Source organism: Serratia sp. ID 25-353, from assembly GCF_054792795.1.
In genome coordinates, this window is the sequence record NZ_CM139236.1 from 340,868 (window position 1) to 397,865 (window position 56,998).

Here is a 56,998-nt window from a genome sequence, read left to right on the forward strand (position 1 = left end):
GCACGTTGCTGCAATATTGTTTCGGCAGCGACGCCTCGGCGGCAGTCGGTGCCGTACTGGGCGGCGGGGCGGCCTTTATGCTGGCGCGCCGGTTGGCCCGGCGCCTGGGCGAGCAGGCCGATTACCAGCCGGTGGTGCTGCAGATTGGGTTGCCGCCTACCGCGATGCGCATGCAGGCGGAAAACTCCCCGCTGATTTAAACCGACGGCCGCGTCATCGCCGGGTTGTGATAGGCGGGGATGCGGTTGTGGATCATATGCTCCAGCAGCGCGATGAACAGATCGGCGCTGAGCAGCGAATCGTAGTTAATCGCGAACAGTACATTTCCCTGGCCGTCGAGCAAACGGATGCCGCGTTGCGGATGGTTTTCCAACGCGCGGATCTGCTCGATCGGCACGTTTCCCCGTTCCGTGGTCAGCAAGGTGGCGCTCAGCCGCAGCGTTTCGGTCGGTGTGCCTTGCCGCTTGCCCAGCAGCAGCTGCCATAGCCAGCGCGCGTCGCCCTCAACGGTGTGAAACGGCACCACCTCCCCCTGATAGAGCGCATTCAACGCCAGCGGCCCGCGCTGCTGCAGCTGTTGGTCGACGATCACGTCCGCCAGCCGCCACGAATGGGCGATATTGCTGAAAACCGTGCACCAGGGCTGATCCGCGCCGGCGCGGAACGCCGTGACGTCAAACAGCCCGCCAAAAGCCTTGCCGCCGCGAAAGCGATAGATGTCGCCGATCTTCTCAAACGGGATGAAACGCTCTTTGTGATGGTGGCCGTCAAAGACTCGCACGCCGTGCTCGTACAGGCGATAGGTCAGCGTCGGACGCAGATAATGCCGTAGCGCCAGCAGCGTACAGCCGAGTAAAACCGTGCCCGCGCCGGCCTGCAACAGCGTGATGACCTCGCTCTCATCAATGCTGCTCAGCAGCGGCAGAACCAACAGCGCCGCCCCCACGCTAAACAGCAGCGCCGCCGCCGCCAGAATGCCCCAGTTGACCTTTGAAAAATCGTGCCGGCTCAGCATTTGCCCTTTATCGATCATATGCACCTTCCAATCAACGTACGCAGATATGCTGCCGAACCCCGGTGGGCTGCCGATGTAGTGCCCTGAATAATGTTTTGTCGCGGAGTTCATGCCCTTTCTATCCGAGGGGCGGTGGTGGCGTATATGGGGTTTTTCCTAAAGGGAGTGAGGCAAAATTGAATTCTAAGAGATTGATCCAAATATTCTTTTTCTATAATTTCAGAAGGGGTTTATTGCGCGGCGGTCGGTTATGTATTAGCGCCGGAGTTTCATGGCCACGGAGCGCCTGCAAGCCTTGGGTTCAGGCCGTATCTCCCGTGTTAACATCTGTTTTCACCCGCCGGGGTGCCCTGTAACATTTAGCGGCGCATAATAGAATGCCTTCACTGCACCGATCGCTAGGTTTTCAGTGGTGTGGCATGTAGAATGCAGCGATTCAGGTGCAAGACGGCCTCACCCATTCACTGTCGCTTTAGGTCCATGCGGGTTTCTATAGGCGAGTAATTCAGAAATACCAAGGCAGAAAAACTTTTATAATGAAGCATATACGAAATTTCTCCATTATTGCCCATATTGACCACGGTAAGTCGACGCTGTCTGACCGCATTATCCAAATCTGCGGTGGCTTGTCCGACCGTGAAATGGCCGCGCAGGTGCTCGATTCCATGGATCTGGAGCGCGAGCGCGGCATCACCATCAAAGCGCAGAGCGTGACGCTGGATTATAAGGCGCTGGATGGGCAGACCTATCAACTCAACTTTATCGACACCCCCGGCCACGTTGACTTCTCCTATGAAGTTTCCCGCTCGCTGGCGGCCTGCGAAGGCGCGCTGCTGGTGGTGGATGCCGGTCAGGGCGTAGAAGCCCAGACGCTGGCCAACTGCTACACCGCGATCGAAATGGATCTGGAAGTGGTGCCGGTACTGAACAAGATTGACCTGCCGGCCGCCGATCCGGATCGCGCCGCGCAGGAAATCGAAGACATCGTCGGCATCGACGCTACCGATGCGGTGCGCTGCTCGGCCAAAACCGGCGTCGGCGTGCCCGAGGTGCTGGAGCGCCTGGTGCGCGACATCCCGCCGCCGCAGGGCGATCCGGATGCGCCGCTGCAGGCGCTGATCATCGACTCCTGGTTCGATAACTACCTGGGCGTCGTGTCTCTGGTGCGCGTCAAGAACGGGACGCTGCGCAAGGGCGACAAGATCAAGGTCATGAGCACCGGCCAGGTGTACAACGCCGATCGTTTGGGCATCTTCACGCCGAAGCAGGTCGATCGCGACGTGCTGAACTGCGGCGAAGTGGGCTGGCTGGTCTGTGCGATCAAAGACATCCTCGGCGCGCCGGTGGGCGATACCCTGACCCAGGCGCGTCAGCCTGCGGATAAAGCGCTGCCGGGCTTCAAGAAAGTGAAGCCGCAGGTGTACGCCGGTCTGTTCCCGATCAGCTCCGACGACTATGAATCCTTCCGCGATGCGCTGGGCAAACTGAGCCTCAACGACGCCTCCCTGTTCTACGAGCCGGAAAGCTCCACCGCGTTGGGCTTTGGTTTCCGCTGCGGCTTCCTCGGCCTGCTGCACATGGAGATCATTCAGGAGCGTCTGGAGCGTGAATACGATCTGGATCTGATCACCACTGCGCCGACGGTAGTCTACGAAGTGGAAACCACCGGCAAAGAAGTGATCTACGTCGACAGCCCGTCCAAGCTACCGCCGTTGAACAACATCCAGGAACTGCGCGAGCCGATCGCCGAATGTCACATGCTGATGCCGCAGGAATACCTGGGTAACGTCATCACCCTGTGCGTTGAGAAGCGCGGCGTGCAGACCAACATGGTTTACCACGGCAATCAGGTGGCGTTGACCTATGAAATCCCGATGGCGGAAGTGGTGCTCGACTTCTTCGACCGTCTGAAGTCCACGTCGCGCGGTTATGCGTCGCTGGATTACAACTTCAAGCGCTTCCAGGCCTCCGACATGGTGCGCGTGGACGTACTGATCAACAACGAGCGCGTGGATGCGCTGGCGCTGATCACCCACCGCGACAACTCGCAGTACCGAGGCCGTGAATTGGTGGAGAAGATGAAAGAGCTGATCCCGCGCCAGCAGTTCGACATCGCGATTCAGGCGGCGATCGGCACGCACATCATCGCGCGTTCGACCGTGAAGCAGTTGCGTAAAAACGTGCTGGCGAAATGCTACGGCGGTGACGTCAGCCGTAAGAAAAAGCTGCTGCAGAAACAGAAAGACGGTAAGAAACGCATGAAGCAGGTCGGCAACGTCGAGCTGCCGCAGGAAGCGTTCCTGGCCATTCTGCACGTCGGTAAAGACGGCAAGTAACCGCGACGAGTTCGCGAAACGAGGGAGTTTGCATGGCGAATATGTTTGCCCTGATCCTGGCGTTGGCCACCCTGGTCACCGGGATCATCTGGTGCTTCGAGCGCTTTAAATGGGCGCCGGCCCGCCGCGCGAAGATCGCGGCGGTCAACGAGCAGACCGCGGGCGCCGTAGACGATAAAACGCTGGCGAAAGTGGCGAAGCAGCCTGGTTGGGTAGAGACTGGCGCATCGGTGTTCCCGGTGCTGTTGCTGGTCTTTGTGGTGCGTTCGTTTATTTACGAACCGTTCCAGATCCCGTCCGGCTCAATGATGCCGACGCTGTTGATTGGCGATTTCATTCTGGTGGAGAAATATGCCTACGGCATTAAAGATCCGATTACCCAGACCACACTCATTGAAACCGGTCATCCGAAGCGCGGCGATATTGCGGTATTTAAATATCCGCTGGATCCGAAACTGGATTATATCAAGCGCGTGATTGGCCTGCCGGGCGACCGTATTACTTACGATCCGGTGAATAAGCGCGTTACGGTGCAGCCGTCCTGCAACAGCGGTCAGTCCTGCGATACCGCGCTGGCCGTGACTTACGCCGACGCGCAGCCGAGCGACTTCGTGCAGTTATTCAGCCGCAGCGGCATGGGCGAGGCCAGCAACGGCTTCTACCAAATCCCGCTGAGCGATAACGTGCCGCCCGGCGGCATTCGCATGCGTGAGCGCCAGGAAAGCCTCGGCAACGTCACGCATCGCATCCTGACCGTGCCGGACGCGCAGGATCGGGTGGGCGCTTACTACCAACAGCCGGGCAAACCGCTGGCGGAGTGGGTGGTGCCGGCTGGGCATTACTTCATGATGGGCGACAACCGCGACAACAGCGCGGACAGCCGTTACTGGGGCTTTGTGCCGGAGAAGAATCTGGTGGGTAAAGCCACGGCCATCTGGATGAGCTTTGAAAAGCAGGAAGGTGAGTGGCCTACCGGCGTGCGTTTCAGCCGGATCGGCGGTATTCATTAATCGCTGACTGATTCCCTGTTAATTTCACGCCGCAGCCTACTGCGGCGTGAAAGATTAAGGGGATATAAACACAGCATTATGTTTCCACTCGTTGTAGAATACTTTCTCGAGCGATAAAAAGTTGGCCCCTGCTGGGAGCCACTGCAAACGAAACAGCTTTGGATCGGCTTTCGGCGAAGCAGGCCTGTTCCGTATGCTGCAAGTTTTTGACGCATTCTTGATCTATTGGTAACTCATGAACCCCATCGTAATAAACAGGCTGCAGCGGAAGCTGGGCTACACTTTTCAACAGCAGGAGCTTTTACTGCAGGCTTTGACTCACCGCAGTGCCAGCAGTAAACACAATGAACGTCTTGAGTTTCTGGGTGACTCGATTCTGAGCTTTGTCATCGCCAATGCGCTCTATCACCGCTTTCCTCGCGTAGACGAGGGCGACATGAGCCGCATGCGCGCCACGCTGGTGCGCGGCAATACGTTGGCGGAGATGGCGCGCGAGTTTGATCTGGGCGAATGTCTGCGGCTTGGGCCGGGCGAATTGAAAAGTGGTGGGTTCCGCCGCGAGTCAATCCTGGCGGATACGGTGGAGGCATTGATCGGCGGCGTGTTCCTGGACAGCGACATCCAGACCGTCGAGCGTCTGATTTTGGACTGGTATCGCAGCCGGTTGGACGAAATCAGCCCCGGTGATAAGCAGAAAGACCCGAAAACCCGTTTGCAGGAGTTTTTGCAGGGGCGTCATCTGCCGTTGCCTTCTTATTTGGTGGTGCAGGTTCGCGGAGAAGCGCACGACCAGGAGTTTACCATCCACTGCCAGGTGAGTGGTTTGAGCGAGCCCGTAGTGGGTACCGGCTCGAGCCGCCGTAAAGCCGAGCAGGCGGCAGCGGAACAAGCGCTGAAAAAGCTGGAGCTTGAATGAGCGAAGTAAAACAACACTGCGGGTTTATCGCCATTGTCGGCCGCCCGAACGTGGGCAAATCGACGTTGCTGAACCAACTGCTGGGGCAGAAGGTTTCCATTACGTCGCGTAAGCCGCAGACGACCCGTCACCGTATCATGGGCATCGACACCGATGGCGCCTATCAGGCGATCTACGTCGACACCCCAGGGCTGCACATCGAAGAAAAACGCGCCATCAACCGCTTGATGAACCGCGCGGCCAGCAGCTCGATCGGCGACGTCGAACTGGTGATCTTCGTGGTCGAAGGCACCAACTGGACCGCCGACGACGAAATGGTGGTCAACAAGCTGCGCAGCCTGCGCTGCCCGGTATTGCTGGCGATCAACAAGGTCGATAACGTCACCGACAAATCCAAGCTGTTGCCGCACATCGCGTTCCTCAGCCAGCAGATGAATTTCCTCGACGTGGTGCCTATCTCCGCCGAGAAAGGGATGAACGTCGACACCATCGCCGGCATCGTGCGCAAGCTGCTGCCGGAAGCGGAACACCACTTCCCGGAAGACTACATCACCGATCGCTCCCAGCGTTTTATGGCGTCCGAGATCATCCGCGAGAAGCTGATGCGTTTCCTGGGCGAAGAGCTGCCCTATTCGGTGACGGTAGAAATCGAACAGTTCGTGGCTAACGATCGCGGCGGCTACGATGTGCACGGCCTGATCCTGGTCGAGCGCGAAGGCCAGAAGAAAATGGTCATCGGCAACAAAGGCGCCAAGATCAAAACCATCGGCATCGAAGCGCGGCAGGACATGGAAAAGATGTTCGACGCCAAAGTGCATCTGGAGCTGTGGGTGAAAGTGAAATCCGGTTGGGCGGACGACGAACGTGCGCTGCGCAGCCTGGGCTATGTTGACGATCTGAAGTAACGATCCGTGGACGGCTGGGAGCGCGCTTTCGTCCTGCATGGGCGGCCGTACAGTGAAACCAGTCTGATGCTGGATCTGTTTACCGAAGGTCATGGGCGGGTGCGCTTGCTGGCGAAAGGCGCGCGCAGCCGCCGCTCCAATCTGAAGGGTTGCCTGCAGCCCTTTACCCCCCTGTTAGTGCGCTGGGGCGGCCGCGGCGAAGTGAAAACGCTGCGCAATGCCGAAGCGGTCTCCCTCGGTTTACCCCTCAGCGGCATGATGCTTTACAGCGGGCTGTACGTGAACGAACTGCTGGCGCGCGTGCTCGAGCAGGAAACCAACTACTCGGTGCTGTTCTTCGACTATCTGCAATGCCTGCAGGCGCTGGCGGCGGAAGACAGCTCGCCCGAACAGGCGCTGCGTCAGTTCGAGCTGGCCTTGCTGCACCACCTGGGCTACGGCCTCGATTTCCTGCACTGCGCCGGCAGCGGCCTGCCGGTGGATGACGCCATGACCTATCGTTACCGCGAAGAGAAAGGCTTTATCGCCAGCCTGGTGGTGGATCACTACAGCTTCACCGGGCGCGAACTGCGCGCGCTGGCAGAGCGTCAGTTTCCCGATGCCGAGACGCTGCGTGCCGCCAAGCGTTTCACCCGCATGGCGCTGAAACCCTACCTCGGCGGCAAGCCGTTGAAGAGCCGCGAACTGTTCCGCCAGTTCGTGCGCAAACAGCCGAATACGCCGGTCGACGACGCCTGACCTTTTCCCCTTTTGCCGCCCTGCGCCCGCGTGTAAACTGCTGGCACTGAAAATCGTATTTAGAGGTTGTCATGGCTGATTTGCTGCTGGGCGTCAATATCGATCACATCGCCACGTTACGTAACGCGCGCGGAACCCAATACCCGGATCCGGTTCAGGCGGCGTTCATTGCCGAACAGGCGGGGGCCGACGGCATTACCGTGCATCTGCGCGAAGATCGCCGCCACATCACCGACCGCGACGTGCGCCTGCTGCGCCAGACCATCCAGACGCGCATGAATCTGGAGATGGCGGTGACCGACGAGATGCTGGATATCGCCATTGAGCTGAAGCCGCATTTCTGCTGCCTGGTGCCGGAAAAGCGCGAAGAAGTGACCACCGAAGGCGGCCTGGACGTCGCCGGCCAGCTGGACAAAATGAGCGTGGCGGTTGAGCGCCTGGCGCAGGCGGGCATTCTGGTCTCGCTGTTCATCGATCCCGATCATCGCCAGATCGACGCGGCGGTGGCGGTGGGCGCACCCTATATCGAGATCCACACCGGCGCCTACGCCGAAGCGCAGGGCGAGCTGGCGGTACAGGCCGAACTGCGCCGCATCGCGGTAGCCGCCGCCTACGCGGCCGAGAAGGGGCTGAAGGTCAACGCCGGCCACGGCCTGACCTATCACAACGTGCAGCCGATTGCCGCGCTGCCGGAAATGCACGAGCTGAACATCGGCCATGCGATTATCGGCCAGGCGGTGATGAGCGGGCTGCCGGCCGCGGTTGCCGACATGAAAGTGCTGATGCGGGAAGCGCGCCGGTAATGGCGGTGCTCGGGCTGGGTACCGACATCGTCGAGATGGCGCGTATCGAAGCGGTGGTGGAGCGCAGCGGCGATCGTCTGGCGCGCCGCGTGCTGAGCGATGCCGAGTGGGCGCTGTATCAGCAGCACCAGCAGCCGATTCGCTTTCTGGCCAAACGCTTCGCGGTGAAAGAGGCCGCCGCCAAGGCGTTCGGCACCGGCATTCGCAACGGCCTGGCGTTCAATCAGTTCGAAGTGTTCAACGATGCGTTGGGCAAGCCGAATATTCGTTTGCACGGCCGCGCCGCCGAGCTGGCGGGGGAGATGGGGGTCACCGCGATCCACGTTTCGCTGGCCGACGAACGGCGCTATGCCTGCGCGACGGTGATCGTAGAAAGCTGAAAATAGCAAGGGCGCCTGTGGCGCCCTTGTCAGTCCTGCGGCGGATTAAATGCGATCGGCGTGGTGCAGCACCACAAACTTGTCCCACAGCTGTTCGTTGGTCTCGCGATGCTGCGGATCGGTGATGATGGTGTTGTCGATCGGGCAAACCTGCTGGCAGGTCGGCGTATCGTAATGGCCGATGCACTCGGTGCAGCGATCGGTATCGATCTGATAAATCTCATCGCCCATCGAAATCGCCTGGTTTGGGCATTCCGGCTCGCACATGTCGCAGTTGATACATTTGCGTGTGATTAGCAGGGCCATGGCGTATCTCTCATTATTAACAGGGGTATTTTTCGCAGCGGCGATTATACCGGTTAAACTAACTTTTTCATTAACTGTTCGCTGTGTTTGATGCGATCGCGGGCATGATCGAGATCGTGCTGGATCAGGGCCATAAACAACAGGTCGGTGAGGGCGAACTGGGCCGTGCTGGAGGAGATGGCCGCACTGCGGGTGTGGGGCTCTTCGGCGATGGTATAGAGGCAGTGATCGGCGCGTTGCTGCAGACCGTTGGGAGAGAAGCTGGTCAGCGCCAACACCCTGGCGCCGGCCTGGCGCGCCTCTTCCGCCGCCAGATTGATTTCACGCCGTTCGCCGCTGAAGGAGATAGCCAGCAGCAGATCGCGTTTGTCCAGCGCCTGCACCGCCGCCAGCTGAACGTGCATGTCCGCTTCGGCCACCGCCATCACGCCGATCTTCAGCAGCTTGAAGGAAAAATCCTTGGCCACCAGCCCGGAAGCGCCGATGCCGATCAGCATCACCCGGCGCGCCTGGCGAAGCATGTCCAGCGCCTGATGAAGCCGCTCTTCGCTGTTGATGTCCAGCGTCGCGCGCAGCGCCGCCTGCTTTTCCGCCAATAGCTTTTCACCAACGGTTTTCAGCGTGTCGCTGCTGAGGATGTGGTTGTGAACGGTCACTACCGGTTCGGCCTGCGGCTGGGCCAGCGTCTCGCTCAGCGCCAGCTTCAACGCCGGGAAACCTTTATAGCCCAGCTTTTGGGCGAACTTCACCACGCTCGACTGGCTGATGCCGGCCAGCTGGGCCAGCTTTTGCGAGCTGAGATGGCGCGCCTGCTCGGCGTTGTTCAGCAAAAAATCCGCCAGCTTGCGGTCGTTTTGCGCCAGTGTCGGATACATTTGGCGAATGCGCAGAAGGGTACTCATTGTTCTTTCCCTGGAAACCAGCGGCCATTTTGCCACGCAGAGGGCGAAAACGCGCGGTGAAAATTTTTGTGAGCTCGTCGTTAAAATAGCAAATAGCGCTCGCTTTGTTGAATAAAATATTCAAATATTGATTTAATTTTGTGAATTAAAAATTCAAAGGTGAACAGATGAACTTAGGCGCACTGGTATCGGAAACCCGCAACCCGGCCACCATGGGGCTGGATGAGATGTCGACGCTGGAGATGGTCCGCTGCTTTAACCAGGAAGACCGCAAGGTGCCGGAGGCGATTGAAAAGGTGCTGCCGGCGATTGCGCAGGCGGTCGATTTGGCTGCGGCGGCGTTGAAGGCCGGTGGGCGGCTGATTTATTTGGGCGCCGGCACCAGCGGCCGCCTGGGCGTGCTGGATGCCTCCGAGTGCCCGCCGACCTTCGGCGTGCCGCACGGCGTGGTAGTGGGGCTGATCGCCGGCGGGCCGGGCGCGCTGCTCAAAGCGGTGGAAGGGGCGGAAGACGACGAAGCTTTGGGCGAAGCCGATCTCCGGGCGCTGAACCTCAGCGCCATCGATATGGTGGTGGGGTTGGCGGCCTCCGGGCGCACGCCTTATGTGATTGGCGCACTGCGCTATGCGCGCGGGCTGGGCTGCCCGACGGCGGCCATCTCCTGCAACCCGGATTCGCCGATCGCGCACGAAGCGCAGGTGGCGATTTCGCCGGTGGTGGGGCCAGAGGCCCTGACCGGCTCGACGCGCCTGAAATCCGGCACTGCGCAGAAGCTGGTGCTCAACATGCTGTCGACCGGTGCGATGGTCAAGCTGGGTAAGGTTTACCAGAACCTGATGGTGGACGTGAAGGCCACCAACGTCAAACTGGTGGATCGCGCCTGCCGCATCGTGGTGGAGGCGACCGGCGCCGAACGCGCTCAGGCAGAGGCGGCGCTGGCGCAGACCGGCTTCGAAGTCAAACCGGCGATCCTGATGATTTTAGCCGGCGTCAGCGCCGAAGAGGCGCAGCAGCGGCTGCAGCGGCACGACGGCTATCTGCGCGCAGCGCTGGCGCGTTAATTCACTGTGGGGGCGGCGATGGACAAGACAACGGCATTGGCGACACAGATCCTGGCGGGTGTGGGGGGCGAGGGCAATATCCTCAAACTGGAGAACTGCATGACGCGAGTGCGCGTCGAGGTCAGAGACGAGCAGCGCCTGGATCTGGCCGCCCTCAGGCAGCTGCCCGGCGTGAAGGGCTATATCAAACAGGGTGAGCAGCATCAGTTTATCGTCGGCCCGGGCGCCGCCGCCAAGGTGGTGGACGCCATGCGCGAATTGCTGGGCGGCAGCGCGCAGCCCGTCGTCGCCGTCGGTGACGCGGCCCGCACCAAGGTGCAGGCCAAGCAAAAATACGCTGCGCCGATGAGCGGCGCGCTGAAAAAGCTGGCCGATGTCTTTATTCCGCTGATCCCGGCGTTTATCGCCTCGGGCCTGATCACTGGCATCATCAACCTGCTGAAACGGCCAGACATCGCCGGCCAGCTGGCGGTGGACTACCCGAACGTGCTGGGGCTGTTGGCGATCTTCGGCAGCGCGGTATTCGCCATCATGAACATTTTGGTCGGGGTTAACGCCGCACGGGTGTTCGGCGGCTCTCAGGCGATGGGCGGCGTCATGGCCGGCATTCTCTCCAGCCCGGCGTTGGCGCAGATCACCTTGTTCGGCGAGGCGCTGCAGCCGGGGCGCGGCGGAGTGATCGCCGTGCTGCTGGTGGTGGCGTTAATGTGCTGGGTGGAGAAACGCCTGCGCACGCTGTTGCCGGAGTCGGTCGAACTGATCCTCAATCCACTGCTGACCACGTTGGTCACCGCCTCGCTGGCGATCCTGATTCTGCAGCCGATCGGCGGCATTATCTCCGACGCCATCGCCCACGGTGCCAATCTGGCGATCGACAAGGGCGGGCTGCTGGTGGGAGCGCTGCTCTCGGGGCTGTTCCTGCCGCTGGTGCTCTCCGGCCTGCATCAGGGACTGGTGCCGATCCACGTCGAGCTGGTGCAGGCGCACGGTTCCAACCCGCTGCTGCCGATCCTGGCGATGGCCGGCGTCGGTCAGGTGGGGGCGGCGCTGGCGGTGCTGTTGAAAACCCGCAACGTGCGGCTGAAGAAGGTGATCAAAGGGGCGTTGCCGGTCGGCATTCTCGGCATCGGCGAGCCGCTGATCTTCGGGGTGACGCTGCCGCTGGGGCGGCCGTTTATCGGCGCCTGCCTCGGCGGGGCGGTCGGCGGTGCGCTCATCAGCTACTGGAAGGTGGCGACGGTAATCACCTTCGGCATTTCGGGGCTGCCTTTGGCGTTGACCATTGTCTCAGGTAAGGTGATGTTGTATCTGGCGGGGATGCTGATTACGATTATCGCCGGTTTTCTCTTCACCTGGATGATGGGGTTCGACGATCCCGAGGAGTAGCGTTTGAGCGACAAGCAGCAACAACCGGCCGCAGAGGGGCGCCGCGTGGTCTTTTTCGATCTGGACGGCACCCTGCATCAGGAGGATATGTTCGGCAGTTTCTTGCGTTTTCTGCTGCGCCGTTTGCCGCTGAACCTGCTGCTGGTGATACCGCTGCTGCTGCCGATCGGGTTGGCGTTGCTGCTGCTGGGGCGAGCCGCGCGTTGGCCGATGAGCCTGCTGCTGTGGGCAATTACCTTCGGGCGTGCCGAAGCGACGCTGAAGGTGCTGGAACGGCAGTTTATCGAGGCTTTCCGCCAGAAGGTGACCGCATTTCCGGTGGTGCAAATGCGGCTGCGGCAGTACCTGGAGGAGCACGATGCCGAGGTGTGGTTAATTACCGGCTCGCCGGAACGGCTGGTGGAGCAGGTGTATCGCGATTCGGCATTTCTGCCGCGGGTGCGGTTGATTGGCAGCCGCATCACGCGCCGCTGCGGCGGATGGGTCTTGACCTTGCGCTGCCTGGGGGCGCAGAAAGTAGTGCAGCTCGAGCAGCGACTTGGTGCGCCGCTGAAGCTGTACAGCGGTTACAGCGACAGCAAGCAGGATAATCCGCTGCTGTTCTTTTGCGAGCACCGTTGGCGGGTAAGCAAGCAGGGCGAGCTGCAGCAGCTGGAATAAATCAAGGGCGGAGAATTCCGCCCTTATTGTTTTTATCGGTACCGCGATCAGTCGTCGGTCACATCGTGCGGCTTGCGCCCCAATTGCCAAATCTTCTCCGCATAATGCCCCAACGCCCACAGGCTCAGGCCGAGCAGCACGAAGAAAACCGCCTTCGGCATGCTGTCCCAGAAAAACTCGAACAGACGGGTATACAGGTTAATGCCGAGGAAGGTCAACCCGAAGCCGCGCAGCATGGCGTCGTCATGCTTCAACCCCAGCCAAATGGCGGCGAGGGCGGCCAGCCCGAACAGCAGGCTCCAGTGGAACAGCTCAATCTGGCGCGCGCTGTACCAGCTGTCGAGATCGCCGTAGTTGCCGAAGATAGACAGCAGCCACAGGGCGATAAACAGGTACAGCAGGCCCATCGCCAGCGACACCCGCTGCAGACCGCGCTGCGCCAACAGCGGCCGCAACAGCAGCGCGGCGGCGATCAGCACCGTGCCAAAGGCGATAAAGCGAATCGGGTAGCTCATGCCGAGCCAGTAGGCGCCCCAGCCGGACAGGTAGCCGGTCTCGGCGCCGAAGGCGTTGCCGAGCGACAGCAGGGCGAACCACCACACCAGCCCGGAGCGGCTGAACCAGCCGATCCCGCCGTACAGCAGCGCGGCGAACAGCAGCAGCACGGAAACCCGGCCGCTGCCGTTATCCAGCCAGACCCCCAACTGCCATAAGGCGCAGGCGGTAAGCAACACGGCGACAAACAGCGCCGCTTCGTTGCCGTAGCGTTTTTCCGGGTGGCGCCGGCGGCGACGCAGCGCCCAGACGTAGGCCAGCGCCGCCAGTACGCCGGCGATCGCCATGCGTACCGGCGCGTCGAAGCGGAACAGTCCGCTGAGCCATGCAAGCAGTTCGCTGTCGGCGAACAGGCTGGTGACGGCGATCAGCAGCGAGGCCAGCGCGGCGAGAAACGCATAGCGCGCCAGCCGCCGCCAGTCGAAAGGCTGCACGGCCACATGCTGCAGCAGTTGCTGCCGTTGTTCGGGCGTCAAGGCGCCTTCCCCCACCCAGCCGTCCAGTGCCTTGCGCACCACGACCGCGTTCTTTTTACTGAGTTTCATGCTTCTTGTCCCTGAATCACACGCTGATTCGGCCAGTATAGCCATTGGCGGGCGGCTACGACAAAGGGAGGCTAGTGTGTATAATGCCCGCCGCAAAAGCGCACGAGGAATTATGCGATGACTGAATATAACGATGAGTACTGGATGCGTCAGGCATTGCAGCTGGCCCTGCGCGCGCAGGAAGAGGGCGAGGTGCCGGTGGGTGCGCTGCTGGTGCTGGACAATCAGGTCATCGGCGAGGGCTGGAACCGCCCGATCGGCCGACACGATCCTACCGCACACGCCGAGATCATGGCGCTGCGCCAGGGCGGCGCGGTGCTGCAAAACTACCGCCTGCTGAACGCCACGCTGTACGTCACGCTGGAGCCCTGCGTGATGTGCGCCGGTGCGATGGTGCACAGCCGTATCCGCCGGTTGGTGTATGGCGCCGCCGACGAGAAAACCGGCGCGGCCGGTTCGCTGGTGGATATTTTGCGCCATCCGGGCATGAACCATCAGGTGGAGATCGTCTCCGGTGTGTTGGCAGACGAATGCGCCGCCACCTTGAGCAATTTCTTCCGCCTGCGCCGCGAACAGAAAAAAGCGCTCAGGCTGGCGCAGCGGGCGGTGGATAAGCCGGAATAATCAGTGGTTGAGCGCCAGTTCCGGCATCACCGTCGGATAGCCTTTCCCCAACGCCTCCTGCTCGGCGGCCGCTTGCGCCGCCTTTCTCTCTTTTTCCTGCAGATAGCCCACCAGGCTGACCTGGTAGCGGCGGATGTTTTCTACATAGTTGTAGGCTTCACGCCCGCGCGCATAGCCGTAGGTCAGCTGCGGGTAGTAGCGCTTCTGGCTGAGCATCGGCAGGCGCTGCTTGACGTCGACCCAGCTGTCCGGATTGCCTTTTTGCGTTTTGGTCAGCTTGCGCGCGTCCAGCATGTGGCCCCAGCCCATGTTGTAGGCCGCCAGCGAGAACCAGATGCGCTCGTCTTCCGGCACGCTGTCCGGCACCTTGGCCATTAGCCGCTGCAGGTAGAGCGCGCCGCCCTGAATGCTCTCTTCCGGATCGAGGCGGTCGTTGACCCCCAGACCGTCGGCGGTGGCGCGGGTCAGCATCATCAGGCCGCGCACGCCGGTGGGTGAGGTGGCCTGCGGATTCCAGTGCGATTCCTGATAGGCGATGGCCGCCAGCAGCTTCCAGTCGATCTCGTTGGCGTGCTTCTCGAACAGTGGGCGGAAGTTGGGCAGCACCGAGTCGATGGCCGACAGGAAGGTTTTGGTGTCCACATAGTCAAAGCTGCCGACGTGGCCTAGGTATTTTTCTTCGAGCCGCGCCAGGGTGCCGTCGTCCACCATCTGGCTGTAGAAGTCCAGCATCGCCGCGTACAGGCTGTCGTCGCCGTCGCGTTTCAGATACCAGGTGACCGGTTCTTCGTCGGTGACGTCGAACGCCACCGCCAGCTGCGGATGGATGCGCTGCAGCAGCGCGATGGTGACCGAATCGCCGAGGGTGTAGTCCAGCTTGCCGTCGGCCACCCGCTCCAGCAGCTCTTTGGAGGTGAGATCGCTGGAGGACTCCCAGGCGAGATCCGGGTATTTATCCTGTTTGAGCTGCTTTAGCGTGCTGACGTGCGCGGAACCGGAGGCGACCGCCAGCTTGCCTTTAATGTCGGCGAAGCCTTTTGGCCGCGGGGTGCCCAGCCGGTACACCAGCTGTTGGGAAACGGAGTAGTAGGCGGGGCCGGTGCGCGCGCGGCTGAGGCGCTCCTGGTTGTAGATAAGGCCCGCCGCCAGCAGATCGGCGTCGTCGTCGTCCAGATCGTCGAACAGGTCATTGATGTTCTGATGGGGGATCACCACCAGCTTCACCCCGAGGTAGTTGGCGAAGCGCTTGGCCAGTTCGTAGTCGAGCCCACCCGGCCCTTGCTTGGTGTTGAAATAGGTCAGCGGGGAGTTCAGCGTGCTGATACGCAACTCGCCGCGGGAAATGATCTCCTGGAGTTGCCCGCCCTGGCCGCTGCGCCAGGTGATATTGGGCCACAGGGCGAGAGCCAGAAGCAGGGTGACAACGCCGATGAGGATGTAGTTTATTTTAAGACGTTTCAAATAGTTATCCAGTGGTGGCACAGGTACGCCGGCGACGATAACCGCGAATTTTCTCATGGTTAAATCACCAGTGCGGGGGCATTTTGCGCAACAAAACGCCAGTGTGCAACTTTATTGACACGTTATGACAATTCGACGGTGCGGCACGCTTTTATCAATAATCCCTACGCAAACGGTTTCGTCGGCGGCGAGGATTCTCTATAATGACGCGCGTTTTCCCCTGTTGCGCCCAATGAAGCGTCTTATCCGTCGCTTCGAAGACGAGAGAACTTTGATTATGGAAATTCTGCGTGGTTCGCCCGCTTTATCGGCTTTTCGCATTACCAAACTGCTGTCCCGCTGCCAGGACGCTCACCTGCCCATCAGTGATATCTACGCCGAGTACGTCCACTTTGCCGATGTTAGCGCACCGCTCAGTGCCGAAGAACACGCCAAACTTCAACGACTGCTCAAGTACGGTCCTTCTCTCGCCGAACACGCTCCCGAAGGCCGGTTGCTGCTGGTTACGCCGCGTCCGGGCACCATTTCTCCCTGGTCTTCCAAAGCCACCGACATCGCCCACAACTGCGGTTTGCAACAGGTGCTGCGGTTGGAACGCGGCCTGGCGTTCTACGTCAAGGCGCCCGAGCTGACGGAAACCCAGTGGGGCCAGCTCGCCGCGCTGCTGCACGATCGCATGATGGAAATCGTCTTCAGCGAGCTGCAACAGGCCGAACAGCTGTTCGCGCACCATCAGCCGGCGCCGTATCAGTCGATCGATGTGTTGGGCGCAGGACGCACCGCGCTGGAGCAGGCTAACGTCCGGCTCGGCCTGGCGCTGGCGCAGGACGAGATCGACTACCTGCTGAATGCCTTTACTGATTTGGGGCGCAACCCGACGGATATCGAACTTTATATGTTCGCGCAGGCCAACTCCGAGCACTGCCGCCACAAGATTTTCAACGCCGATTGGATCATCGACGGCGAACAGCAGCCTAAATCGCTGTTCAAAATGATCAAGAACACCTATGAGCAGACGCCGGACTATGTGCTGTCGGCGTATAAAGACAACGCCGCGGTGATGGAAGGCTCGCAGGTCGGCCGCTTCTTCGCTGCGCCGGAAAACGGCAAGTACGATTACCATCAGGAAGACGCGCACATCCTGATGAAGGTAGAAACCCACAACCACCCGACGGCGATCTCGCCGTGGCCGGGCGCCGCGACCGGCTCCGGCGGCGAGATCCGCGACGAGGGGGCTACCGGCCGCGGCGCCAAGCCGAAAGCCGGCCTGGTGGGCTTCTCGGTGTCCAACCTGCGTATTCCCGGTTTTGAACAGCCGTGGGAGCAGGATTTCGGCAAGCCGGAACGCATCGTCACCGCGCTGGATATCATGACCGAAGGCCCGCTGGGCGGCGCGGCGTTCAACAACGAATTCGGTCGTCCGGCGCTGCTGGGCTACTTCCGTACCTATGAAGAGCGCGTCAACAGCCACAACGGCGTCGAGCTGCGCGGCTACCACAAACCGATCATGCTGGCGGGCGGCATCGGCAACATCCGCGCCGATCACGTGCAGAAAGGGGAAATCACCGTCGGCGCCAAGCTGGTGGTACTGGGCGGCCCGGCGATGAATATCGGCCTGGGCGGCGGCGCGGCCTCGTCGATGGCGTCAGGCCAGTCCGATGCCGATCTGGACTTCGCTTCGGTGCAGCGCGACAACCCGGAAATGGAGCGCCGCTGTCAGGAAGTGATCGACCGCTGCTGGCAGTTGGGTGACCAGAACCCGATCCTGTTTATCCATGACGTCGGCGCCGGCGGGCTGTCCAACGCCATGCCGGAGCTGGTGAGCGACGGCGGCCGCGGCGGCCGCTTTGAACTGCGCGACATCCTCAACGACGAGCCGGGCATGAGCCCGCTGGAAGTGTGGTGCAACGAATCGCAGGAACGTTACGTGATGGCGATCGCCCCGGCGCAGATGGCGCAGTTCGACGAGATCTGCCGCCGCGAGCGCGCGCCTTACGCGGTGATCGGCGAAGCGACCGAAGAACAGCACCTGACGCTGAACGACCGCCACTTCGACAACCAGCCGATCGACATGCCGCTGGACGTGCTGCTCGGCAAAACGCCGAAGATGACCCGCGACGTTACCCGTCTGCAGGCGAGTGGCCAGGCGGTGCAGCGCGAGAACATCACGCTGGCCGATGCGGTGAAACGCGTGCTGCACCTGCCGGCCGTTGCGGAGAAAACCTTCCTGATCACCATCGGCGATCGCACCGTTACCGGCATGGTGGCGCGTGACCAAATGGTCGGCCCGTGGCAGATCCCGGTTGCCGACTGCGCGGTCACCACCGCCAGCCTGGACAGCTACTACGGCGAAGCGATGTCGCTCGGCGAACGTGCGCCGGTGGCGCTGCTGGACTTCGCCGCTTCCGGTCGCCTGGCGGTCGGGGAAGCGCTGACCAACCTGGCCGCCACCGAGATAGGCAGCCTGAAGCGCGTGAAGCTGTCCGCCAACTGGATGGCCGCCGCCGGCCACCCGGGCGAAGACGCCGGCCTGTACGAAGCGGTGAAAGCGGTGGGCGAAGAGCTGTGCCCGGCGCTGGGCATCACCATCCCGGTGGGCAAAGACTCCATGTCGATGAAAACCCGCTGGCAGGAAGGCAACGAACAGCGCGAAATGACCTCGCCGCTGTCGCTGGTCATCACCGCCTTCGCCCGCGTGGAGGACGTGCGCCACACCGTGACGCCGCAGCTGCGCACCGATAAGGGCGACAGCGCGCTGCTGTTGATCGACCTGGGCAATGGCCATAACGCGCTGGGTGCCACCGCGCTGGCGCAGGTTTACCGCCAGCTGGGCGACAAACCGGCCGACGTGCGCAACGTTGCGCAGCTGGCGGGCTTCTTCAACGCCATGCAGCAGCTGGTGGCTGATCAAGCGCTGTTGGCTTACCACGACCGCGCCGACGGCGGCCTGCTGGTGACGCTGGCGGAGATGGCCTTCGCTGGTCACTGCGGTGTGGACGTCAATCTCGACGGCCTCGGCGACGACGCGCTGGCGGTGCTGTTCAACGAAGAGTTGGGCGCGGTGATCCAGGTGAGCGCCGAACGTCTTGACGACGTGAAGCAGGCTTTCGCTCAGCACGGACTGACCGACAACGTGCATCACATCGGCAGCGTGCAGGCCGGCGATCGTTTCGTCATCACCCAACACGGCAAGGCGCTGTACAGCGAAAGCCGCAATACGCTGCGCACCTGGTGGGCGGAAACCACCTGGCAGATGCAGCGCCTGCGCGACAACCCGGCGTGCGCCGATCAGGAACATCAGGCCAAGCAGGATGAACAAGATCCCGGCCTGAACGTGAAGTTGACCTTCGCACCGGAGGAAGACATCGCCGCGCCATACATCGCCAAGGGCGCTCGCCCGAAAGTGGCGGTGCTGCGCGAGCAGGGGGTGAACTCCCACGTTGAAATGGCGGCGGCGTTCCACCGCGCCGGCTTTGACGCGGTGGACGTGCACATGAGCGATCTGCTGGCAGGGCGCCGCGATCTGCAGGACTTCCACACGCTGGTGGCCTGCGGCGGCTTCTCTTACGGCGACGTACTGGGCGCCGGCGAAGGTTGGGCGAAGTCTATCCTGTTCAACGAGCGGGTGCGCGACGAGTTCGAAGCGTTCTTCCACCGTCCGCAGACGCTGGCGCTGGGCGTGTGCAACGGTTGTCAGATGATGTCCAACCTGCGCGAGCTGATCCCAGGCGCAGAACACTGGCCGCGCTTTGTGCGCAACCTGTCGGATCGTTTCGAGGCGCGCTTCAGCCTGGTGGAAGTGGCGGCCAGCCCGTCGCTGTTCATGCAGGGCATGACCGGTTCGCGTATGCCGATCGCCGTTTCCCACGGCGAGGGGCATGTCGAAGTGCGCGATGCGGCGCACCTGGCGGCGCTGGAAAGCCACGGTTTGGTGGCGCTGCGTTTCGTCAACAACGCCGGTCAGGTGACGGAAGCTTACCCGGCTAACCCGAACGGTTCGCCGAACGGCATTACCGCCGTGACCAGCGCCAGCGGGCGTGCCACGGTGATGATGCCGCACCCGGAACGCGTGTTCCGCACGGTCAGCAACTCCTGGCACCCGGAAGAGTGGGGCGAGGACAGCCCGTGGATGCGCATGTTCCGCAACGCCCGTAAGCAACTGGGCTAAAAACGGCCACTACCGTGCAGAGGGCGCAAGCAATTGCGCCCTTTTTTATGGCCGACGTTCGCCGTCTGGCGGTAGTGTCTGCATTTTGCGACAGGCGCTATTTTTCATGTCGCTAAATGGAGACATTTAACTGTTTGATTTTATTGGTAGTAAATGGGTTTGGCTTTAGTTGTCGGCATTTGGCGACAGCGCGGCGTTTTTTTCATCGCTCATCAGAGCGTAATGGGCGAGGGAAGTTGCTGGTGTGATTTTATTTTTAAATAAAATCATTGTGTTATGATTTCTATTGCAAAGTTGGCACGTAACGTGCATTATTCTCAGCGGCTGCTCATTCACCTTTTTATGACGGCGCCGTAATTAGACGGCAAATCGCCTCATAAGCCTCCGAATGATGCCAAAGAAATGGTGCCTATCGTCCAACCAAACCGATAACAGACCGTGCAAGCGGCTTTATCAAGCATCGGGCGACACGTGGAGTGAGGCACCGCCTGTATCCAACTGTGATGAAGGGTTCATCAATCCTGGATACTTACGGATGCTATTCGTCCTGTTCGATGCCAGCCGCTGCGCTACATCACCCTGGGGACGAGGTTCAAGGGCATCCACACTTTCCTTGCGTTGGGGCAAGTTTCTTGCCCCGATGTCATTTCCCAACGCTGCGCTTATCCCTGTTTCGTTGCCTATGCCCTCGAACGCAGATGCTATCCCCACACTCTCATTTTCGCACCGGTTGATGTTAACGGGGCCGCATGCGGTCGACAGGCCAGGCCTATGGGCGCGGTTCACCGATCCCGTAGCTTTTTCCTTGCGCGTTCAGGATTCTCCCTTGCCGGGCTTTTCTCTTTCCGGCGAGTCAGTTAGCATCGTGACAGAGCTGAGAGAATGAGATGATTTCGTTGAAAAGATGGCGTTTATTCCCCCGTTCGCTGCGGCAATTGGTGCTGCTGGCCTTCCTGTTGGTGCTGCTGCCGCTGTTGGTGCTGGCCTATCAGGCCTACCAGAGTCTGGATCACCTCAGCGCGCAGGCGGCGGACATCAACCGCACCACGCTGGTGGACGCGCGGCGCAGCGAGGCAATGACCAGCGTGGCGCTGGAAATGGAGCGTAGCTATCGTCAGTACTGCGTGCTGGTCGATCCCACGCTGCAAAAGCTGTATCAGAACCAGCGCAAGCAGTATTCGCAGATGCTGGACGCCCACGCGCCGATTCTTCCGGACGAGCGTTACTACCAAACGCTGCGCCAGTTGCTGACCCAGCTGGCGGCGATCAAATGCCATAACAGCGGGCCGGACCAAGAGGCTTCCGCCTTGCTCGAGTCGTTCTCCCGTTCCAATGCCGAAATGGTGCAGGCCACGCGCGCGGTGGTGTTCTCGCGCGGTCAGCAGCTGCAGCAGGCCATCGCCGAACGGGGCCAGTTCTTCGGCTGGCAGGCGCTGCTGCTGTTCCTGGTCAGCGTGCTGCTGGTGGTGTTGTTTACCCGCATGATCATCGGGCCGGTCAAGGCCGTGGAGCGGATGATCAACCGCCTGGGGGAAGGGCGCGCGCTGGGCAGTACCGCATCGTTCAAAGGGCCGCGCGAGCTGCGTTCGCTGGCGCAGCGCATCATCTGGCTGAGTGAGCGGCTGGCGTGGCTGGAGTCGCAGCGCCACGAATTCTTGCGCCATATTTCGCACGAGCTGAAAACGCCGCTGGCCAGCATGCGTGAAGGCACTGAACTGCTGGCCGACGAGGTAGCGGGGCCGCTGACCTCCGATCAGAAAGAGGTGGTGGCGATCCTCGACAACAGCAGCCGCCATCTGCAGCAGCTGATCGAACAGCTGCTGGATTACAACCGCAAACTGGCCGATGGCCCGGCGGAACACGAGAACGTCGAGCTGTGCGAAATGGTCGACTTGGTGGTCGCCGCACACAGTTTGCCTGCGCGGGCGAAGATGATTTCCACCGAAATTACGCTGGAGGCGGAAATCTGCTGGGCAGAGCCTACGCTATTAATGCGCGTGCTGGATAATCTCTACTCCAATGCGGTGCACTACGGCAAGGAATCCGGTAACATTTGGATCCGCAGCCGTCAGGTTGGACAACGGGTGCAAATCGACGTCGCCAATACCGGCACGCCGATCCCCGAGGCTGAAAGAGCCATGATTTTCGAGCCTTTTTTCCAGGGTAGTCACCAGCGAAAAGGGGCGGTAAAAGGAAGCGGACTGGGGTTGAGCATCGCTCAGGACTGTATCCGTCGCATGCGCGGTGAGCTGCAACTGGCGACGGTCGCCGGTGCAGACGTCTGCTTCCGCATTGAACTGCCGTTAACCGCCGAGAATGAATAAATAATGTACACATGGTCTAAACGCCTTCGTCTTGCACAGACCGAACGTTCACCGCGTGCCACGCACAGAGCGCCGCTCGGCAAACGCCCGATCAGCTGGTTGGGCGCCGTCTTCTTTATGCCGCTGTTGCTGGCGGGCTGCGTCGATCGCGCCGTCAGCGGCGGCCTGAACCCTCAGCAGCAAGAGGCGATCCCGGATACCAAGGTGATCGATTACCGCACCGCGGCTTGCGATACCCTGTGGCAGTTGGACGACAAGGACGCGGTGGATAACGCGCTCTACTGGCTGCGCGCGATGGACTGCGCCGACCGTATCGGCTCGACCCAGGCGCGCGCGCTGGCGAAAACGGTGCCTGGCGACAGCTGGTCCGGCGTTTTCAAACAGAGCATCCTGCTGGGCAGCGCACAGCCGACCTCCGGCGAACGCCGCCAGATCATCGACAGGATCAACAGCTACCGGATGGAATTCCCGGGTTCACTGCGTCCGCTGACGCAGCTGTGGCGCCAGCAGCAGATACTGCAGATCACGCTGTTCGATGAGAAAGCGCGCTATCAGCATCTGCAGGAGAGCAGCGACAGCCAGATCGATTCGCTGCGCCAGAGCCAGGCGCGTTTGCAATCGCAGCTGCAGGACACCTCGCGCAAGCTGGAAAATCTGACCGACATCGAGCGCCAGCTCTCTTCGCGCAAGCAGCTGCAAGGGGAAATCCCGGACAACGGGGCAGGCTCGCAAAAGGGCGAAGCCGCCGGTAAAAGCGGCGCGGCCGCCAAAGGGGCTGAGCCGCAGGACGAACCGGAAAAGGGCACCGCGCTGCCGGTTGAACCGGAAGACACCTATACGCCGCCCCCTGCCAATAAGGAGTCCCACGCGCAATGACCGCACGCAAACCGGCCAATCTACTTTTGGTTGACGATGATCCCAGCCTGCTGAAGCTGCTGGGCATGCGTCTGACCAGCGAAGGTTTTCACGTCACCACCGCCGAAAGCGGCCAGGAAGCGCTGCGCCTGCTGGCGCGCGAACAGATCGATCTGGTGATCAGCGATCTGCGTATGGACGAGATGGACGGCATGGCGCTGTTCGCCGAGATCCAAAAACATCAGCCGGGCATGCCGGTAATCATTCTCACCGCGCACGGTTCGATTCCCGATGCGGTGGCCGCCACCCAGCAGGGGGTGTTCAGCTTCCTGACCAAGCCGGTGGATCGCGATGCGCTGTACAAGGCCATCGACGAGGCGCTCGCGCTGTCGGCCACCCCGGCCGGCGACGAGGCCTGGCGCGAAGACATCGTCACCCGCAGCCCGCTGATGCTGCGCCTGCTGGAGCAGGTGAAAATGGTGGCGCAGTCCGACGTCAGCGTCTTGATCAACGGCCAGAGCGGCACCGGTAAAGAGGTGGTGGCGCAGGCTATTCACGCGGCCAGCCCGCGCGCCGGCAAGGCGTTCATCGCCATCAACTGCGGCGCGCTGCCGGAGCAACTGCTGGAGTCCGAACTGTTTGGCCACGCCAAGGGCGCCTTTACCGGCGCGGTCAGCAGCCGCGAAGGGCTGTTCCAGGCGGCGGCGGGCGGCACGCTGTTCCTCGACGAGATCGGCGATATGCCGCTGTCGCTGCAGGTGAAGTTGCTGCGCGTGTTGCAGGAGCGCAAGGTGCGGCCGCTGGGCAGCAACCGCGATCTGGACATTGACGTGCGCATCATTTCCGCCACCCACCGCGATCTGCAAAAGGCGATGGCGAAGAACGAGTTCCGCGAGGATCTCTACTATCGCCTCAACGTGGTGAACCTGAAGATCCCGGCGCTCAACGAACGCGCCGAAGATATCCCGCTGCTGGCCAACCACCTGTTGCGCGAGGCGGCTCAGCGGCACAAGCCGTTCGTGCGCAGTTTCTCGACCGATGCCATGAAGCGGCTGATGACCGCCAGCTGGCCGGGCAACGTGCGTCAGCTGGTCAACGTCATCGAGCAGTGCGTGGCGCTGACCTCGGCGCCGGTGATCGGCGAAGCGCTGGTGGAGCAGGCGCTGGAAGGGGAAAACACCGCGCTGCCGACCTTCGCCGAAGCGCGCAACCAGTTCGAGTTGCACTACCTGCGCAAGCTGCTGCAGATCACCAAGGGCAACGTGACTCAGGCCGCGCGCATGGCGGGCCGCAACCGCACCGAGTTTTACAAATTGCTGTCGCGCCACGAGCTGGACGCCAACGATTTTAAAGAATGACAGTTTGCCGCCGGCGCCTGCCACGCAGGTTCTCAACAAATCCGGCGGAATGATTTACACTCCGTTCTCTTTGCCGCGGCGCGCCCCGGCGTAGAGCACCATGGAACGTATTAAGCGGGATCGTACACAAATGAGCAGATCACTTTCCATCGCCCTGGCCCAGCTGAACCTGCTGGTCGGCGACATTGAAGGCAACACCGAACGCATGTTGCAAATCGTGCAGGAGCAGCAGAAGGCGGGAGCCGATCTGGTCATGTTCAGCGAACTGGCGCTGTCCGGCTATCCGCCGGAAGATCTGCTGTATCGCAATGACTTCTATCAGCGCTGCGACGCGCAGCTGCTGCGCCTGCAGCAGGCCTCCGCCGAGACGGCGATCCTGGTCGGCCACCCGTGGCGCGAAGGCGACAAGCTGTATAACGCGCTGTCGCTGTTTGCCGAAGGCCGCCTGCTGACCCGCTACTTCAAGCAGCAGCTGCCGAACTACGGCGTGTTCGATGAGAAGCGCTATTTCCACGCCGGCAAAGACACCTGCGTGGTGGAGCTGAAAGGCTACCGTCTGGGTCTGCTGATTTGCGAAGATCTATGGTTCCCTGAGCCGATCGACGCCGCCAAGGCGGCGGGCGCGGAAATTATCCTGTCGATTAATGCTTCGCCGTATAACCGCGAAAAGCCGTATATCCGCAAAACGCTGATGGCCGGCCACTGCCAGCGCACCCAGCTGCCGCTGGTGTACCTCAATCAGATCGGCGGCCAGGATGAGCTGATCTTCGACGGCTGCTCCAAGGTATTCGACGCCGCCGGCACCCTGACTCACCGTCTGGCGGCCTTCGACGAGCAGGTGACTCGTTTGGAATTCAACGAGCTGGCCGTGGTGCCGATGGCCGATCCGGCCGCTGAGCTGCCGCAGCTGGCGCAGGTGTACCAGGCGCTGGTGTTGGCGGTGCGCGACTACGTGACCAAAAACGGCTTTAAAGGCGCGGTGCTGGGCCTGTCCGGCGGTATCGACTCGGCGCTGACGCTGGCGATCGCCGTGGATGCGCTGGGCAAAGACAAGGTGCAGGCGCTGATGATGCCGTTCCGCTATACCGCGGATATCAGCATCGCCGACGCCAAGGAAGAGGCGGAAATCCTCGGCGTGGAGTTCGATATCGTCTCCATCGAACCGATGTTCGACGCCTTTATGGGCCAGCTGTCGCCGATGTTCGCCGGCACCGAGCGCGACACCACCGAAGAAAACCTGCAGGCGCGTTGCCGCGGGGTGGTGCTGATGGCGCTGTCCAACAAACGCCGCAGCATCGTGCTGACCACCGGCAACAAGAGCGAAATGGCGGTGGGTTACGCCACGCTGTACGGCGATATGGCCGGCGGTTTCGACGTGCTGAAGGACGTGCCGAAAACGCTGGTGTTCAAGCTGTCCGAATACCGTAACACCGTCTCCTACGTGATCCCGCAGCGGGTGATCGATCGTCCGCCGTCCGCCGAGCTGGCGCCGGATCAGGTCGATCAGGACAGCCTGCCGCCGTACGATATCCTGGACGCGATCCTGGAAGGCTACGTTGAGCGCGACAAGTCGGTTGCCGATCTGGTGGCCGAAGGCTTCGACGAAGCGATTGTGCGCAAGGTGATCCGCCTGGTGGACATCAACGAATACAAGCGGCGTCAGGCCGCCGTCGGGCCGCGTATCACCGCCCGTAACTTCGGCAAAGACCGCCGCTACCCCATCACATCCGGTTTTGGCCGCAAAAATTGGTAAAAGGAAAGAAGATGAAAAAGATCGACGCGATTATCAAGCCGTTCAAACTGGATGACGTCCGCGAAGCGCTGGCTGAAGTGGGCATCACCGGCATGACGGTCACCGAAGTGAAAGGCTTCGGCCGCCAAAAGGGCCACACCGAGCTGTACCGCGGTGCCGAGTACATGGTCGACTTTCTGCCTAAGGTGAAGATCGAGATCGTGGTTGCCGACGATATCGTCGACACCTGCGTGGAAACCATCATGCAGACCGCGCAGACCGGCAAGATCGGCGACGGCAAAATCTTTGTCTTCGACGTGGCGCGCGTGGTGCGCATCCGTACCGGCGAGCAGGACGAAGAAGCGATCTGATCCTCCGCAGGATCATCGGCTATCCAGGGCGCAGCGTGCTGCGCTCTTGTCATTTCTGTCCCCCGCACATCGCACTTTTTTGCCTCGCCGTTTCCCCCTTTTTGTTCGTCGGCATTCTAAAAAAGCGAACGCTATCGCGTTTTTGATACTTTTCCCGATCGCTTCATGGCCGACGTCTACACTCAACGCAATGTTTTTGCTTGAGGAATCACCCCATGATGACGTTACGCCAAATCCGCCACTTTATCGCGGTGGCGGAAACCGGGTCGATCTCCGCCGGCGCCCAGGCGGTGTTTGTCTCCCAGTCTTCGCTGACGCTGGCGATCCAGCAGTTGGAAACCGAGATCGGCGTGCGGCTGTTCGATCGCCACGCCAAGGGCATGACGTTGACCCATCAGGGGCATCAGTTCCTGCGCCAGTCGTATCTGATCCTGGCGACGGTGGACAACGCCAAGCGCAGTCTGCAGATCGGCACCGAAAGCCTGACCGGCAAGCTGACCATCGGCGTCACCAGCCTGGTGGCCGGCTACTTTCTGGTGGAGCTGCTCACGCGCTTTAAATCGGCCTATCCCAACGTCACCGTGCAGGTGGTTGAAGACGAGCGCCCGTATATCGAGCATCTGCTGGTTAGCGGCGAGATCGACATCGGTGTGCTGATCCTGTCTAACATCGAAGACCGCGACGCGCTGCAGACCGAGGTGCTGATGCACTCGCCGTATCGCCTGTGGCTGCCGCCGCTGCACCCGCTGCTGGATCACGAGAGCATCAGCCTGGCGGACGTGGCCAAACAGCCGTTGATCCAGCTCAACGCCGATGAAATGGACGTGCACGCGCGGCGCATTTGGTCGCGTGCCGGGCTGAAGCCGGAGATCGCCATGAAGACCGCCTCGACCGAGGCGGTGCGCAGCCTGGTGGCGGCGGGAATGGGAGTCTCCATCCAACCGGACATGGCGTACCGCGCCTGGTCGCTGGAGGGAAACATGATCGAGGCGCGCAAGCTGGACGATCTGCTGGAGCCGCTGGACATCGGGCTGGCGTGGCGGCGCGGCAGCGCGCGGCCGGAGCTGGTGACGCCGTTCCTTACCATCGCGCGCGAGAACGGCAGCAAACACGCCTCCGGGCTTAAGCATTCGATTTAATCGAACGCGGCGTTCAGTATTTAGAATTTGTTGCCCGCCAGAGGCTCGCTTAGGCTGATTAAAACTAACTTATTCACATTTGGTTAACGTTTTTGTCACTTAGAGGCGTCAGGCGATGGCAGATGTGCAGGTTCTCTCAGGTTTGTCCTGTCAGCAGTTCATTAACGGTCAGATGGTCAACGGCGAAGGCCAGCAGGAGTGCATCGTCAATCCGGCCAACGGCGAGACGCTGATCGCCCTGACCGAAGCCTCTTCGGCGCAGGTCGGCGGCGCGGTGAAAGCCGCGCAGCAGGCGTTCGGCCACTGGTCGCGCACCACGCCGGCCCAGCGCGCCACGCTGTTGCTGCGCATCGCCGACGCCATCGAGCGGCAGGCGCCGCAGCTGGCGCAGCTGGAAGCCCTCAACTGCGGCAAACCGCTGCATCAGGCGCTCAATGACGATCTGCCGGCGGCGGTCGACGTGTTCCGCTTCTTCGCCGGCGCGGTGCGCACGCAGCAAGGGCAGCTGGCCGGCGAGTATGTGCCGGGTCACACCTCGATGATCCGCCGCGATCCGATCGGCGTGGTGGCCTCGATCGCCCCCTGGAACTATCCGCTGATGATGGCGGCGTGGAAGATTGCGCCGGCGTTGGCGGCGGGCAATACCGTGGTGTTTAAACCCTCCGAGCATACGCCGCTGACCATTCTGGCGCTGGTGCCGGCGCTGCAGGAGATCCTGCCGCCGGGCGTGCTGAATATCGTCTACGGCGGCGGGGAAGGGGTCGGCAGCCAGCTGGTGGGGCATCCGCAGGTGCGGCTGGTGTCGGTCACTGGCGATATCGTCACCGGGCAAAAAATTCTTCAGGCGGCGGCCAAAAGCGTCAAGCGTACCCACCTGGAACTGGGGGGCAAGGCGCCGGTGATCGTCTGCGACGACGCCGATCTCGACGAGGTGGTCAACGGCATCCGCACCTACGGCTATTACAACGCCGGCCAGGATTGCACCGCCGCCTGCCGCATCTACGCGCAGGCGGGCATCTATCCCAAACTGGTGGACGCGCTGGGCGAGGCGGTCGCCAGCCTGCGCTTCGCCCGCAAGCGCGATCAGGACAACGAGATCGGCCCGTTGATAAGTAGCCGTCAGCGCGATCGCGTCGCCAGCTTCGTCGAGCGGGCGCTCAGCCAACCGCATATCGAATTGATCACCGGCGCCGCGGCCCACTCCGGGCCGGGGTTCTATTACCAGCCGACCCTGCTGGCGGGCTGCCTGCAAAGCGACGAAATCGTGCAGCGCGAGGTGTTTGGCCCGGTGGTCAGCATCACGCGCTTCGAACACCTGGAGCAGGCGGTCGCGTGGGCCAACGACTCGGAATACGGGCTGGCTTCGTCGGTGTGGACGCAAAATATCGACCGGGCGCTACACATCGCCGCCCATCTGCAGTACGGCAGCACCTGGATCAACACCCATTTCACCTTGGCGAGCGAGATGCCGCACGGCGGCCTGAAACGCTCCGGCTACGGCAAGGATCTGTCCAGCGATTCGCTGCAGGATTACAGCGTTGTCAGGCACGTAATGGCGAAGTTCAAAGCCAGCTTCTAGCGGTTCTATAAAGCAAAATCGGGCGGCAGCCGTTCCCTGCCGCACACAGATACGCAACACAGGGGTAATTACGATGAGAAAAACTACCGCAGTCACCACCACCGTCTCCGCGCTCTGTCTCACCGTGCTGTGCGGCCTGGCCCAGGCGGCCGATCTGCCGCAGTCGCTGGGCAAAGGCGAAGGCCGGCTGGATATCATCGCCTGGCCCGGCTACATCGAACGCGGCCAGTCCGACAAAAACTACGACTGGGTCACCCAGTTTGAAAAGCAAACCGGCTGCGCGGTGAACGTGAAGACAGCCGCCACCTCCGATGAAATGGTCAGCCTGATGGCCAAGGGCGGCTACGATCTGGTGACCGCTTCCGGCGACGCCTCGCTGCGCCTGATCTTCGGCAAGCGGGTGCAGCCGATCAACACCGCGCTGATCCCGAACTGGAAGAACATCGATCCGCGCCTGCTGAACGGCGCCTGGTACACCGTGGACGGCAAAACCTATGGCACGCCGTACCAGTGGGGGCCGAACCTACTGATGTACAACACCAAAACCTTCCCGACGCCGCCGGACAGCTGGGCGGTGATCTTCCAGCAGCAGAATCTGCCGGACGGCAAGAGCAATCAGGGCCGGGTGCAGGCTTACGACGGCCCGATCTACATCGCCGATGCGGCGCTGTTCCTGAAGGCCACCCAGCCGCAGCTTGGCATCAGCGATCCTTATCAGCTCAACGAAGAGCAGTATCAGGCGGCGCTGAAGCTGCTGCGCAGCCAGCACGCGCTGATCCACCGCTACTGGCACGACACCTCGGTGCAGATGAGCGACTTTAAAAACGAAGGCGTGGTGGCCTCCAGCGCCTGGCCATATCAGGCCAACGCCCTGAAGGGCGAGGGGCAGCCGATCGCCACCGTGTTCCCGAAAGAGGGCGTGACCGGCTGGGCGGACACCACCATGCTGCATGCCGACGCCAAACACCCGAGCTGTGCCTACCAGTGGATGAACTGGTCGCTGGAGCCGAAGGTGCAGGGCGATGTGGCGGCCTGGTTCGGGTCGGTGCCGGCGTCACCGGCGGGCTGCAAGGCCAGCGCGCTGCTGGGTGAGAAGGGCTGCGAAACCAACGGCTTCAACCAGTTCGACAAAATCGCCTTCTGGAAAACGCCGCAGGCGCAGGGCGGCAAGTTCGTGCCGTACAGCCGCTGGACCCAGGATTACATCGCCATCATGGGCGGCCGCTAAGCCGCAGGGCGCAGCCCGCTGCGCCCGAACTACATCAGTATGGAGCACAGAAAATGACCATTGCCGTGCAATTCATCGATGTTTCGCGGACTTTCGGCGATGTTCGCGCCGTGGATCGGGTATCCATCGACATTCAGGATGGGGAATTCTTCTCCATGCTCGGGCCGTCCGGCTCGGGCAAAACCACCTGCCTGCGCCTGATCGCTGGCTTTGAACAGCTCACTTCCGGCTCGATTCGCATCCACGGCCAGGAAGCCGCCAGCCTGCCGCCGTATCAGCGCGACGTGAACACCGTGTTTCAGGATTACGCGCTGTTCCCGCACATGTCGGTGCTGGAAAACGTCGCCTACGGCCTGATGGTGAAGGGCGTCGCCAAACGCGAGCGGCTGGCGCGGGCGCAAGAGGCGCTGGAGAGCGTGGCGCTCGGTTTCGTTGCCGAACGCAAGCCGGCGCACCTGTCGGGCGGCCAGCGGCAGCGCGTGGCGTTGGCGCGCGCGCTGGTCAATCGGCCGCGGGTGCTGCTGCTGGACGAACCGCTCGGCGCGCTGGATCTCAAGCTGCGCGAGCAGATGCAGGGGGAGCTGAAGAAGCTGCAGCGCCAGCTGGGCATCACCTTTATCTTCGTCACCCACGATCAAAGCGAAGCGCTGTCGATGTCCGATCGGGTGGCGGTGTTCAATAACGGCCGCATCGAACAGGTGGATACGCCGCGTGAGCTTTACATGCGGCCGAAAACGCCGTTCGTCGCCGAGTTCGTCGGCACCTCCAACGTGGTGCGCAGCGAGCTGGCGCAGCGCCTGCTCGGCGAAAGCCGAACCTTCTCGATCCGGCCGGAACATATCCGCCTGCTGGAGCACGGCGGCGCGGCGCAGGACGAGATCCAGGTGCAGGGCACGCTGCAGGAAATCCATTACCAGGGCGCGGCCACGCGATATGAAATCACGCTGAACGGCGGCGAGAAGCTGCTGGTCAGCCAGGCCAATCCGCAGTGGCTCGCCGAAGGGCAACAGCGGCAGATCGGCCAGCCGATCGTCGCCTGCTGGCCGCGCGCGGCGATGGTGCCGCTGCTGGAGGAGGGGTGAGATGGACATGAGCATCGATTCCCCCTCGGCGCGCGGCGGTACCGTGCGCGCGCTGTCAACCTGGCTTTATCGCCGGCCGACGCTGTATCTGCTTTTGCTGCTGGTGCCGCCGCTGCTGTGGTTCGGCGCGGTGTACCTCGGTTCGCTGCTGACGCTGCTGTGGCAAGGGTTTTACACCTTCGACGACTTCACCATGGCGGTGACGCCGGATCTGACCTTCGCCAACCTGGCGGCGCTGTTCAACCCGGCCAACTACGACATCATCCTGCGCACGCTGACCATGGCGGTGCTGGTGTCGTTGGCCAGCGCGGTACTGGCGTTCCCGATCGCCTATTACATGGCGCGCTACACCAGCGGCCGCGTCAAAGCGTTCTTTTACATCGCGGTGATGATGCCGATGTGGGCCAGCTATATCGTTAAAGCCTATGCCTGGACCCTGCTGCTGGCGAAAGACGGCGTGGCGCAGTGGTTCCTGCAGCACCTGGGGCTGGAGCCGCTGCTGGCTTCGCTGCTGACGGTGCCCGGCATCGGCGGCAACACGCTGTCGACCTCGGGGCTGGGGCGTTTTCTGGTGTTCGTCTATATCTGGCTGCCGTTCATGATCCTGCCGATCCAGGCGGCGCTGGAGCGCCTGCCGCCCTCGCTGCTGCATGCCTCGGCGGATCTGGGCGCGCGACCGGCGCAGACCTTCCGCCACGTCATTTTGCCGCTGGCGGTACCGGGCATCGCCGCCGGGTCGATCTTCACCTTCTCGCTGACGCTGGGCGACTTTATCGTGCCGCAGCTGGTGGGGCCGCCGGGCTATTTCATCGGCAGCATGGTGTACGCCCAGCAGGGGGCGATCGGCAATATGCCGATGGCCGCGGCCTTTACGCTGGTGCCGATCGTCCTGATCGCCATTTACCTTTCCATCGTCAAACGTCTGGGGGCTTTCGATGCACTCTGAACGCGCGCCCTTAGGGCTGAAGCTGGCCGCCTGGGGCGGACTGATCTTCCTGCATTTCCCGTTGGCGATCATCGCCATCTACGCCTTCAACACCGAGGACGCGGCCTTCAGCTTCCCGCCGAAGGGCTTCACGCTGCACTGGTTCAACGTTGCCGCCGGGCGGCAGGATATCCTCGATGCGGTGCTGCTGTCGGCGCAGATCGCCTGCCTGGCGACCGCCATCGCGCTGGTGCTCGGCACCCTGGCGGCGGCGGCGCTGTATCGGCGCGATTTCTTCGGCAAGGATAGCATTTCGCTGCTGTTGCTGCTGCCGATCGCGCTGCCGGGGATCGTCACCGGTCTGGCGCTGCTGGCGGCATTCAAGGCGCTGAACATCGAGCCGGGCATCCTGACTATCGTCGTCGGCCATGCAACGTTCTGCGTGGTGATCGTGTTCAACAACGTCATCGCCCGGTTCCGCCGCACCTCGTACAGCCTGATCGAAGCGTCGATGGATCTCGGCGCCGACGGCTGGCAAACCTTCCGTTACGTGATCTTGCCGAACCTCGGCTCGGCGCTGCTGGCCGGGGGCATGCTGGCGTTCGCGCTGTCGTTCGATGAAATCATCGTGACTACCTTTACCGCCGGCCACGAGCGCACGCTGCCGCTGTGGCTGCTGAACCAGCTCGGTCGCCCGCGCGACGTGCCGATCACCAACGTGGTGGCGCTGTCGGTGATGCTGTTGACCATGCTGCCGATCCTCGGCGCTTACTACCTGACCAAAGGTGGGGAAAGCGTCGCCGGCAGCGGCAAATAATTTCCTTACCCGACCTCTGATAAAAGGATAACCCTATGCAAAGCCAACTGTTGATTGATGGCCACCTGGTGAATGGCCAGGGCGCGACCCAGCCGGTGTATAACCCGGCGACCGGCGAAGTGATCGCACAGGTGGCGGAGGCCAGCCCGGAGCAGGTCGATCGCGCGGTGCTGGCGGCGGACGCCGCGTTCGCCGCCTGGGGGCAAACCACGCCGAAGGCGCGTGCCGAGCATCTGCTCAAGCTGGCGGATCTGATCGACGAGCATGCCGAGACCTTCGCCAGGCTGGAATCGCTCAACTGCGGCAAGCCTTATCACTGCGTGTTGAACGACGAACTGCCGGCGGTGGCCGACGTGTTTCGCTTCTTCGCCGGGGCCAGCCGCTGCCTGACCGGCATGGCGGCCGGCGAGTATCTGGCCGGGCATACCTCGATGATCCGCCGCGATCCGCTCGGCGTGGTGGCTTCGATCGCGCCGTGGAACTACCCGCTGATGATGGCGGCCTGGAAACTGGCACCGGCGCTGGCGGCGGGCAACTGCGTGGTGATCAAGCCGTCGGAGCAGACGCCGCTGACCACCTTTAAACTGGCCGAACTGGCCGCCGGGCTGTTCCCGCCGGGGGTGCTCAACGTGCTGTTCGGCCGCGGTGCCGGCGTCGGCGATCGGCTGACCGGGCATGACAAGGTGCGCATGGTGTCGCTGACCGGCTCGATCGCCACCGGCGAGCACATCATCGCCCACACCGCCGCCGGCATTAAGCGCACCCATATGGAGCTGGGCGGCAAGGCACCGGTGCTGGTGTTCGACGATGCCGATCTGCAGCAGGTGGTGGACGGTATTCGCGGCTTTGGTTTCTACAACGCCGGGCAGGATTGCACCGCTGCCTGCCGCATCTACGCGCAGAAAAGCATTTATCCCGAGCTGGTGAAGCGGCTGGGTGAGGCGGTGGCCAGCCTGAAGGTCGGTGCGCCGGACGACGAGAGCACCGAGCTGGGGCCATTGATTACCGCCCAGCATCTGGAGCGGGTCGCCGGTTTTGTCGAGCGCGCCAAAGCGTTGCCGCACGTGCAGGTGGTGACCGGCGGCGAGAAGGTGAAGGGGCCGGGTTACTACTTCCAGCCGACGCTGCTGGCCGGCGCGCGCCAGGAGGATGAGATCGTGCAGCGCGAGGTGTTCGGCCCGGTGGTGACGGTGACGCCGTTCGACGACGAAGAGCAGGTGCTGGCCTGGGCGAACGAATCCAACTACGGGCTGGCGTCGTCCGTGTGGACCCGCGACGTGGGCCGCGCGCATCGCTTGAGCGCCCGCCTGCAATACGGCTGCACTTGGGTGAACACCCACTTCATGTTGGTGAGCGAAATGCCGCACGGCGGCCAGAAACTGTCCGGTTACGGCAAGGACATGTCGATGTACGGGCTGGAGGATTACACCGCCATTCGTCATGTGATGTTCAAACATTGATTTTACAATAATTATCCGCACAATAGCGCGGCCTTCGGGCCGGCCCCGGCCGGCCGATGATAATAAAAAGGAAGCCTATATGGGTATCACCCGACGCGATTTTCTCAACGGGGTGGCGATCACCATCGCCGCCGGGTTGACGCCGCTGCAAATCTTGCGCGCGTCGCCGCAAACCGCCAATCAAACCCTATACTACCCGCCGGCGCTGACCGGGCTGCGGGGCAACCATCCGGGCTCGTTCGAGCATGCGCACCAACTGGGGCGCGACGGTAAAACCTTTGATTTCGGCAGCGTGCCCGCCGTTGAAGAGTTCGATCTGGTGGTGGTCGGCGCCGGCATCAGCGGGCTGGCGGCCGCCTGTTTCTGGCAGCAGCTGAAAGGCGAGCAGCAGCGCATTTTGCTGATCGACAACCATGACGACTTCGGCGGCCACGCCAAGCGCAACGAATTCAACACCGACGACGGCATGCTGCTCGGCTACGGCGGCAGCGAATCGCTGCAGTCGCCGCGCTCCAACTTCAGCCCGGTGGCGATGGGGCTGCTGCGCAAGCTCGGCGTCGATATCGATCGGCTGGAGCAGGCGTTTGACACTACCTTCTACCCGGATCTGAACCTGAGCCGCGGGGTTTACTTCGATCGCAAGAACTTCGGCGTCGACAAGGTGGTGAGCGGCGATCCGGGCCGCACGGTGGCAGACGATATTCCGCGCGATCGTCTCAACGGCCGCTCTTATGAAGCGTTCATCGGTGATTTCCCGCTGCCGGAAAGCGATCGCCAGGCGCTGATCGCGCTGCATACGGTGGAGAAAGATTATCTGCCGGAGATGACGCTGGAGCAGAAGGTCGAATGGCTCGATACCCACAGCTACACCCAGTTCCTGCGTGAAAAAGTGGGTCTGAGCGAGCTGGCGATCCGTTATTTCCAGCAGACCACCAACGACTTCCAGGCGGTGGGCATCGACGGCACGTCGTGCAGCGATGCGCGCATCTGCGATCTGCCGGGCCTCGGCGGCATGAATCTGCCGCCGCTGGATGAAGAGTCGCAGGCGGATCTCGACGATCCTTACGTGTTCCACTTCCCGGACGGCAACGCCACGCTGACGCGCCTGATGGTGCGCAAGCTGATCCCGGCGGTGGCGCCGGCCGGCAAAGACATGAACGACGTGGTGCTGGCCAAATTCGACTACAGCCAGCTCGATCGGCCGGAGTCGCCGGTGAAGCTGCGTTTGAACAGCACCGGGCTGCACGCGGCCAACGTCGGCGACAAGGTGGAAGTCACCTACATGACCGGCGAGAAGATGACCAAAGTGCGCGCCGGGCAGGTGGTGATGGCCGGCTACAACATGATGATCCCGTACCTGGTGCCGGAGATGTCGCACGAGCAGCAGGAGGCGCTGAAGCAGAACGTCAAGGCGCCGCTGGTGTACAGCAAGGTGGTGATCCGCAACTGGCAGCCGTTCATCAAGCTGGGCGTGCACGAAATTTATTCGCCGGCCGCGCCGTACAGCCGCGTGAAGCTGGACTACCCGGTGAGCATGGGCGGGTATCAGCACCCGCGCGATCCGGACCGGCCGATCGGCCTGCATATGGTGTACGTGCCGACGCTGCCGGGCAGCGGCCTCAGCCCGCGCGAGCAGTCGCGCAAAGGGCGCGCGCTGCTGCTGGGCACGCCGTTCGAGGTGCATGAGCAGATGATCCGCGAACAGCTGCAGGGCATGCTGGGCGACGCCGGTTTCGACCATCAGCGCGACATTCAGGCGATCACCGTCAACCGCTGGTCGCACGGTTATTCCTACTTCCTTAACGGGCTGTTTGACGACGAAGAAGAAGCCAAGAAAATCATCGAAACGGCGCGGCAGCCGATCGGTAAGATCGTTATCGCCAACTCCGATTCTGACTGGAGCCCGTACGCCAACTCGGCGATCGATCAGGCGTGGCGTGCGGTGAACGAACTGGCCTACGGCAAGGTTGCCGCCAAGGAGGGAGCATGAGTCTGCGTTCGCTGTACCTGTTGAGCCTGCTGGCGGCCGGCGGCTCGGCCCAGGCGATGTCGGCCGGGGAATACGTCGCCAAAGCCGGCGATTGCACCGCCTGCCACACCGCGCCGGGCGGCGCTGAACTGGCGGGCGGCATGAAGTTCCCGACGCCGCTCGGGGCTATCTACGCCACCAACATCACGTCGGACAAGCTGCACGGCATCGGCGCCTATTCGTTCGAGGAGTTCGATCGCGCCATGCGCCAGGGGGTAGCCAAAGACGGTCACCGGCTCTACCCGGCGATGCCGTACACCTCGTACGCCAAAATGAGCGCGGAAGACATGCGCGCGCTGTATGACTATCTGATGAATGAGGTGCCGGCACAGAACGTCGCCAACCGTGACAGCGACATCAGCTGGCCATTGTCGATGCGCTGGCCGCTGGCGGTGTGGAACTCGCTGTTCCACGACGACCAGCCGTATCAGGCAGATCCGCAGCAAAGCGCCGAGTGGAACCGCGGCGCCTACCTGGTGCAGGGCGCGGGCCATTGCGGCAGTTGCCACACGCCGCGCGGCTGGGCGATGCAGGAGAAGGGGCTGGACGGTAAGGAGCCGGTGTTCCTGAGCGGCGCCGAGCTGGACGGCTGGTACGCCTCCAATCTGCGCGGCCTGCCGCCGGAAGAGGTGACGGCGCTGCTGAAAACCGGCCGCAGCCGCCATGCGGCGGTCGTCGGGCCGATGAGCGAGGTGGTGACCCACAGCACGCAGTACCTCAGCGACGGCGATCTGAACGCCATCGCGGTGTACCTGCGCAGCCTGGCGCCGGAAACCGCCGCCAAAGCCGCTGCGCCTGCCGTGCCGGCGAATAATCCGGGCGGCAAGGCGACCTACGCGATGTACTGCTCGACCTGCCACGGCAACAAGGGCGAAGGCACTGATTTTGCCATTCCGGCGCTGGCGGGCAATGCCACGGTAACGGCGGACAATCCGCTGACCGCGCTGCGGGTAGTGCTGGAGGGGGCGCATACCCCGATCACGCAGCAGGCGATGGCGTTCGACATGCCGGCTTACGGCTGGGCGTTGAACGATCGGCAGGCGGCGGATCTGATGAGCTATCTGCGGGGAAGCTGGGGTAACCAGGCGGCGCCGGTGACGGTGCAGCAGGTGCAGGACGCGCGCCAGCTGCAGGCGAAATGAGAGGGGAGCGCGGTCTGACGGCCGCGCTCCGCAAGCATTACAGCACCTTATGCGGGCCGAAGCATTCGTAGTGGATGCGTTCGGCCTCTACGCCCATTTCCAGCAGCTGTTTGCCCACGAACTGCATGAAGGCCACCGGGCCGCAGAAGTAATAGTGCATCTGCGGATCGGCCAGGCTGCCTTGCAGCGCGCTCAAATCCATCAATCCGCGGCTGTGATAGTCGCGGCCTTCCACGTCATCGGCACCCGGCTCGCGGTACCACACATGGCGGCTCAGATTCGGCATGCGCCCGGCAATATCCGCCACCTCATCGGCAAAGGCGTGCACGCTGCCGTTTTCCGCCGCGTGCAGCCAGTGGACCTGCGCCTGATGCTGGTTGTCGTGCAGGGTGTTGAGCATGCCGAGCATCGGGGTTTGGCCGACGCCGGCGGAGATCAGCGCCACCGGCGTGGTCGGCGCCACGTCGAGGAAGAAGTCGCCGTGCGGCGGGGCGATGTAGATCACGTCGCCTTCCTGCGCCTGCTGGTGCAGGTAGTTGGACACTTTACCCTGATCTTCACGCTTCACCGCGATGCGGTAGAACTCGCCGTTCGGCGAGGTGGTCAGCGAGTACTGGCGAATTTCCTGATGTTCCAGGCTGTCGTGCTTGATGTAGACCGCCAGGTATTGCCCCGGTTTGAAGTCCGCCACCCGGCCGCCGTCCACCGGCGCCAGCACGAAGCTGCAGATCACGTCGCTCTGCGGCTGTTTCTTCAGGATGCGGAACGCGCGCAGATCGCGCCAGCCGCCGTTGTCGGCTTCGCTCTGCTGATAAATTTGCTCTTCACGCTGGATAAATACGTTGGCCAGCACGCCGTAGGCCTTGCCCCAGGCGTCCAGGACTTCCTGACCCGGGCTGAACATTTCGTCCAGCGTCGCCAGCAGGTGACCGCCGACGATGTTGTACTGCTCCGGCTGGATATTGAAGCTGGTATGCTTCTGCGCGATGCGCTCCACCGCCGGCAGCAGCGCCGCCAGGTTCTCGATGTTGGCGGCATAGGCGCAGATGGCGTCGAACAGCGCCTGACGCTGATCGCCGTTGCGCTGGTTGCTCATGTTGAAAATGTCTTTCAATTCCGGGTTGTGCGCGAACATGCGATCGTAAAAGTGGGCGGTCAGCTTCGGCCCGGTCGCAGCCAGCAGGGGAATGGTGGATTTCACGGTGGCGATGGTTTGGCTATCCAGCATGGAAGCGCTCCTTGGGTTGGGATCTTGACGATAATTTTAATGATGTATTTTAAATGCATCTTATTGGGTTCCGCGTCGCTTGTAAATACCCTTGTTTTCGTTGCGGTGTTCTTCGGGCGTCGATCGCGCTCACAGAACATGAAAAAAGCGCATTGTTCGCATGAGGAAATGTCCGTTGATAAACGGCGGTGTTTCGCGGATCAAAGCCTTGCGCCACCTTATGCCAATCGTTTGCGTAAAAACCTCTGTCAAGACCTATCTTCGGTGGGGCGAAACGGTTTACACTGTGGCCCAGAACCCAAACGGGTAGTTATTTGGTGATTTTTTAGTTAGCTGATTTAAGTCAGGAGATGCCGGATGTTAAAGCGTGAAATGAACATTGCCGATTACGATGCGGAACTGTGGCGTGCCATGGAGCAGGAAGTGGTGCGTCAGGAAGAGCACATCGAGCTGATCGCGTCTGAGAACTACACCAGCCCGCGCGTGATGCAGGCTCAGGGTTCCCAGCTGACCAACAAATACGCTGAAGGCTATCCGGGCAAGCGTTACTACGGCGGCTGCGAATACGTGGATATCGTTGAGCAGCTGGCTATCGATCGCGCCAAAGAATTGTTCGGCGCCGATTACGCCAACGTGCAGCCGCACTCCGGCTCCCAGGCTAACTTCGCCGTGTACACCGCGCTGCTGCAGCCGGGCGACACCATTCTGGGCATGAACCTGGCGCACGGCGGCCACCTGACCCACGGTTCCCCGGTCAACCTGTCCGGCAAACTGTATAACGTGGTGCCTTACGGCATCGACGACAAAGGTCAAATCGACTATGACGATCTGGCCAAGCAGGCGCAAACCCACAAGCCGAAAATGATCATCGGCGGCTTCTCCGCTTACTCCGGCGTGGTTGATTGGGCCAAAATGCGCGAAATCGCCGACAGCATCGGCGCTTACCTGTTCGTCGACATGGCGCACGTAGCGGGCCTGATCGCCGCCGGCGTGTACCCGAACCCGGTACCGCACGCGCACATCGTCACCACCACCACCCACAAAACCCTGGCGGGTCCGCGCGGCGGCCTGATCCTGGCGAAGGGCGGCGACGAAGAGCTGTACAAGAAGCTGAACTCCGCCGTGTTCCCTGGCGGCCAGGGCGGCCCGCTGATGCACGTGATCGCCGGCAAGGCGGTGGCGCTGAAAGAAGCGATGGAGCCTGAGTTCAAGGTTTATCAGCAGCAAGTGGCGGTCAACGCCAAGGCGATGGTGGACGTGTTCCTGCAGCGCGGCTACAAAGTGGTCTCCGGCGGCACCCATAACCACCTGTTCCTGCTGGATCTGGTCGACAAAAACCTGACCGGTAAAGAAGCGGACGCCGCCCTGGGCCGCGCCAACATCACCGTCAACAAAAACAGCGTGCCGAACGATCCTAAGAGCCCGTTCGTCACCTCTGGCGTGCGTATCGGCACCCCGGCCGTCACCCGTCGTGGCTTTAAAGAAGCCGACGTGCGCGAACTGGCCGGTTGGATCTGCGATGTGCTGGACAACATCAACGATGAAGCCACCATTGAACGCACCAAGAAGAAAGTGCTGGATATCTGCGCCCGCCTGCCGGTTTACGCATAATCCCGCTTTCGCCCGACAAAACCCGCTGCGGCGGGTTTTTTTGTGGCCGCTCGCGGCAAACTGTGAGCTGCCTGGCACTCTAACGCATTGAAGTGGAATGAAGATTGCGGGGCGGTGTGAGCTCTGTCAAAGTATTGCCCTCACTCCGGAGGGATCATGGTTCTGCAATCCACGCGTTGGCTCGCGCTCAGTTATTTCACCTACTTCTTTTCCTACGGTATCTTCTTACCGTTCTGGGGCGTGTGGCTGAAAGGCGAGGGCATCGCGCCCGAAACCATCGGCATATTGCTCGGCGCCGGCTTGGTGGCCCGCTTCCTCGGCAGCTTACTGATTGCTCCCCGCGTTAAAGATCCCTCTCATTTAGTCTCCGCCCTGCGCCTGCTGGCGCTGCTGACCCTGGCCTTTGCGGTCGGTTTCTGTTTCGGCAACGGTTGGGGCTGGCTGATGCTGGTGATAGCGGGTTTCAACCTGTTCTTCTCGCCGCTGGTGCCGCTGACCGACGCGCTGGCCGCCACCTGGCAAAAGCAGATCCGCATGGACTACGGCCGGGTGCGGCTGTGGGGCTCGCTGGCGTTCGTCATCGGCTCGGCGCTGACCGGGCAGCTGGTGGCGGTGTGGGGCCATAACGCGATTCTCTACAGCCTGATCTTCAGCGTGTTGGCGATGCTGCTGGGCATGTTGCTGAAGCCGAGCGTCATGCCGCAGGGCGAAGCGCGCTCGCACAGCGAAGCCGAGCGCTCGCTGTGGGCACTGCTGAAAGAGGGGCCGGTCTGGCGCTTCCTGCTGTGCGTCACGCTGCTGCAGGGGGCGCACGCCGGCTACTACAGCTTCGGCTCCATTTACTGGCAGGAGGCGGGCTATTCGGCCTCGACCATCGGCTATCTGTGGTCGCTCGGCGTGGTGGCGGAAGTGATTATTTTCGCCAGCAGCAACGTGCTGTTCCGCCGCTGGAATGCGCGCAACCTGCTGTTGCTCTCCGCCTGCTGCGGCGTGTTGCGCTGGAGCCTGATGGCCTACAGTACCGAGCTGGGCTGGCTGCTGCTGATCCAGATCCTGCACTGCGGCACCTTCACCGTCTGTCATCTGGCGGCGATGCGCTTTATTGCCGCGCGCCAGGGGCAAGAGGTGATCCGGCTGCAGGCGGTGTATTCGGCGCTGGCGATGGGCGGCGGCATCGCCGTTATGACGGTCATTGCCGGGTTCCTGTTCGAACATTGGCAGGGCGGGGTATTCTGGGTGATGGCGGCGGTCGCGGTGCCGGCCTTGTTCATCCGGCCGCCGGCGGTCAGTGTCAGCCGTTGATTAAGGGGCTTCCAGCAGCGTGCGGATGGCTTGGCGCTGCCGGGTTTCCAGCGGCAGTTCGGTATAGATCAGCGGCGGGTGCGGATCGCTGTGCACCGCCGCATAAGGGGTGATCACCAGCATGACACCCTGCGGCGCGCCGCCGCGCAGATAGTCGCTCAGCGGCAGATACTTGATGTTCAGCGGCAGCAGCGTGAGCTCGCGGATCTGATATTCCACTTCCTCTTCCAGCTGCGGGTTGTCCAGCGTCAGCAGCAGCACCTGTTTTTCCTGCAGCGCGTTGTCCTGCATCAGCCAGGCGCCGAAGCTGATGGCCACCAGGCCCGTCTCCTCGTTGGAAAAATCCACGTCGTACTCCTGCTCCAGCGGTTTCAGCGCTTCCTGCGTGGTGCGCATCAGCCGCGGGTATTTGCGCACCACTTCTTCCAGCAGCATATTGTCGATGCCGATGGCGAAACGGCAGCGCTCCAGCGCCGGCGCCAGGTGGGCGAACAGCTGGCTGACCAACTCCGCCTTGCTGCTGAAGGCCATGCCGGAAAGCTGCTGGAAACGCTCGACCATGCTGTCGATGGCTGCCATCAGCCGCTGTTCTTGCGCGGAGTCGTTGCTGTGGTAGCTGTGATTTTTCAACAGGGTAAACGTCAGCGCCAAAAAATCGCGCTCGTCTGCCTGCGGCGGCTGGTTAAACAGCCGATTGCAGGCCTGATGCAGCCAGGCGGCGGCCTGCTGCTCCGGCTTTTGCCGCAGCCAGTCGCGTTGAACGGCGTCGAAATGCGGATGGCGCTGCAGGCGATTTTGCCAGGCGCAGTAGAGCAGATAATGCTGCAGGAATTGGCGGTCGCGCGCATCGAATCGGCGGTTGAGCAGTGGCTCACAGGCATCGATCGCCTCTGCCAGCGCAGACGCCGGGGCGGCATCGGCCGCCAGCACGTGCCGCAGGCGCGGGGCGAAATCGCCCTCGACGAACTGCGGGCTGCAGCGCAGGGCCCGCCGCAGCCAATGGATCAGGCACAGGCGCTGGTCGAGCGCGCTGCCCCGCAGTTGGTAGCCACGATCGGGATCGACGGCGATCTCCAGGTGGTGGAAACGCTGGATTTCATTGGCCACCTCGGCTATATCTTGCCGGGTTATCGGGGGGGCGACGCCGTTGATTTGGCTCAGGGTCTCCAGCTGTAACTCGGGCTCCGGCGTGTACAGCATCAGCAGCAGATGGCAGCGCCGTTGTTGTCCGGAGAGCTCGGGCACGGGAGAGGTGTCCAGGCTCATTATCACCTTCCGGCATAAAAGGTTGCGATTATACCTAAGCATAGCAAAAGGCTTTGTGGCGGCAGGGTTACCGTGCGGCTTTTACTTCGGCTTACAACTTTCGTCACAAATATCGCCGGGAGAGGCGGGCCGTTCGGCATTTGTTTGTGTTACGTTATAACAAATACAGGTAAGACAGGATAATGATGAAGTTACGTCGTCTTTTGGCTGCCTTTGGCGCCGTGTTCAGCGCCGGTGCGATCGCGCATCCGCACAGCTTTATCGACATGAACACCACCTTCGTCGCCAAGGACCAGCGGCTGGTCGGTCTGAAAATGGTGTGGGTAATGGATGAAATCACCTCGGCAGATCTGCTCTACGATGCGAAAAACGCCAAGAGCGATTCGGAGGTGTGGAAAAAGCTGGCGGCGGAAGTGATGGCCAACGTGCTGGGGCAGCACTATTTCACCGATCTTTACCGCGACGGCAAGCCGGTGAAATACCTGAACTTGCCCAGCGAATATCACCTGTCGCGCCAGGGCAATCAGGCGGTGCTGGAGTTCGTGCTGCCGTTGGCCGAGCCACAGCCGCTGGCGGGTAAGCCGTTCGAACTTTCTACTTACGATCCGACTTATTTCGTGGACATGACCTATAAAGACCAAAATGCGCTGCATCTGCCGCCGGAGATGGCGCAGCTGTGCAGCTACAAGCTGATGACGCCGAAGCCGAATGCGTCGCTGCAGGCCTATGCGCTGTCGCTCGACAAGAACGACTCACCCGGCGAAGATTTGGCGCTGGGGCAGCAGTTCGCCCAGCGGGTGACGCTGCAATGTCGTTAAATTTCTCACCACCGACGACGAGCCAACGCCACTGGGCCTTCGGCCTGTGGCCGCTGCTGCCGTTCATGCTGGCGCTGGCGGCCGCCGCGCTGCTGGCGTGGCACTATTGGCCGCAGCTGCTGATGCAGAGCGTGGTGTGGCAAAAAGCGCTGCACCAGCAGATGGCGGGGCTGTTACAGCAGGTGAAGGCCGCGCCGCAGCAGGCCGGGCTGGCGCTGATGCTGTTCAGCCTCGGCTATGGCGTCTTGCATGCGCTCGGCCCCGGCCACGGCAAAGTGGTGATCGCCACCTACCTGGCTACCCATCCGGCGCGGCTGAAAAGCAGCCTGAAGCTGACCTTCGCCGCCTCGCTGGTGCAGGGCGGAGTGGCGATCGCGCTGGTCACGCTGATGCTGGTGGTATTGCAGCTCTCTTCGCGCCAGCTGCACCAAAGCAGCTTCTGGCTGGAGAAGGGCAGCTTTATCCTGGTGATGCTGCTTGGTGTGCTGCTGAGTTGGCGCGCGCTGAAGCGTTTGTTTGCGGCGATCAAGGCGATGCGCCCGGCGCCGGCGCTGCGCATCAATAGCCTGACGCCGCTGGCGGCGGATCATGTGCACAGCGCCAATTGCGGCTGCGGCCACCGTCATCTGCCGAGCGACAGCGAGCTGCAGGCGGGAAGCGATTGGCGCACTCAGGCCGCCATCGTGCTGGCGATGGGCATGCGCCCCTGTTCGGGGGCGATTTTGGTGCTGCTGTTCTCCAAGGTGATCGGCGTGTTCGGCTGGGGAGTGATCTCCGCGCTGGCGATGGCATTCGGCACCTCGTTGACCATCTCGATGCTGGCGCTGCTGGTGCATTACAGCCGCCGGCTGGCGGTGCGCCTCAGCCGTTCGCGTGCGCCCGCCGCCTGGAGCGCAGTGGCTTGGGGGGCGTTGGCGCTGGCCGGCGGTCTGATCCTGCTGGCTGCCGGGCTGCTGCTGTACGTCAGCGCGCAGCCGGAATTCGGCGGCGGCATCCGTCCCTTCTCCCGTTAACGGGCATAAAAAAAGCGCTGCATCGGCAGCGCTTTTTTTCGATTCGCTTCTGGCGATTAACGCTTCAGCGCTTCGCTCAGTTCTTCACGCATGGTGGCCAGCATGGCTTTCACTACGCGTGGGTTGCCTGCAACCACGTTGCCGGAGCTGAAGTGGTTGTGGCCACCGACGAAGTCGGTGACCAGGCCGCCGGCTTCACGCACCAGCAGTTCGCCCGCGGCGAAGTCCCACGGCTTCAGGCCGATTTCGAAGAAACCGTCCACGCGGCCGGCGGCCACATAGGCCAGATCCAGCGCAGCGGAACCGGTGCGGCGGAAGTCCGCGCACTGGGTGAACAGCTTGCCGACGATGTTGATGTAAGGCGTTGCGTGTTGTTTGACCTTGAACGGGAAGCCGGTCGCCAGGATGGTGCCATCCAGATCTTTGGCATTGGTGCCGCGCAGGCGGTAACCGTTGAGCTGTGCGCCCTGGCCGCGAGTGGCGGTGAACAGTTCGTTGCGCATCGGATCGTAGACCACGGCCACTTCAGTACGGCCTTTGATGCGTACGGCGATGGAAACGGAGAAATGAGGGAAACGTTTGATGAAGTTTGCAGTGCCATCCAGTGGATCGATCACCCATTGCACATCGCGATCTTCGCCGATCAGCTCACCGCGTTCTTCGCTCACGATACTGTGTTGCGGATAAGACTTGCGGATGACGTCGATGATCAGATGCTCTGCATCGCGATCGACGTTGGTGACGAAGTCATTGGTCCCTTTCTGGCTCGCTTCTACAGCGTCCGGGGTTTCGTAGTTTTTGGCAATCAGGTTACCGGCCTTGCGCGCAGCGCGCACGGCGATAGTCAGCATCGGATGCATGGGTATCTTCCAACTAGGATGTTAAAGAACAGGAAACGGCGCGAAGTATAGCAGCTGTTCGGCAAATTGCCTACGGCTGTGTTAAGATGCTGCGATTTTCCGCCACGCTCAGAGTTTGTATGCTGCACAATATCCGCATTGTTCTGGTAGAGACTTCACATACCGGCAACATGGGCTCGACCGCCAGAGCCATGAAAACCATGGGTTTAACCAACCTTTATCTGGTTAATCCGCTGATCAAACCCGATTCTCAGGCCATCGCCCTGGCCGCCGGCGCCAGCGACGTGATCGGCAACGCCACTATCGTCGATACCCTCGATGACGCCATCGCCGGCTGTAGCCTGGTGGTAGGCACCAGCGCACGTTCTCGCACGTTGCCGTGGCCGATGCTGGAGCCGCGTGAATGCGGCGTGCGCGCGGTGCACGAAGGCGAACACGCGCCGGTGGCGCTGGTGTTCGGCCGCGAACGCGTCGGGCTGACCAACGATGAACTGCAGAAGTGCCACTACCACGTCGCCATTCCGGCCAACCCGGACTACAGCTCGCTGAATCTGGCGATGGCGGTGCAGATCCTGGCGTATGAAGTGCGCGTGGCTTACCTCGATCGCCAACAGGCGGGCGCGCCGCAGCTGGAAGAGACGCCGTATCCGCTGGTGGACGACCTCGAGCGTTTCTATCAGCATCTGGAGCAGACGCTGCAGCGCACCGGCTTTATTCGTCCGTCCCATCCGGGCCAGGTGATGAGCCGCCTGCGTCGGCTGTTCACCCGCGCGCGCCCGGAAGGGCAGGAGCTGAATATCCTGCGCGGCATGCTGACGTCGATCGAGAAACAGGATAAACATCAAGGTAATTAATTGATGTGGCATAACGGTGGGCGACAATAGTATTAGTTATCCAAAGGTTATAACATGTATTTTATATACCTTTGTTCTTGCTAAGTTCAAAACGTGCTAATACTTGAGTCAATTACTAGGTTAAATAGTTGACTGTTTTACTCAGGAATGTCAGACTTTCGGCCATATTTGACCAACAGGTAACCATTGAGCTATGAGACTGACATCCAAAGGCCGTTATGCCGTAACCGCTATGCTCGACGTAGCGCTGCATTCCCAGGAAGGGCCGGTACCACTGGCGGACATTTCCGAACGCCAGGGTATTTCGCTCTCTTATCTGGAACAATTATTCTCCCGTCTGCGCAAGAATGGTCTGGTGGCCAGCGTGCGTGGCCCGGGCGGTGGTTATCTGCTGGGTAAAGACGCAGGTGAGATCGCCGTTGGCGCTGTCATCACTGCCGTCGATGAATCGGTAGATGCAACCCGTTGCCAGGGCAAAGAAGGCTGTCAGGGCGGCGATCGCTGCTTGACCCACGCCCTGTGGCGCGATCTGAGCGAGCGCATCAGCGGGTTCCTGAACAACATTACGCTGGCAGAACTGGTCAACAACCAGGAAGTGCTGGTGGTGGCGGATCGTCAAAACAACGATACGCGCCGCACGGCCAACGGTCGTCCGCAAGAAACTATCAACGTTAATCTGCGCGCATAAGCAGCTGGCGAAATTTTTTTAGTTTTTGGAAGTGATGTACGGAGCACAAGAGCAATGAAATTACCGATTTATCTGGATTACTCAGCAACGACGCCGGTCGACCCGCGCGTTGCTGAGAAGATGATGCAGTTTTTGACCCTGGACGGCACTTTTGGCAACCCGGCTTCCCGTTCCCACCGTTTCGGTTGGCAGGCGGAAGAGGCGGTAGACATCGCCCGTAACCAAATTGCCGAACTGGTGGGCGCCGACCCACGCGAAATCGTCTTCACCTCCGGGGCGACCGAATCCGACAACCTGGCGATCAAAGGCGCTGCCAATTTCTACCAGAAAAAAGGCAAGCACATCATCACCAGCAAAACCGAACACAAAGCCGTGCTGGACACCTGCCGTCAGCTGGAGCGCGAAGGGTTTGAAGTGACCTACCTGGCGCCACAGAGCAACGGCATCATCAGCCTGCAGGATCTCGAAGCGGCGCTGCGCGATGACACCATTCTGGTCTCCATCATGCACGTCAATAATGAAATCGGCGTGGTGCAGGATATCGAAGCGATCGGCGAAATGTGCCGTGCGCGCGGTATCATCTACCACGTTGACGCCACCCAGAGCGTGGGCAAACTGCCTATCGATCTGAGCAAGCTGAAAGTCGACCTGATGTCGTTCTCCGGCCACAAAATCTATGGCCCGAAAGGCATCGGCGCGCTGTACGTGCGCCGCAAGCCGCGTATCCGCATCGAAGCGCAGGTACACGGCGGCGGTCACGAGCGCGGCATGCGTTCCGGCACTCTGCCTGTCCACCAGATCGTCGGCATGGGCGAAGCTTACCGCATCGCCAAAGAAGAGATGACCGAAGAGATGGCGCGTCTGCGCACCCTGCGCGATCGTCTGTGGAACGGCGTGAAAGATATGGAAGAAGTGTATCTGAACGGCGATCTGGAGCACGGCGCACCGAACATCCTGAACGTCAGCTTCAACTACGTTGAAGGCGAGTCGCTGATCATGGCGCTGAAAGACCTGGCCGTTTCCTCCGGTTCAGCCTGTACCTCCGCCAGCCTCGAGCCGTCCTACGTGCTGCGCGCGCTGGGCATGAGCGATGAATTGGCGCACAGCTCGATCCGTTTCTCCCTGGGGCGTTTCACCACGGAAGAAGAGATCGACTACACCATTCAACTGGTGCGTAAATCCATCGGCCGTCTGCGCGATCTGTCCCCACTGTGGGAGATGTTCAAGCAGGGCGTGGACATCAACAGCATCGAATGGGCGCATCATTAATTCTCAGGTTTCAGGAGCAAGGTCATGGCTTACAGCGAAAAAGTAATCGATCATTATGAAAACCCGCGTAACGTGGGTTCTTTCGACAACGAAGATCCTACCGTCGGCAGCGGCATGGTAGGGGCACCGGCCTGCGGCGACGTCATGAAGCTGCAAATCAAGGTTAACGATGAAGGCATCATCGAAGACGCGCGCTTTAAAACTTACGGCTGCGGTTCCGCCATCGCCTCCAGCTCGCTGGTGACCGAATGGATGAAAGGCAAGTCGCTGGATCAGGCTGAAGCGATCAAAAACACCCAGATCGCTGAAGAGCTGGAATTGCCGCCGGTCAAAATTCACTGCTCGATCCTGGCTGAAGACGCCATCAAAGCAGCGATTGCCGACTATAAGAGCAAGCATAGCGCCAAGTAATTTGTCTGAGTCGGCCCGGCCGCGCCGGGCTTTGATGTGAAGTGTGAGGTTGTGATGTCTATTACCATGAGCGACAGCGCTGCGCAGCGTGTTCAGGCGTTTTTGACGAACCGCGGCAAAGGTCTCGGCCTGCGTCTGGGAGTGCGAACTTCCGGCTGCTCCGGGATGGCGTACGTGCTGGAATTTGTTGACGAAGCCAACGATGACGACATCGTGTTTGAAGACAAAGGCATCAAGGTGATCATCGACGGCAAGAGCCTGGTCTACCTTGACGGCACCGAGCTTGATTTCGTTAAGGAAGGCCTGAACGAAGGCTTCAAGTTCAACAACCCGAACGTCTCAAGCGAATGCGGCTGCGGCGAGAGTTTCAACGTCTGACAGTCCATCGTGCTCCCCCGTTTCGGCGGGGGAACTTCATCCGCTAACGCCCAGAGCACGCTATGGATTACTTTACTTTATTCGGGCTGCCAGTTCGCTACACCGTGGACGGCAGCCTGCTTGCGTCCCGCTTCCAGGATCTGCAGCGCCAATTCCACCCCGATCGTTTCGCCAACCAGCCGGAGCGCGAACGCCTGATGGCGTTGCAGCAGGCGGCGACCATCAACGAAGCCTACCAGGCGCTGAAGCACCCGTTAAAACGCGCGGAGTATATGCTATCTTTGCACGGCTTCGATCTGGGCAACGAACAGCATACGATGCGCGACACCGCGTTTCTGATGGAACAGCTGGAACTGCGCGAAGAGCTCGACGCCATTGAGCGCAAGCCGGAGGCGGAAAGCCTGCTGGCCGATTTCGGCGCGCGGCTGGCCGTCTCCATCAAACAGCGCAGCGCGCTGATGCTGCAGCAGCTGGATGGTGAGCAATGGGCGGACGCCGCCGACACCGTGCGCAAGCTGCGCTTTTTGGACAAACTCCAGCAACAGGTTGAACAACTCGAAGAAAAACTGCTGGGTTTTGAGTAACACCTTCTGATTCTGATTGTGGAAGCTTCAACATGGCCTTATTACAAATTAGTGAGCCTGGCCTCAGCGCCGCGCCGCATCAGCGACGTCTGGCCGCCGGCATCGACTTAGGCACCACCAACTCGCTGGTCGCCACGGTGCGCAGCGGGCAAGCGGAAACGCTGGCCGACGAACAGGGCCGCCATTTGCTGCCTTCGGTGGTGCATTATCAGGCGAACGCGCAGCGCGTCGGCTGGGAGGCGCGCCAACAGGCGGCGCAGGATCCGGCCAATACCGTCAGCTCCATCAAACGCATGATGGGCCGCTCGTTGGCGGACGTGCAGCAACGTTACCCGAACCTGCCGTATCAATTTCAGGCCAGCGACAACGGCCTGCCGCTGATCGTCACCGCCGCCGGCCCGGTTAACCCGGTCGGCGTCTCCGCCGATATCCTGCGGGCCCTGTCCGCGCGCGCGCAAGCGGCGCTGGAAGGCGAGCTGGACGGCGTGGTGATCACCGTTCCCGCCTACTTCGACGACGCGCAGCGCCAGGGCACCAAAGACGCGGCGCGTCTGGCCGGCCTGCACGTCCTGCGCCTGCTGAACGAACCGACCGCGGCGGCGATCGCCTACGGGCTGGATTCCGGCCAGGAAGGGGTGATCGCGGTTTACGATCTGGGCGGCGGCACCTTTGATATCTCCATTCTGCGCCTCAGCCGCGGCGTGTTCGAAGTGCTGGCCACCGGCGGCGATTCCGCGCTGGGCGGTGACGACTTCGATCACCTGCTGGCCGACGGGTTGCGCGAGCAGGCCGGCGTGGCCGATCGCAGCGACCATGGTGTGCAGCGCCAACTGCTGGATGCCGCCATCGCCGCCAAAATCGCGTTGAGCGATGCCGACAGCGTGCGCGTCGAGGTGGCCGGCTGGCAGGGCGAGGTGACCCGCGCCCAGTTCGAAGCGCTGATCGCTCCGCTGGTGAAACGCACGCTGATGGCCTGCCGCCGCGCGCTGAAAGACGCCGGCGTCGCCGCCGACGAGGTGCTGGAAGCGGTGATGGTCGGTGGTTCTACCCGCGTGCCACTGGTGCGTGAGCAAGTGGGGGCCTTCTTCGGCCGTGCGCCGCTGACGTCGATCGATCCGGATAAAGTGGTCGCCATCGGCGCCGCGATCCAGGCCGACATTCTGGTGGGCAACAAGCCGGACAGCGACATGCTGCTGCTGGACGTGATCCCGCTGTCGCTGGGCCTCGAAACCATGGGCGGTCTGGTGGAGAAAGTGATCCCGCGCAACACCACCATCCCGGTGGCGCGCGCGCAGGAATTCACCACCTTTAAAGACGGCCAGAGCGCGATGATGATCCACGTGCTGCAGGGCGAGCGCGAGCTGGTGCAGGACTGCCGTTCGCTGGCGCGCTTCACGCTGCGCGGCCTGCCGCCATTGCCTGCCGGGGGGGCGCACATTCGCGTCACCTTCCAGGTGGATGCCGACGGTCTGCTGAGCGTCACCGCGATGGAGAAATCCACCGGCGTCGAAGCCTCGATCCAGGTGAAGCCGTCGTACGGTCTGTCGGACAGCGAAATCGCCAGCATGATCAAGGATTCGATGGCCAACGCGCAAAACGACGTGGGCGCGCGCAAGCTGGCGGAGCAACGCGTGGAAGCTGCGCGGGTGCTGGAAAGCCTGCAGGGCGCGCTGGCCACCGACGCCGCGCTGCTGAGCGAGGCGGAAAGCCAGGCGATCGCCGCCGCGACCCAGGCGTTGCAGCAGGCGGCGCAGGGTGAAGATCCTGCCGCTATCGAAGACGCCATCAAAACATTAGATGCACAAACGCAAGATTTTGCCGCGCGCCGCATGGACGCTTCCATTCGCCGCGCGCTGGCTGGCCATTCTGTGGATGAGGTTTAACCATGCCTAAAATTGTTTTCCTGCCCCATCAAGATCTTTGCCCGGAAGGGGCGGTTCTGGACGCTGAAAAAGGGGAGTCGATCCTCAACGTTGCGCTGCGCAACGGCATTGAAATCGAGCACGCCTGCGAGAAATCCTGCGCCTGCACCACCTGCCACTGCATCGTGCGTGAAGGCTTCGATTCGCTGGAAGAGAGCAGCGAGCTGGAAGACGACATGCTGGACAAAGCGTGGGGGCTGGAGCCGGAAAGCCGTCTGAGCTGCCAGGCGCTGGTCGCTGACGAAGATCTGGTGGTCGAAATGCCGCGCTACACCGTCAACCACGCGCGTGAGCATTAATTGTTAGCCGCAGCGCCAACCCGGAGATCATAATGGGACTGAAGTGGACCGACAGCCGAGAAATCGGCGAAGCCCTGTACGACCAATACCCGGACACCGATCCGAAAACCGTGCGTTTTACCGACATGCATCAGTGGATCTGCGATCTGGAAGAGTTCGACGACGATCCGCAGGCTTCCAACGAAAAAATACTGGAAGCGATCCTGCTGGTCTGGTTAGATGAAGCGGAGTAAATAGCGTAACGGGCTGCCATGGGCGGCCCGTTTATTTTGTATCCGACAAGATTAATAAAAGAATAATCCGGAGTAAGAAGGCTATGACAACAGAATTCATGCAGGTCACGCTGTCGCAACAACCAGCCGACGCCCGTTGGGGCGAAAAAGCGCTGCTCAGCACCAACGGCGAAGGGATGACCATCCACCTGACCGGCGCCGACAAGCTGGGCGCGATCCAGCGTGCGGGTCGCAAAATTGACGGTCAGGGCATCAAAAACGTCAAACTCGCCGGTGACGGTTGGGACTTGGAAAACAGCTGGGCGTTTTGGCAGGGCTACCGCGGGCCGAAAGGGCAACGCAACGTCGAATGGGCCGAACTGCCGGAAGCCGCACGTCAGGAGCTGGATAAGCGCCTGAAGATCGTAGATTGGGTGCGTGACACCATCAATATGCCGGCGGAAGAGCTGGGGCCGGAGCAGCTGGCGACCCGCGCCGTCGATCTGATGTGCGACGTCGGCTGCGATGCCGTCAGCTACCGCATCACCAAGGGCGAAGATCTGCGCGAGCAGAACTATGCCGGCATCCACACCGTCGGCCGCGGCTCCGAGCGCCCACCGGTGCTGCTGGCGCTCGACTTCAACCCGACCGGTAACCCGGACGCGCCGGTGTTCGCCTGCCTGGTCGGCAAGGGCATCACCTTCGATACTGGCGGTTATAGCCTGAAACAGAGCGCTTTTATGGACTCGATGAAGGCTGACATGGGCGGCGCGGCGACCATCACCGGCGCTCTGGCGCTGGCGGCGGCGCGCGGCCTGAAGCAGCGCGTGAAGCTGTACCTGTGCTGCGCCGACAACATGGTCAGCGGCAACGCTTTCAAACTGGGCGACATCATTCGCTACCGCAACGGCAAAACCGTTGAGGTGATGAACACCGATGCGGAAGGGCGCCTGGTGCTGGCCGACGGCCTGATCGACGCTTCTCAGCAGAACCCGCAGCTGATTATCGACTGCGCCACCCTGACCGGCGCGGCCAAAACCGCGGTCGGCAATGACTACCATGCGCTGTTCAGCTTCGACGATGCGCTGGCGCAGGAGCTGCTGAGCAGTGCCGCCGCCGAGCACGAGCCGTTCTGGCGTCTGCCGCTGGCCGAGTTCCACCGCAGCCAGCTGCCGTCCAACTTCGCCGAGCTGAACAACGTGGCCGGCCCGGCCTACACCGCCGGCGCCAGCACCGCGGCGGCCTTCCTGTCGCACTTCGTCAAGAACTACCAGCAAGGCTGGCTGCACATCGACTGTTCCGCCACCTACCGCAAAGGCGCGGTGGAGCAGTGGTCGGCCGGTGCGACCGGTCTGGGCGTGCGCGCCCTGGCCAACCTGCTGCTGAGCAAAGCCAAATAATTGAACGCCCGCCGCGTCGGGCGCTAGAATGCGCATTATCTTCGGGGCCCAGCATGCTGGGCCTCGCTATTTGATCCCTGGAGTTTGCCATGAGTGCCCATCATCACGATGCCGCCCCGAGCGAGAACGAACTTGAACGCCTGCTGAAGCTGGCGGTGACGGAGCCGGCCCATCGCCCGGCGTTCTTCCGTGAACTGCTCGACGCCACGGTGCTGATCCTCGGCGACAGCGAGCAGGTGCAGCAGGACGGCGACATCGCGCTGAACGCGGATACGCCGGTCAATATCCAGCATTGGGAGAAGCAGGACGGCGGCAGCATCATTCCGTTCTTCACCTCGCTGGAAGCGCTGCAGAAGGCCGTTGAGGACGAACAGCCATTTATCGCCATGCCGGCGCGGGTGTTGTTCGAAATCACCCAGGGCGCGGATCTGTTCCTCAACCCGAAGGCGGAGTACGGCAAGGAGTTCTACCCGGAAGAGGTGGCGATGCTGCTGGCGACCGGCGGCGTCGTCAAACCGGTGGAGCATTACGTCGATAAAGAGACCCAAATCCTGCTGGGGCAGCCCGAAACGTATCCGTCGGCGATGGTGGACGCGTTGACCACGCTGTTCAGCCAGCGCAAGCCGGTGCGCCGCGCGTTTCTGGCGCTGATGCACGACCAGGCGGCGGACGAGAAGCCGAATTTGCTGATCGGGCTGGAAGTGGACGCCGAGCCGGCGGAGATCGAGGCGTTGATCAACGAGGCCGGCAGCGTCGCCAGCGAAACGGCGCCGAACGACGAACCGGTGGATTTCTGCCTGGTGTCGGAGAACGAGCGCGGCATCAGCCACTATCTGATCTCCCATACGCAGCCGTTTTATCAGCGCCGCTGGGGCAGCTGGCTACGCAATTTGATCCCGTCTACCGACAAGACCCAGTAGCGCCGCCACGTTGTCGAAAATGGCCTATGAAGATCATATTTTTTTAATGAAATGTTGATTTTCCCGTAGGCAAGCGTTAACGGCGCACATATAATCTGCGCCACTTGAGAAGGCCGGCAACATTGCAGACCGGCCTGTTTTGGATGTTATACAGAGGCCATCATGACCGTAGAACGTACCTTTTCCATCGTTAAACCAAACGCTGTAGCCAACAACGACATCGGCGCTATCTATGCGCGTTTCGAGCGCGCCGGTTTCAAAATCATCGCCGCTAAAATGCTGCGTCTGACTCGCGAACAAGCTGAAGGCTTCTACGCTGAGCACAAAGGCCGTCCATTCTTCGACGGTCTGGTTGAGTTCATGACCTCTGGCCCAATCATGGTGCAAGTTCTGGAATCTGAAAACGCCGTGCAGCGCAACCGCGACATCATGGGCGCAACCAACCCGGACAACGCGCTGGCCGGTACCCTGCGTGCCGACTACGCGGACAGCTTCACCGCTAACGCCGTTCACGGTTCCGACTCCGTTGAATCCGCACAGCGTGAAATCGCTTACTTCTTCAACGAAAGCGAAATCTGCGCACGTTAATCGTGCCGTTTCTTGGCTGATAGCCCGGCATTCACCGGCTGAAACAATAAAAATGCCCTGAATGCCTTTCAGCCGTAGCCACCCGCTACTAAAATTTGTACAATGCCGCGCCCCTGATAAGACGACTTGTCAGGGGCGCGTTTTTAGTGCCGCCACCCGAATCATGCGGGCTGAAATGCACAACTTACTGTCCATTCTTTAGCGCCATAACGTGTAATAACGAGGCCAGAGATCATTATGTTAGAACCCATCACGTCCGAGCACACCGTGTCTGAAAATAATTCGCTGACTACCCCCTCCGTTAACGTGGAGCAACCGGCTGCGGCCAAAATCAACCTGCTGGACCTGAACCGCCAGCAAATGCGTGAATTCTTTGCCGAAATGGGCGAGAAACCGTTCCGCGCCGATCAGGTGATGAAGTGGATGTACCACTACTGCTGCGACGATTTCGAGCAGATGACCGACATCAACAAAGTCCTGCGCGGCAAGCTGCAGCGCGTGGCGGAAATTCGTGCGCCGGAAGTGGCGGAAGAACAGCGCTCGGCCGACGGCACCATCAAGTGGGCGATTAAGGTCGGCGATCAGCAGGTCGAAACCGTGTACATCCCGGAAGCCGACCGCGCGACGCTGTGCGTCTCCTCGCAGGTAGGCTGCGCGCTGGAGTGCAAATTCTGTTCGACGGCGCAGCAGGGCTTCAACCGCAACCTGCGCGTGTCGGAAATCATCGGCCAGGTGTGGCGCGCGGCGAAAATCATCGGCGCGCTGAAAGTGACCGGCCAACGTCCGATCACCAACGTGGTGATGATGGGCATGGGCGAGCCGCTGCTCAACCTGAACAACGTGGTGCCTGCGATGGAAATCATGCTGGACGACTTCGGCTTTGGCCTGTCCAAACGCCGCGTGACCCTGTCTACCTCCGGCGTAGTGCCGGCGCTGGACAAGCTGGGCGACATGATCGATGTGGCGCTGGCGATCTCGCTGCATGCGCCGAACGACACCATCCGCGATGAGATCGTGCCGATCAACCGCAAGTATAACATCGAGACCTTCCTATCCGCGGTGCGCCGCTATCTGGAGAAATCCAACGCCAATCAGGGCCGCGTGACCGTCGAGTACGTGATGCTGGATCATATCAACGACAGCACCGACGATGCGCATCAGCTGGCGGAAGTGCTGAAAGACACGCCGTGCAAGATCAACCTGATCCCATGGAACCCGTTCCCGGGCGCCCCTTACGGCCGCAGCTCCAACAGCCGGGTGGATCGTTTCTCCAAGGTGTTGATGGAATACGGCTTTACGACTATTGTTCGTAAAACCCGTGGTGACGATATCGACGCCGCCTGCGGGCAACTGGCGGGTGAAGTGATCGATCGTACCAAGCGTACCCTGAAGAAGAAAATGGCCGGGGAACCTATCAACGTACGGGCGGTCTGAATCCTATAGCACCATTTTTTGTTATCTAACAGCCTGTTATGCGAAAGCGTGTCGCTGATGGGCGTTAGCTGACGGCCGATAAGGAAATGAATGCGGGCATGAAGCTGAAACTGTGGGGTGTGTGGCTGG

At 61.5% G+C, this 56,998-nt stretch carries 53 protein-coding genes (2 of these 53 cut by a window edge); 45 read left to right on the top strand and 8 right to left on the bottom strand.

The window, feature by feature from the left end; all coding sequences use genetic code 11:
* Nucleotides 1–200, top strand: partial view of a SoxR-reducing system protein RseC gene (gene rseC, locus ACYF6X_RS01575; protein ID WP_004929144.1) — the 3' portion only. 277 nt of this gene lie to the left of the window's left edge; only the last 200 of its 477 coding nucleotides appear in the window; its start codon lies beyond the left edge, outside the window; it ends in the stop codon at nt 198–200.
* Here rseC and ACYF6X_RS01580 read toward each other — a convergent pair.
* Nucleotides 197–1,033 carry a hypothetical protein gene (locus tag ACYF6X_RS01580; protein WP_130018130.1) on the bottom strand — a complete coding sequence of 279 codons (837 nt, stop codon included), beginning with the start codon at nt 1,031–1,033 and terminating at the stop codon, nt 197–199. The genes rseC and ACYF6X_RS01580 overlap by 4 nt on opposite strands.
* A 518-nt stretch (nt 1,034–1,551) precedes the next feature.
* Between ACYF6X_RS01580 and lepA the strand changes: the two genes are divergently transcribed.
* The 7 genes from lepA to acpS all read left to right on the top strand — a co-directional run bounded on the left by lepA (nt 1,552) and on the right by acpS (nt 8,103).
* A complete protein-coding gene (lepA, locus tag ACYF6X_RS01585; protein WP_060423862.1) occupies nt 1,552–3,351 on the top strand; it encodes a translation elongation factor 4 in 1,800 nt (599 codons plus the stop codon).
* A gap of 32 nt (nt 3,352–3,383) precedes the next feature.
* Nucleotides 3,384–4,361 carry a signal peptidase I gene (gene lepB, locus ACYF6X_RS01590; RefSeq protein ID WP_063990602.1) on the top strand — a complete coding sequence of 326 codons (978 nt, stop codon included), beginning with the start codon at nt 3,384–3,386 and terminating at the stop codon, nt 4,359–4,361.
* A 235-nt stretch (nt 4,362–4,596) separates the two neighbouring features.
* On the top strand, nt 4,597–5,277 hold the full coding sequence (gene rnc, locus ACYF6X_RS01595) for a ribonuclease III (RefSeq protein ID WP_004929158.1): 681 nt from the start codon (nt 4,597–4,599) through the stop codon (nt 5,275–5,277).
* Nucleotides 5,274–6,182, top strand: a complete 909-nt coding sequence (gene era / locus ACYF6X_RS01600; RefSeq protein ID WP_025303944.1) for a GTPase Era — start codon at nt 5,274–5,276, stop codon at nt 6,180–6,182. Before rnc ends, era begins: the two co-directional genes overlap by 4 nt.
* Before the next feature lie 6 nt (nt 6,183–6,188).
* On the top strand, nt 6,189–6,920 hold the full coding sequence (gene recO / locus ACYF6X_RS01605) for a DNA repair protein RecO (RefSeq protein WP_004929165.1): 732 nt from the start codon (nt 6,189–6,191) through the stop codon (nt 6,918–6,920).
* Nucleotides 6,921–6,991: 71 nt separating this feature from the next.
* Nucleotides 6,992–7,723, top strand: coding sequence for a pyridoxine 5'-phosphate synthase (gene pdxJ / locus ACYF6X_RS01610; RefSeq protein ID WP_025303943.1), 732 nt, complete (start codon nt 6,992–6,994; stop codon nt 7,721–7,723).
* Nucleotides 7,723–8,103: a holo-ACP synthase gene (acpS, locus tag ACYF6X_RS01615; protein ID WP_004929169.1), complete on the top strand. Its 381-nt coding sequence runs from the start codon at nt 7,723–7,725 to the stop codon at nt 8,101–8,103. Before pdxJ ends, acpS begins: the two co-directional genes overlap by 1 nt.
* A 45-nt stretch (nt 8,104–8,148) precedes the next feature.
* Here acpS and ACYF6X_RS01620 read toward each other — a convergent pair whose 3' ends face one another.
* Complete coding sequence (locus tag ACYF6X_RS01620) at nt 8,149–8,409, bottom strand: YfhL family 4Fe-4S dicluster ferredoxin (protein ID WP_039568565.1); 261 nt, start codon at nt 8,407–8,409, stop codon at nt 8,149–8,151.
* Between the two features lie 53 nt (nt 8,410–8,462).
* A complete protein-coding gene (locus ACYF6X_RS01625) occupies nt 8,463–9,311 on the bottom strand; it encodes a MurR/RpiR family transcriptional regulator (protein WP_016929788.1) in 849 nt (282 codons plus the stop codon).
* Between the two features lie 167 nt (nt 9,312–9,478).
* Between ACYF6X_RS01625 and murQ the strand changes: the two genes are divergently transcribed.
* From murQ to yfhb, 3 genes are read left to right on the top strand one after another with little or no spacing between them, the layout of a single operon-like run.
* Nucleotides 9,479–10,372, top strand: a complete 894-nt coding sequence (gene murQ, locus ACYF6X_RS01630; protein ID WP_063990562.1) for an N-acetylmuramic acid 6-phosphate etherase — start codon at nt 9,479–9,481, stop codon at nt 10,370–10,372.
* A gap of 18 nt (nt 10,373–10,390) precedes the next feature.
* Nucleotides 10,391–11,758 carry a PTS transporter subunit EIIC gene (locus ACYF6X_RS01635; protein ID WP_130018131.1) on the top strand — a complete coding sequence of 456 codons (1,368 nt, stop codon included), beginning with the start codon at nt 10,391–10,393 and terminating at the stop codon, nt 11,756–11,758.
* A 3-nt stretch (nt 11,759–11,761) separates the two neighbouring features.
* Nucleotides 11,762–12,418 (top strand): phosphatidylglycerophosphatase C, encoded by a 657-nt coding sequence (gene yfhb / locus ACYF6X_RS01640; protein ID WP_063990560.1) that lies wholly within the window; start codon nt 11,762–11,764, stop codon nt 12,416–12,418.
* 47 nt (nt 12,419–12,465) lie between these two features.
* Here the strand turns inward: yfhb and ACYF6X_RS01645 are convergent, their stop codons facing one another.
* Nucleotides 12,466–13,518, bottom strand: a complete 1,053-nt coding sequence (locus ACYF6X_RS01645) for a DUF2157 domain-containing protein (protein ID WP_130018132.1) — start codon at nt 13,516–13,518, stop codon at nt 12,466–12,468.
* Nucleotides 13,519–13,635: 117 nt separating this feature from the next.
* On the opposite strand from ACYF6X_RS01645, the gene tadA reads away from it, so the two are divergent.
* On the top strand, nt 13,636–14,142 hold the full coding sequence (gene tadA, locus ACYF6X_RS01650; protein ID WP_063990558.1) for a tRNA adenosine(34) deaminase TadA: 507 nt from the start codon (nt 13,636–13,638) through the stop codon (nt 14,140–14,142).
* Here the strand turns inward: tadA and mltF are convergent, their stop codons facing one another.
* On the bottom strand, nt 14,143–15,603 hold the full coding sequence (gene mltF, locus ACYF6X_RS01655; protein ID WP_063990557.1) for a membrane-bound lytic murein transglycosylase MltF: 1,461 nt from the start codon (nt 15,601–15,603) through the stop codon (nt 14,143–14,145).
* Between the two features lie 274 nt (nt 15,604–15,877).
* Between mltF and purL the strand changes: the two genes are divergently transcribed.
* The 15 genes from purL to ACYF6X_RS01730 all read left to right on the top strand — a co-directional run bounded on the left by purL (nt 15,878) and on the right by ACYF6X_RS01730 (nt 37,812).
* Complete coding sequence (gene purL / locus ACYF6X_RS01660; RefSeq protein WP_172837487.1) at nt 15,878–19,771, top strand: phosphoribosylformylglycinamidine synthase; 3,894 nt, start codon at nt 15,878–15,880, stop codon at nt 19,769–19,771.
* A gap of 887 nt (nt 19,772–20,658) precedes the next feature.
* Entirely contained in the window at nt 20,659–22,095 is a 1,437-nt protein-coding gene (locus tag ACYF6X_RS01665) for a sensor histidine kinase (protein WP_130018133.1), read from the top strand.
* 3 nt (nt 22,096–22,098) lie between these two features.
* Entirely contained in the window at nt 22,099–22,971 is an 873-nt protein-coding gene (gene qseG, locus ACYF6X_RS01670; protein WP_130018134.1) for a two-component system QseEF-associated lipoprotein QseG, read from the top strand.
* Nucleotides 22,968–24,308 carry a two-component system response regulator GlrR gene (glrR, locus tag ACYF6X_RS01675; protein ID WP_107227803.1) on the top strand — a complete coding sequence of 447 codons (1,341 nt, stop codon included), beginning with the start codon at nt 22,968–22,970 and terminating at the stop codon, nt 24,306–24,308. Before qseG ends, glrR begins: the two co-directional genes overlap by 4 nt.
* 130 nt (nt 24,309–24,438) lie before the next feature.
* Nucleotides 24,439–26,061 carry an NAD+ synthase gene (locus tag ACYF6X_RS01680; protein ID WP_063990554.1) on the top strand — a complete coding sequence of 541 codons (1,623 nt, stop codon included), beginning with the start codon at nt 24,439–24,441 and terminating at the stop codon, nt 26,059–26,061.
* An 11-nt stretch (nt 26,062–26,072) separates the two neighbouring features.
* Complete coding sequence (glnB, locus tag ACYF6X_RS01685) at nt 26,073–26,411, top strand: nitrogen regulatory protein P-II (RefSeq protein WP_004847623.1); 339 nt, start codon at nt 26,073–26,075, stop codon at nt 26,409–26,411.
* Between the two features lie 215 nt (nt 26,412–26,626).
* Nucleotides 26,627–27,550 carry a LysR substrate-binding domain-containing protein gene (locus tag ACYF6X_RS01690; RefSeq protein WP_130018135.1) on the top strand — a complete coding sequence of 308 codons (924 nt, stop codon included), beginning with the start codon at nt 26,627–26,629 and terminating at the stop codon, nt 27,548–27,550.
* Between the two features lie 115 nt (nt 27,551–27,665).
* The gene (locus ACYF6X_RS01695) at nt 27,666–29,129 is read left to right on the top strand and encodes a gamma-aminobutyraldehyde dehydrogenase (protein WP_130018136.1); all 1,464 of its coding nucleotides are present in this window, start codon (nt 27,666–27,668) and stop codon (nt 29,127–29,129) included.
* A gap of 73 nt (nt 29,130–29,202) precedes the next feature.
* Entirely contained in the window at nt 29,203–30,357 is a 1,155-nt protein-coding gene (gene ydcS / locus ACYF6X_RS01700) for a putative ABC transporter substrate-binding protein YdcS (protein ID WP_033635611.1), read from the top strand.
* Between the two features lie 53 nt (nt 30,358–30,410).
* A complete protein-coding gene (locus ACYF6X_RS01705) occupies nt 30,411–31,439 on the top strand; it encodes an ABC transporter ATP-binding protein (protein ID WP_130018137.1) in 1,029 nt (342 codons plus the stop codon).
* A gap of 1 nt (nt 31,440) precedes the next feature.
* A complete protein-coding gene (locus ACYF6X_RS01710; protein WP_041036356.1) occupies nt 31,441–32,385 on the top strand; it encodes an ABC transporter permease in 945 nt (314 codons plus the stop codon).
* Nucleotides 32,375–33,181 carry an ABC transporter permease gene (locus ACYF6X_RS01715; RefSeq protein ID WP_033648928.1) on the top strand — a complete coding sequence of 269 codons (807 nt, stop codon included), beginning with the start codon at nt 32,375–32,377 and terminating at the stop codon, nt 33,179–33,181. Before ACYF6X_RS01710 ends, ACYF6X_RS01715 begins: the two co-directional genes overlap by 11 nt.
* 35 nt (nt 33,182–33,216) lie before the next feature.
* Nucleotides 33,217–34,641, top strand: coding sequence for an aminobutyraldehyde dehydrogenase (gene patD / locus ACYF6X_RS01720; protein WP_063990549.1), 1,425 nt, complete (start codon nt 33,217–33,219; stop codon nt 34,639–34,641).
* 79 nt (nt 34,642–34,720) lie between these two features.
* Entirely contained in the window at nt 34,721–36,631 is a 1,911-nt protein-coding gene (locus tag ACYF6X_RS01725; RefSeq protein WP_063990548.1) for an NAD(P)/FAD-dependent oxidoreductase, read from the top strand.
* Entirely contained in the window at nt 36,628–37,812 is a 1,185-nt protein-coding gene (locus ACYF6X_RS01730) for a c-type cytochrome (protein ID WP_130018138.1), read from the top strand. The genes ACYF6X_RS01725 and ACYF6X_RS01730 overlap by 4 nt, the downstream gene beginning before the upstream one ends.
* Before the next feature lie 37 nt (nt 37,813–37,849).
* Here ACYF6X_RS01730 and hmpA read toward each other — a convergent pair whose 3' ends face one another.
* On the bottom strand, nt 37,850–39,040 hold the full coding sequence (hmpA, locus tag ACYF6X_RS01735; RefSeq protein WP_063990546.1) for an NO-inducible flavohemoprotein: 1,191 nt from the start codon (nt 39,038–39,040) through the stop codon (nt 37,850–37,852).
* 357 nt (nt 39,041–39,397) lie between these two features.
* Between hmpA and glyA the strand changes: the two genes are divergently transcribed.
* Together glyA and ACYF6X_RS01745 are read left to right on the top strand one after the other, a co-directional pair.
* Complete coding sequence (gene glyA, locus ACYF6X_RS01740; RefSeq protein ID WP_025303922.1) at nt 39,398–40,651, top strand: serine hydroxymethyltransferase; 1,254 nt, start codon at nt 39,398–39,400, stop codon at nt 40,649–40,651.
* Nucleotides 40,652–40,807: 156 nt separating this feature from the next.
* Nucleotides 40,808–41,953 (top strand): 3-phenylpropionate MFS transporter, encoded by a 1,146-nt coding sequence (locus tag ACYF6X_RS01745; RefSeq protein ID WP_063990545.1) that lies wholly within the window; start codon nt 40,808–40,810, stop codon nt 41,951–41,953.
* Here the strand turns inward: ACYF6X_RS01745 and csiE are convergent, their stop codons facing one another.
* Nucleotides 41,954–43,219, bottom strand: a complete 1,266-nt coding sequence (gene csiE, locus ACYF6X_RS01750; protein ID WP_063990544.1) for a stationary phase inducible protein CsiE — start codon at nt 43,217–43,219, stop codon at nt 41,954–41,956.
* Between the two features lie 182 nt (nt 43,220–43,401).
* Here csiE and ACYF6X_RS01755 point away from each other — a divergent pair, with 182 nt between their 5' ends.
* Nucleotides 43,402–44,037, top strand: a complete 636-nt coding sequence (locus ACYF6X_RS01755) for a DUF1007 family protein (RefSeq protein ID WP_033651572.1) — start codon at nt 43,402–43,404, stop codon at nt 44,035–44,037.
* A complete protein-coding gene (locus ACYF6X_RS01760; RefSeq protein ID WP_130018139.1) occupies nt 44,028–45,050 on the top strand; it encodes a nickel/cobalt transporter in 1,023 nt (340 codons plus the stop codon). The genes ACYF6X_RS01755 and ACYF6X_RS01760 overlap by 10 nt, the downstream gene beginning before the upstream one ends.
* 56 nt (nt 45,051–45,106) lie before the next feature.
* Here the strand turns inward: ACYF6X_RS01760 and suhB are convergent, their stop codons facing one another.
* A complete protein-coding gene (gene suhB / locus ACYF6X_RS01765) occupies nt 45,107–45,910 on the bottom strand; it encodes an inositol-1-monophosphatase (RefSeq protein WP_004941400.1) in 804 nt (267 codons plus the stop codon).
* Between the two features lie 119 nt (nt 45,911–46,029).
* On the opposite strand from suhB, the gene trmJ reads away from it, so the two are divergent.
* The 14 genes from trmJ to pilW all read left to right on the top strand — a co-directional run.
* Nucleotides 46,030–46,764, top strand: a complete 735-nt coding sequence (gene trmJ / locus ACYF6X_RS01770) for a tRNA (cytosine(32)/uridine(32)-2'-O)-methyltransferase TrmJ (RefSeq protein WP_025303916.1) — start codon at nt 46,030–46,032, stop codon at nt 46,762–46,764.
* Nucleotides 46,765–46,957: 193 nt separating this feature from the next.
* The gene (iscR, locus tag ACYF6X_RS01775; RefSeq protein WP_004941404.1) at nt 46,958–47,452 is read left to right on the top strand and encodes a Fe-S cluster assembly transcriptional regulator IscR; all 495 of its coding nucleotides are present in this window, start codon (nt 46,958–46,960) and stop codon (nt 47,450–47,452) included.
* A 54-nt stretch (nt 47,453–47,506) separates the two neighbouring features.
* Nucleotides 47,507–48,721: a cysteine desulfurase gene (gene iscS / locus ACYF6X_RS01780; RefSeq protein ID WP_016929764.1), complete on the top strand. Its 1,215-nt coding sequence runs from the start codon at nt 47,507–47,509 to the stop codon at nt 48,719–48,721.
* A gap of 24 nt (nt 48,722–48,745) precedes the next feature.
* Nucleotides 48,746–49,132, top strand: a complete 387-nt coding sequence (iscU, locus tag ACYF6X_RS01785; protein WP_004941408.1) for a Fe-S cluster assembly scaffold IscU — start codon at nt 48,746–48,748, stop codon at nt 49,130–49,132.
* Nucleotides 49,133–49,186: 54 nt separating this feature from the next.
* A complete protein-coding gene (iscA, locus tag ACYF6X_RS01790) occupies nt 49,187–49,510 on the top strand; it encodes an iron-sulfur cluster assembly protein IscA (protein ID WP_004941410.1) in 324 nt (107 codons plus the stop codon).
* A 62-nt stretch (nt 49,511–49,572) separates the two neighbouring features.
* Nucleotides 49,573–50,094: a co-chaperone HscB gene (hscB, locus tag ACYF6X_RS01795; protein WP_063990540.1), complete on the top strand. Its 522-nt coding sequence runs from the start codon at nt 49,573–49,575 to the stop codon at nt 50,092–50,094.
* 32 nt (nt 50,095–50,126) lie between these two features.
* Complete coding sequence (hscA, locus tag ACYF6X_RS01800; RefSeq protein WP_130018140.1) at nt 50,127–51,977, top strand: Fe-S protein assembly chaperone HscA; 1,851 nt, start codon at nt 50,127–50,129, stop codon at nt 51,975–51,977.
* A gap of 2 nt (nt 51,978–51,979) precedes the next feature.
* Nucleotides 51,980–52,315, top strand: coding sequence for an ISC system 2Fe-2S type ferredoxin (gene fdx / locus ACYF6X_RS01805; RefSeq protein ID WP_046897754.1), 336 nt, complete (start codon nt 51,980–51,982; stop codon nt 52,313–52,315).
* A 32-nt stretch (nt 52,316–52,347) separates the two neighbouring features.
* Nucleotides 52,348–52,548, top strand: coding sequence for a Fe-S cluster assembly protein IscX (iscX, locus tag ACYF6X_RS01810; RefSeq protein WP_006327336.1), 201 nt, complete (start codon nt 52,348–52,350; stop codon nt 52,546–52,548).
* Nucleotides 52,549–52,631: 83 nt separating this feature from the next.
* Nucleotides 52,632–53,927, top strand: a complete 1,296-nt coding sequence (gene pepB, locus ACYF6X_RS01815) for an aminopeptidase PepB (RefSeq protein WP_063990538.1) — start codon at nt 52,632–52,634, stop codon at nt 53,925–53,927.
* Between the two features lie 89 nt (nt 53,928–54,016).
* Nucleotides 54,017–54,847, top strand: coding sequence for an enhanced serine sensitivity protein SseB (gene sseB, locus ACYF6X_RS01820; protein WP_130018141.1), 831 nt, complete (start codon nt 54,017–54,019; stop codon nt 54,845–54,847).
* A 162-nt stretch (nt 54,848–55,009) separates the two neighbouring features.
* Complete coding sequence (gene ndk / locus ACYF6X_RS01825; RefSeq protein ID WP_004941424.1) at nt 55,010–55,435, top strand: nucleoside-diphosphate kinase; 426 nt, start codon at nt 55,010–55,012, stop codon at nt 55,433–55,435.
* 237 nt (nt 55,436–55,672) lie between these two features.
* The gene (gene rlmN, locus ACYF6X_RS01830) at nt 55,673–56,869 is read left to right on the top strand and encodes a dual-specificity RNA methyltransferase RlmN (protein ID WP_063990536.1); all 1,197 of its coding nucleotides are present in this window, start codon (nt 55,673–55,675) and stop codon (nt 56,867–56,869) included.
* A gap of 98 nt (nt 56,870–56,967) precedes the next feature.
* Nucleotides 56,968–56,998, top strand: partial view of a type IV pilus biogenesis/stability protein PilW gene (pilW, locus tag ACYF6X_RS01835; protein WP_063990649.1) — the 5' portion only. It continues 719 nt past the right edge of the window; 31 of the gene's 750 nt are visible here — the first part of the coding sequence; the start codon lies at nt 56,968–56,970; its stop codon lies beyond the right edge, outside the window.

What these genes read in the sequence shown, in the direction of transcription:
- ACYF6X_RS01620 (WP_039568565.1), bottom strand. Translation starts at nt 8,409, where the DNA reads ATGGCCCTGCTAATCACACGCAAATGTATCAACTGCGACATGTGCGAG.
- ACYF6X_RS01635 (WP_130018131.1), top strand. Translation starts at nt 10,391, where the DNA reads ATGGACAAGACAACGGCATTGGCGACACAGATCCTGGCGGGTGTGGGG.
- rlmN (WP_063990536.1), top strand. Translation starts at nt 55,673, where the DNA reads ATGTTAGAACCCATCACGTCCGAGCACACCGTGTCTGAAAATAATTCG.
- ACYF6X_RS01665 (WP_130018133.1), top strand. Translation starts at nt 20,659, where the DNA reads ATGATTTCGTTGAAAAGATGGCGTTTATTCCCCCGTTCGCTGCGGCAA.
- pepB (WP_063990538.1), top strand. Translation starts at nt 52,632, where the DNA reads ATGACAACAGAATTCATGCAGGTCACGCTGTCGCAACAACCAGCCGAC.
- hscB (WP_063990540.1), top strand. Translation starts at nt 49,573, where the DNA reads ATGGATTACTTTACTTTATTCGGGCTGCCAGTTCGCTACACCGTGGAC.
- iscX (WP_006327336.1), top strand. Translation starts at nt 52,348, where the DNA reads ATGGGACTGAAGTGGACCGACAGCCGAGAAATCGGCGAAGCCCTGTAC.
- hmpA (WP_063990546.1), bottom strand. Translation starts at nt 39,040, where the DNA reads ATGCTGGATAGCCAAACCATCGCCACCGTGAAATCCACCATTCCCCTG.
- suhB (WP_004941400.1), bottom strand. Translation starts at nt 45,910, where the DNA reads ATGCATCCGATGCTGACTATCGCCGTGCGCGCTGCGCGCAAGGCCGGT.
- era (WP_025303944.1), top strand. Translation starts at nt 5,274, where the DNA reads ATGAGCGAAGTAAAACAACACTGCGGGTTTATCGCCATTGTCGGCCGC.
- qseG (WP_130018134.1), top strand. Translation starts at nt 22,099, where the DNA reads ATGTACACATGGTCTAAACGCCTTCGTCTTGCACAGACCGAACGTTCA.
- pdxJ (WP_025303943.1), top strand. Translation starts at nt 6,992, where the DNA reads ATGGCTGATTTGCTGCTGGGCGTCAATATCGATCACATCGCCACGTTA.
- tadA (WP_063990558.1), top strand. Translation starts at nt 13,636, where the DNA reads ATGACTGAATATAACGATGAGTACTGGATGCGTCAGGCATTGCAGCTG.
- acpS (WP_004929169.1), top strand. Translation starts at nt 7,723, where the DNA reads ATGGCGGTGCTCGGGCTGGGTACCGACATCGTCGAGATGGCGCGTATC.
- rnc (WP_004929158.1), top strand. Translation starts at nt 4,597, where the DNA reads ATGAACCCCATCGTAATAAACAGGCTGCAGCGGAAGCTGGGCTACACT.
- iscA (WP_004941410.1), top strand. Translation starts at nt 49,187, where the DNA reads ATGTCTATTACCATGAGCGACAGCGCTGCGCAGCGTGTTCAGGCGTTT.
- ACYF6X_RS01760 (WP_130018139.1), top strand. Translation starts at nt 44,028, where the DNA reads ATGTCGTTAAATTTCTCACCACCGACGACGAGCCAACGCCACTGGGCC.
- ydcS (WP_033635611.1), top strand. Translation starts at nt 29,203, where the DNA reads ATGAGAAAAACTACCGCAGTCACCACCACCGTCTCCGCGCTCTGTCTC.
- patD (WP_063990549.1), top strand. Translation starts at nt 33,217, where the DNA reads ATGCAAAGCCAACTGTTGATTGATGGCCACCTGGTGAATGGCCAGGGC.
- ACYF6X_RS01755 (WP_033651572.1), top strand. Translation starts at nt 43,402, where the DNA reads ATGATGAAGTTACGTCGTCTTTTGGCTGCCTTTGGCGCCGTGTTCAGC.
- lepA (WP_060423862.1), top strand. Translation starts at nt 1,552, where the DNA reads ATGAAGCATATACGAAATTTCTCCATTATTGCCCATATTGACCACGGT.
- iscR (WP_004941404.1), top strand. Translation starts at nt 46,958, where the DNA reads ATGAGACTGACATCCAAAGGCCGTTATGCCGTAACCGCTATGCTCGAC.
- glrR (WP_107227803.1), top strand. Translation starts at nt 22,968, where the DNA reads ATGACCGCACGCAAACCGGCCAATCTACTTTTGGTTGACGATGATCCC.
- ACYF6X_RS01725 (WP_063990548.1), top strand. Translation starts at nt 34,721, where the DNA reads ATGGGTATCACCCGACGCGATTTTCTCAACGGGGTGGCGATCACCATC.
- csiE (WP_063990544.1), bottom strand. Translation starts at nt 43,219, where the DNA reads ATGAGCCTGGACACCTCTCCCGTGCCCGAGCTCTCCGGACAACAACGG.
- ACYF6X_RS01680 (WP_063990554.1), top strand. Translation starts at nt 24,439, where the DNA reads ATGAGCAGATCACTTTCCATCGCCCTGGCCCAGCTGAACCTGCTGGTC.
- ACYF6X_RS01710 (WP_041036356.1), top strand. Translation starts at nt 31,441, where the DNA reads ATGGACATGAGCATCGATTCCCCCTCGGCGCGCGGCGGTACCGTGCGC.
- lepB (WP_063990602.1), top strand. Translation starts at nt 3,384, where the DNA reads ATGGCGAATATGTTTGCCCTGATCCTGGCGTTGGCCACCCTGGTCACC.
- ACYF6X_RS01625 (WP_016929788.1), bottom strand. Translation starts at nt 9,311, where the DNA reads ATGAGTACCCTTCTGCGCATTCGCCAAATGTATCCGACACTGGCGCAA.
- ACYF6X_RS01730 (WP_130018138.1), top strand. Translation starts at nt 36,628, where the DNA reads ATGAGTCTGCGTTCGCTGTACCTGTTGAGCCTGCTGGCGGCCGGCGGC.
- sseB (WP_130018141.1), top strand. Translation starts at nt 54,017, where the DNA reads ATGAGTGCCCATCATCACGATGCCGCCCCGAGCGAGAACGAACTTGAA.
- hscA (WP_130018140.1), top strand. Translation starts at nt 50,127, where the DNA reads ATGGCCTTATTACAAATTAGTGAGCCTGGCCTCAGCGCCGCGCCGCAT.
- ACYF6X_RS01705 (WP_130018137.1), top strand. Translation starts at nt 30,411, where the DNA reads ATGACCATTGCCGTGCAATTCATCGATGTTTCGCGGACTTTCGGCGAT.
- iscS (WP_016929764.1), top strand. Translation starts at nt 47,507, where the DNA reads ATGAAATTACCGATTTATCTGGATTACTCAGCAACGACGCCGGTCGAC.
- ACYF6X_RS01580 (WP_130018130.1), bottom strand. Translation starts at nt 1,033, where the DNA reads ATGATCGATAAAGGGCAAATGCTGAGCCGGCACGATTTTTCAAAGGTC.
- glnB (WP_004847623.1), top strand. Translation starts at nt 26,073, where the DNA reads ATGAAAAAGATCGACGCGATTATCAAGCCGTTCAAACTGGATGACGTC.
- iscU (WP_004941408.1), top strand. Translation starts at nt 48,746, where the DNA reads ATGGCTTACAGCGAAAAAGTAATCGATCATTATGAAAACCCGCGTAAC.
- fdx (WP_046897754.1), top strand. Translation starts at nt 51,980, where the DNA reads ATGCCTAAAATTGTTTTCCTGCCCCATCAAGATCTTTGCCCGGAAGGG.
- ACYF6X_RS01690 (WP_130018135.1), top strand. Translation starts at nt 26,627, where the DNA reads ATGATGACGTTACGCCAAATCCGCCACTTTATCGCGGTGGCGGAAACC.
- ACYF6X_RS01695 (WP_130018136.1), top strand. Translation starts at nt 27,666, where the DNA reads ATGGCAGATGTGCAGGTTCTCTCAGGTTTGTCCTGTCAGCAGTTCATT.
- ndk (WP_004941424.1), top strand. Translation starts at nt 55,010, where the DNA reads ATGACCGTAGAACGTACCTTTTCCATCGTTAAACCAAACGCTGTAGCC.
- murQ (WP_063990562.1), top strand. Translation starts at nt 9,479, where the DNA reads ATGAACTTAGGCGCACTGGTATCGGAAACCCGCAACCCGGCCACCATG.
- ACYF6X_RS01745 (WP_063990545.1), top strand. Translation starts at nt 40,808, where the DNA reads ATGGTTCTGCAATCCACGCGTTGGCTCGCGCTCAGTTATTTCACCTAC.
- glyA (WP_025303922.1), top strand. Translation starts at nt 39,398, where the DNA reads ATGTTAAAGCGTGAAATGAACATTGCCGATTACGATGCGGAACTGTGG.
- ACYF6X_RS01645 (WP_130018132.1), bottom strand. Translation starts at nt 13,518, where the DNA reads ATGAAACTCAGTAAAAAGAACGCGGTCGTGGTGCGCAAGGCACTGGAC.
- trmJ (WP_025303916.1), top strand. Translation starts at nt 46,030, where the DNA reads ATGCTGCACAATATCCGCATTGTTCTGGTAGAGACTTCACATACCGGC.
- ACYF6X_RS01715 (WP_033648928.1), top strand. Translation starts at nt 32,375, where the DNA reads ATGCACTCTGAACGCGCGCCCTTAGGGCTGAAGCTGGCCGCCTGGGGC.